The organism is Pararhodobacter marinus (assembly GCF_003122215.1).
GTDB lineage: Bacteria > Pseudomonadota > Alphaproteobacteria > Rhodobacterales > Rhodobacteraceae > Pararhodobacter > Pararhodobacter marinus.
This window is the reverse complement of sequence record NZ_QEYD01000003.1, coordinates 169774-226376: the sequence shown is the minus strand read 5'-3', so window position 1 is coordinate 226376 and position 56603 is coordinate 169774. Positions and strand designations below refer to the sequence as shown.

Genomic DNA, 56603 nt, shown 5'->3' with positions numbered 1-56603 from the left:
GTATGCGCCCACAGATCCACCTTGCCCCAGCGCTGATAGATCGACAGGCAGATCTGCCGCATCGCGTCGTCATTGTTGATATCGACCGGCACCAGCGTCGCCGAGCCGCCGCGCGCCTGGATCCTGTCGTCAAGCTCTTCCAGCGCGCCGGTGGTGCGGGCGACGGCGATGATGTGCCAACCCTCGGCGGCCAGCGCCTCGGACAGCGCGGCGCCTAGTCCGCGCGAGGCGCCGGTGACCAGCGCCACGCGGGTCTGGCTGTCGGGGGAAGGGGCCGACCCGGTCGGCTGCGATTCGGGGGCAAGGGGCGTGTCGATCATGGTTCGCTCAATGCCACTGCCCGGATCACCTGACAAGGCGACAAAACGGAGCAAGCAGGGCGCGGCCTTTTCGCGGCGGGTGCGGATTGTAAATTCTCGATCTTTGCAAAGACGTGGGTTTGCAAACAAGGGCGCTGGAAAAGCGGCCCGGGGCCCTGACAGGCGTTGACCGGGCAGCGGGCGGACCGGATAAAAACCGCCATCATGGACCAGAGCCGAGGGAGACTTTCATGGCCCAAGACACCCTTCTTCATGCGTCGGCGGGCGCATCCTTTCTGACCAGAGCGCTTGCCGTGCTGGGCGGCTCGGCGGTGATCGCGCTTGGCGCGCAGGTCAGCGTGCCTATGGTGCCTGTGCCCATGTCGTTGCAGACGCTGGCCGTCCTGCTGGTCGGCCTGACGGCCGGGTCGCGGCTGGGAGCGGCGGCGGTTCTGGCCTATCTGGTCGAGGGCGCGCTCGGCCTGCCGGTCTTCGCCGGGGGGCAGTTCGGACTTCCCTACATGATGGGCCCGACCGGCGGCTTCCTTCTGGGTTTTGTCGCCATGGCCTTCCTCGCCGGCCTGATGGCCGAACGCGGGGTCGCGCGGGGCTTTGCGGGCATCGTTGCGACGGGTCTTCTGGCATCGGTCGTTCTGTATGTGCCGGGCATCGCCTGGCTCGACGCGGTGACGCCGCTTGACCTTTGGGGCGCGCTGAACGCAGGCATGGTGCCGTTCCTGCTGGGGGATGCGGTGAAGATCGTGGTGGCCGCTCTGGTGGTAACGGGGGCCTGGGCGGCCCTGCGCACGCGGCGCGGCTGACCGGCCCTGAAACGCCCCCCACATTGCCCCCGGCAACCGCTTTGCCGGGGGTTTTCCTTTGACTTGCGGGGCGATCGGACGCGTGCCATGAACGGTCGAAAGATCAAGGAGCCGCGCATGTCCGATACCCCGTCGCTGATCCGCCGCACGCCGTGGCCGCAAGGCGCCTCGCGCCCGGTCGTGACGCCGCTGCAACCCTCGGTCGTCTATGCCTCGCCCGATCCGGACACGCTGGACGCGCAGTATCTTGGCACCAATCCCGGCTTCACCTATGCCCGCGAAGGCCACCCGAATGCCGAGGTTCTGGCGGCCAAGATCGACATGCTCGAAGGCGCCGAGGGCGGGATCGTCACCGGATCGGGCATGGCCGCGGTGACGGCGGCGCTGATGGGCGTGCTGAGCGCGGGCGACCACATCCTGGGCGGCGATCAGCTCTATGGCCGGTCGCTGCGCCTGATGAGCCAGGACCTGAACCGTTTCGGCATCGCGACTTCGCTGGCGGATTCGACCGATGCGCGGGCCTTCGCGGCGGCGATCCGGCCGGAAACCAAGATGATCCTGCTGGAGGTCGTGTCGAACCCGACCCTGCGCGTGGCCGATTTCGAAGGCATCGCCGCCTTGGCGCGCGAGCGGGGGATCCTGCTGGCCGTCGACAACACCTTTACCACGCCGCGCGGTTTCCGGCCCTTCGACCATGGCGCGGATATTGTCATACATTCGGTGACGAAGATCCTTGCCGGGCATTCCGATGCCACGCTGGGCTATGTCGCGGCCAAGGATCCGGCCCTGCGCAAGGCGATCTACGATTTCGCCGTGACGACCGGCATGACGGCCAGCCCCTTCGATTGCTGGCTGGCCGAGCGCGGGATCTACACGTTCGAGCTGCGCTATGACCGGGCCGAGGCGAATGCGGCGGCGCTGGCCGATCACCTGGCCACCTTGCCCGGGGTCAGGAAGGTGCTTTATCCCACACGCGCCGACCATCCCGACCACAACCGCGCCGTGTCGCTGCTGGGCGCGCGCGGCGGGCATATGGTCAGCTTCGAGATCGAGGGCGGGCGGGCGCAGGCCAATGCGCTGACACGGGGCGCGCCCGAACTGGCCTTCGCCCCGACACTGGGCGATATCGGCACGACGGTGTCGCATCCCGCCTCGTCGTCGCACCGCAATGTCCCGCTCGAGGCGCGGGCGGCCGTGGGCATCACCGAGGGGTTCTTCCGGGTGTCGGTCGGGGTCGAGGATATCGAGCTTCTGAAATCCGAATTCACCAAGGCTGTCGCCGCGTCGCAGGCGGTCCGGGCCTAGTCGCGGCGTGCCTAGTCGCGCCGGGCGCGCGGACGGGGGCGCGAGGGGATTTCCTTGAGCAGCCCGCCCACGCCCATCGCGCGGATATCCGCACCGCTGACGGACACACCGCAGATCAACCGCTCCAGCACCCAGTCCGCGCCATTGAGAGCGGGCGAGCGCGCGCAGCCCGGCAAGCCCACGACGGGCCGGCCGTTCAGGTCGCCGATGAACAACAGGTTGCCGGGATCGACCGGCATCCCGAAATGTTCGACCCGCCCCCCGGCACGCCGAAGGGCCGAGGGCGCCACGTCGCGGATATCCGAGGTGGCCGAGGCCGTCAGGATCAGGATCATCTCGCCCGGGGCTTTGACGATGGCCTCCGAAAGAGCGATTTCCTCATGCGGAACAAGTGTTTCCGGGCCGAGCTTTACCCCAAGCCTTAGCAGTCGCTCTTGCGTGACGCGGTGCCCCTTGTCGCCCAGGCCCTTGCCGACGACGGTCTCGATCATCACCGCCTCGCGCAGGATCGGGTGCGCCAGGGAAAGGCCGCTTTCAGCCTGCTGCGCTGCGGCTTGAACATGCGCCTTTTCAAGCCCATAGGCGATGATCTTCACGGTCGCGACCATGCCGCCCGGCTCCATCCGGTGCCATGGCGGGACGGTGGCCAGCGTGATCGCGGGGTCGGCTGAATTGACCGCGTTCACCTTGCCGACATCGATCCGCGCAAGCCCCGGCCCGGTGGCGAGGATATTCACGCGCCCGGTGCCGACCGGCTGCAGCTCCAGCCCCTCGGCCCCCAGCACAAGGGACCGCGCGAGTGTCAGGGCGGCGTCGTCCTCGCCGATATCCCCGGGGGCGAGCCGGGCCACGATGACCTGCGTCCGGCCCGTAGCCGCCAGCGCCTCCAGATCGCCGCGGGTCAGGACCTTGCCCTTTTTCAACCGCCCCTTGGCCAGCGGGACGGAATGCGCCAGCACCGCGCCCAGAGCCTGATCCAGCGGGACGGGGCCGAATTGCATCAGCCGCGCCTCAGCACCTGAGTGATCTGCGCAAGGATCGACACGGCGATCTCTGCCGGCGATTTTGCACCGATATCCAGACCCACGGGCGCGTGGATACGGGCGATCTGATCCTCCGGCACCCCGGCGTCGCGCAGACGCTCCAGCCGCTTGGCATGGGTCCGGGTCGAGCCGAGGCAGCCCAGATAGAAAATGTCAGACTTCAGCGCCTCAAGGATCGCCGGGTCATCAAGCTTGGTGTCATGCGTCAGCGTCACCACGGCGGTGCGCGCGTCGAGCCCTTCGGCCAGCAGCCCTTCATCGGGCCAGTCGTGGCGGATCACGGTGCCGGGGAACCGTTCTTCGCTGGCAAACGCGTCGCGCGGGTCGATGAGCACGGGATCGTAGCCTGCCAGTCTTGCCATCGGTACCAGCGCCTGCGCTATGTGGACAGCGCCTACGATCAGCATCCGCAAAGGCGGGTTGAAGAGCGCGACGAACTCGCCGGTTTCCTCCATCCCGGATCTGTCCGAGCGGAACCGGTCGGGCAGGTCGGCGGGGGACAAAAGCCGACGCTCCCAGCGATCGGGCGTGATGCCATAGGCTATGGGCTTGCGGGCGGCGCGCGCATCGACGATGGCGTCGAGCATCGACAGCGGCATCGCCTTGCCGACGGGTTCGACCAGAACCCGGATCGTGCCGCCGCACGCCAGCCCCACCGAAAACGCGGTGTCATCGCTGACGCCGAAGGTCAGGAGGCGGGGAGTCCCGTCCTCCATCGCTTCCAGCGCCTCGACCACCACCGCGCCTTCGACGCACCCGCCCGAGACCGAGCCCATGATCTCGCCCTTGCCGGAAATGGCAAGCTGGCTGCCGGCCTGCCGGGGCGCCGAGCCCCAGGTCTCGACCACCGTGGCAAGCGCCGCGCCACGGCCTTCGCGGTGCCAGTCGCGGGCGATTTCGGGGATGCGGTCATGAATCATGTCGGCGCTCGTTGCGGCACTCGTGTCGGGGGTCATCGGGGCTCCTCCTCGGCCTCCTTCGCGGGAACTATGCACAGGACAGGCCCGGATTGCCACTACGACCTTCGCCGCGAGGCGCATGCAAAACCCCCGGCGCGCGGGGCGCCGGGGGCAGTGGTCAGGCAGGTCCGTGCTTACTGCAGCTGGGCGCTTTGCAGCAGCGGCGTGATGCGGCGTACGACCACGCGACGGTTCTCGCGCTCGGCGGATTCCGTCTGGATGCGCAGATCGCTTTCGCCGTAGCCCTGCAGGACCATGTTGGCGGGCGACACGCCGAAATACTCGGTCAGGGCGCGCGCCACCGATTCCGCGCGGCGGTCGCTCAGCGTCAGGTTCGACACGTCGCTGCCCACGGCATCGGTATGGCCTTCGATCAGGAACACCTCGTTGGGGTTGTCCTCGATCAGCCCGGTCATCAGTTCGCCGAGAGCCAGCAATTCCCGCGCTTCCGAGGGCGTGATCGCGGACGACCCGGTTTCGAAGGTGATGTTCTCGACCTGAACCGCGGGGGCCAGATACCGTACGCGGTCGATCTGGCGCACCTGGTTGAGCGAGAAGTTCCGATCCAGACGTGTTTCGCTCAGCAGAGCGGCGCGCAGGGCGTCTTCGTTGCCGGGATCGACCTGCGGGGCGGCGGTCCGGTTGGGCTCGGGCAGGGTGCTGACATCGACGGCGGCCACGCTGACCGTGTCGTCGAACAGAACCGTTCGGCGGCCGTCCGCGGCGATGACGACGCGCTTGACGACGCGACCTTCGGGGTTGCGGACCGTCACGACCTGGCTGCCGTCGGGCTGCTGGACGATGGTTTCGCTTGACCCATCCTGATAGCGCCGGGTGGTCACTTCGCTGCCCGGTTGGCGCAGGATCGCGTCATCGTCGCGCAGCACCTGCAGATCGCCGTACTGGTCGCGCACGACGACCCGGTCGTCCGAGGTGGACACCACTTCGCGGTTGTCATCGAGCAGCGAGCCCACGATCAGCGCGCCCGCCGCGCCCACCACGGCGCCGGTCAGGAAGTCTGGGATGCCGTCGTCGTCGTCTTCGCGATCGCGCACCTGCTGGCCCGCGGTGCCGTCGCCCTGCGAGCCGGCCTGCTCCTGCGCACGACGTTCGGCGCGCCGGGCGCGGCGGCGTTCACGGGCTTCTTCGAAGGTTTCGTCCGAGCGGCGGACGGAATCCTCGGTCACGGTTTCGGTGACTTCCTCGACGGCGCCGTTGTCGCCGCCCGAGGCCGCCATGCTCTGATCGCCCTCGCCGCCGGCGGCAGCCTGCGCCGCAGCGGAATCACCGCCTGCGTTGTTCGGGCGTGCCTGGCCTTGGGTTTGGCTTTGGGCCTGACCCTGCGATTGGCCTTGCGGGAGCGAACCGTCGCCCGCCTGATCCGCGGGCTGGGCGCCCTGGATGGCCTCGGGCAGCGTGCCCATCTGGGCCTCGCCCGGATCGGGCGCGCGGCGCGGGGGCTCTTGCCCGGCGTTATCGCCACCGAGCATGCCTTCGAGGGCTTCGACCGATTCCGGCTGCGGCCGGGTCTCCATTTGCGGTGCGCCGCCTTGCGAGGCCTCGCCCTGGGGGCGGGCTTCGGGGCGCGGCTGACGGGGCTGCGCGTCGCCCGCCTGACCTTGTCCCTGGCCTTGGGCCTGACCTTGCGCCTGACCTTGCGCCTGACCCTGGCCCTGAGCCTGCCCGCGTTCGGCGTCAAGCGCCTCACCCAGGGCATCGCCGCCGGATTGACCTTGCTGCTGACCTTGTTGCTGGCCCTGCTGTTGGCCTTGGCCCTGACCTTGGTTCTGGCCCTGACCCTGACCTTGGCCCTGACCTTGCGTCGGAACATCCTGTCCGGGCACTTCACCCGCCGGGCGGTCGCCGGCCTCGCCACCGCCTTGCTGCCGTTGGCTGCGCAATTCCTGACGCAGTTCCTGCCGTGCCTGCCGCACGGTCTGACGGCATTCGCGGTCGCTCATCTCGGCGGTGCAGATGGATTCGTCGATATCGGCCGGGCGCTGAACCTGAGCGCTGACCGGGATAGCGAGGGGGATCGCCAGCACAAGGCTGGTCGCGATGGCGGTCGTCGTTTTGAGACTGCGGCGCATGATGGCTCCTAACTCGTCGTTTGCGGTTTGAAACGAACGCCGGTTCTGGAAAGTTCCAGACGCTGGGGGGCCATCCGGCGGGAGTTCGGTCAGGTTGGAGCGCCAGAACCCCTTAGAAGCCTGCAAAACAAGGGCATTGCGGGCATCGGCAAAAAACCGCGCCAGGGCATCACAGCATCGCGTGTGCCGTGGCGACGGGCCGGAACGAGCGGAAAACGCGAGGGGAGAAATGCGAAGCCGCCGCGTCCGGAGGGAGGAGGAGGGACGCGGCGGCTATGACTCGACCCGCTGGATGCGGGCGCGCCCGGGGGGAGGACCTGAGCGCCTGCCCGATAGATTGGTTCTGCGCCGCCGCATTCCAAGGGGCGGAGCGGGTGACGTAACGTCGCCCTGTGCCGAACCCGGCGGAGCGGCGCGAACCGCCCGAACCGAAGGCCCTGTTTCGTGCCATCTGGTCATGGCGTGTGCCGGTTTGAAACGCGGCGCGGATGGCCGGGCTGGCTAGGACGACAACAGGGCTGCGAGCCGCTCCTTCTCGCCATGGTCGCGCGGATCCGACAGGGCCTGCGCCAGCGCTTCGAGCGAGGCGATGGAATGGCCCGCGCGGATCACGTCCACATGCGGCAACATCGCGCGCACGCCCTGCGCGCGGGGCGCGAAGCCGTCCCAGCGCAGCAAGGGATTGAGCCAGATCAGCCGTTTCGCCGACAGGTGCAGCCGTTCCATCTCGCGCCCGAGCGCGGCCGGATCGCCCCGGTCGAGCCCGTCGGTAATGAGCAGCACCACGGCGCCCTGACCCAGCACCCGGCGCGACCAGTCGCGATTGAAGGCATGGAGGCTCTCGCCGATCCGCGTGCCCCCCTGCCAGTCGCGCGCCTCGCGTCCGGCGGCGTTGAGCGCGGTATCGACATCGCGGGTGCGCAGATGGCGGGTGATATTGGTCAGCCGCGTGCCGAAGGTGAAGGCATGAACCCTGGCCCAGCCCTGACCCTGCCGGTTGGCCACCGCATGGACGAAATGCAGGACCATGCGGGAATAGGAGGCCATCGAGCCGGAAATGTCGCACAGCACCACCAGCGCGGGCCAGCGGGTCGAGGGCTTGCGCCGCGCAAGCTGGCTGACCTCGCCGCCCGTGCGCACCGCGTGGCGCAGCGTGCGCCGCCAATCGGCGCGCCGGCCCAGCGGATCGGGGGTCAGGCGACGGGTCTTGAGCGGTTTCACCGGCAAGGACAGACGCGCCAGCATCCGCCGCGCCTGCGCGAGTTCCTGTGCCGACATCTGCTCGAAATCGAGCTGGCGCAGTTTCTCGTCGCCCGACGCGGTCTGCGTCGCGTCGATCTCGATTGCCTTCTCCTCCTCGTCGGGCGCGTCGCGCTCGGGCGGCAGCGGCGCCTCGGCCCCGTCAAGCAGCGCCTCGGCCGCGCGCTTGGCGGCGGCTGCGGCTTTCTCTTCCTCCTGCGCGCCACGGATCGCGGGCAGCATGAGCGACATCATGTGCTCCATGTAGCGCGGGTCGCGCCAGAACAGGCGGAAGACCTGATTGAAGACCTGCCGTTCCTCGGGACGCGAGACGAAGACGGCGTGCAGGGTCCAGTAGAAATCCGCGCGTTCGCTGAAGCCCGCGGCCTCGACCGCCTCGATCGCCGTGAGCACCCGGCCCGGACCCACCGGCAGCCCGGCCTTGCGCAAGGCCCGCGCGAAATGCGTGAGGTTCTCGGTGAGCCTGGGATGCTCGGGCAGGGGAAGGTCGGGGTATTCCAAGGCAGGCGTCCCGTGGGGCGGCGGGCGCCGGGGGTTTCACACCCCCGGACCCCCGTGGAGTATTTGAGGCAAAGTGAAGATCAGGCGGGGTTTCTCGGGCGGGATTTCTGGGGCGGGATTTCTGGGGCGGCGCGTGTCAGGTCGGGGCGAGGGTCTTGCGGGCCTCGTCGAGGATCTTCCGGGCCTCGGATCCCTGCAGGCGGGCGATGTCGTCCTGGTATTTCAGGATCGCGCCCAAAGTGTCGGCGATCACCTCGGGCGAGAGGCTGATCACGTCGAGCGCGAGCAGGCATTTGGCCCAGTCGATGGTCTCGGCCACGCCGGGCTTCTTGAACAGGTCCTCGGTGCGCAGGCGCTGGACGAAGGCGACGATTTCGCGCGAGAGCGTTTCCGCGGCTTCGGGGACGCGGGCGCGCAGGATCTCGGTCTCGCGTCTGAAATCCGGGTAATCGACCCAGTGATAGAGGCAGCGGCGCTTGAGCGCGTCATGCACTTCGCGCGTGCGGTTCGAGGTGAGGATGACGATGGGCGCCTCGGGCGCCTTGATCGTGCCGAGTTCGGGGATCGTGACCTGAAAGTCGCTGAGGGCTTCGAGCAGGAAGGCCTCGAAGGGTTCGTCGGTGCGGTCGATCTCGTCGATGAGCAGCACGGGCGCGCCGCCATCCTGCGGGCGCATCGCCTGCAGGAGCGGGCGTTCGATCAGGTAATCGGGACCGAAGAGATCGGCGCGCAACGCTTCGCGGTCGGTATTCTCGGTGGCCTCGGCCGCGCGGATAGCGACCATCTGCGCGGCGAAGTTCCATTCGTAGACGGCGGAGGACGCGTCTAGGCCTTCGTAGCATTGCAGACGGATCAGGCGGCGGCCGAGCGCTGCGGCGATGGCCTTGGCGATTTCGGTCTTGCCGGTGCCGGCCTCGCCTTCGAGAAACAGCGGGCGGCCCAGTTTCAGCGCGAGGAAGCTCACCGTGGCAAGCGCGCGGCCGCAGACGTAATCCTGGCCGGCCAGCAGGTGCTGGACGTCGTCGATGGTGGCGATGTCGGTCTGGCTCACGCCGGTTCCTCCCTGGCTGATCCGGGGGCATGATGGGGCCGGGCCGGGCGCGATACAAGCGCTGCGCCGGGGGGATGCGACCAATGGACAGGTCGGTTCAGGGGGTGCGGGGGGCAAGCTGCGCGATGAAGCGTTCGAGCTGGTGGGGATCGACGGGCTTGTAGAGAAGCGGCGCGCCGGCGCGGCGCGCGCGCAGGCGCAGCGGCTCGTCGCGCGCGGCGGTCAGCAGGCGCGCGGGCAGGGGCCCGTAGCGCGCGGCGAGGTCGCGCATCAGCGTGAAGCCCGCCTCTTCGGTCCCGGCGCGGCAATCGACGAGGACGAAGTCCGGGGCGAGCGCGATCTCGTCGGTGAGGCCCAGCGCCTCGTCGGGATCGGGCACGTCGAGGATATCGACGCCCCAGCCTTCGAGCAGATGCGCCAAGGCGCGGCGCATCTCGGCGTCTTCGGCCACCAGAAGACCCAGCAGGCCGCGCGGCAGATCCGGCCGGGGATCACGTGGGTCGCGCGGGTCGCGCGGATCGGGCGCGCGCGGGGGGCTTGTGTCGCGGGGCGCGGGGGCGCCCAGATGCAGGATGAAGCGGGTGCCGTGCCCGAGCCGGGAATCGAGCGTGACGTCATGGCCCAGAAGCGCGGTCGCCCGTTCGACAATGGCTAGACCCAGACCCATCCCCTCGGAGGCCGAGGCGCGGGCATTGAGGCGGTGGAACTCGCGGAAGATCGCCTGATGCTCTTCGGCGGGGATGCCGGGGCCGGTATCGGTGACTTCGACCCTGAGCCCGCCCTGAACGCTTCGCACGCCGACCAGCACACCGCCTGCGGGCGTGTAGCGCAGCGCGTTGGCGATGAGGTTTTGCAGGATCCGGCGCAGCCAGACGGGATCGGACAGGACCACCGCCTCGGTCGGACGCAGCCGCAGCGACAGGCCGCGATCCTGCGCGAGGGGGAAGAATTCCTGGTACAGGCGGTCCAGCAGCGGGCCCAGCGGCACCGCTTCCTGACGCACGCTCAGTCGCCCGCTTTCGAGCCGCGAGATATCGAGCAGCGCGTCGAGGATGCTCTCGACGGATTCGAGCGCCGAGCAGGTCTTGGCCAGCGCGTCCAGGGCGCGGGGATTGAGGTTTTCATCCTCCATCGAGGCGAGGAAGAGCTTGGCGGCGGAGAGCGGCTGCAACAGATCGTGCGAGGCGGCGGCGACGAAGCGCGAGCGGGTGGCGCTGGCGCGTTCGGCCTGGGCCAGAGCCGCGCCCAGCTCTCGCGTGCGGTCGGCGACGCGGGCCTCGAGCGTTTCATTGGCGCGCGACAGCGCGGCGATGGCGCGGCGTTCCGCAGTGACATCGGTCACCGAGACGACGAAGCCGCGATCGGGCATTTCCTGCGCGAAGGTATCGAGCACGACATCGCCCGCGCGCGTCATGTCGAAGCGCAGCGGCGGGCGCGGTCCGGGCGTGGCGACCCAGGTCAGCAGCGTGCCGAGCCCCTGCGCATCGGCCCGCTGGCTGGCCAGCATCCGCGCGACCAGATCGGCAAAGGACGCGCCCTGCCGGAACCGCGTGCGCGACACGGCCAGAAGTTCGGCCGCGCGGTCGTTCCAGCCCACGAGACGGGCCTCGGCATCGAAAATGCAGACGCCCTGGCTGATGTGATCGAGCGTGGCACGCACGATACGGGCCTGATCGTCCATCAGCCGGCCATGCGTTTCGCGCTCGGCGCGGATGATGTCGGTGACATCGGTCTGCAGGATCACGGTGCCGCCGTCTCCGGTGCGGTGTTCGCTGACCTGCAGCCACAGATCGCCGGTCAGCTCGACGGTAAAGCTGGTCGAGCGGTCGCGGTGCCGGCGCAGGCGCTGCAAGGCCCAGTCCTGCGGGCTGAGCCCGTCGGGCAGGCGCAGATGGCCCGAGGCGCTGACCACCTCGACGTAATCGGCAAAGGACATGCCGGGGATCAGCCGGTCGCGGATGTCGCGCAATTGCAGGCCGAAGCGGGAATTGCACAGGACCAGAACATCGTCCGGTCCGAACAGGCCGAAGCCTTCCTGCACCGTTTCGATCGCATCGGTCAGGTTGCGGCGCGCGGCCTCGGTCTCGCGGTTGGCGGCGGCCAGGCGGGCATTCGACTCGTTGAGCAGATCCAGCGCCGTTTCCAGCTCTCGGGTGCGGGCGCGAACCTGATCTTCCAGCATCGCCGCGCGCTCGAACTGGGCATAGGCCGCGCCCGACTGGTCGGTGCCCTGTTCCACGCGGCGCATCAGCACATCGACGATCTGCAACAGCTTGTCGGTCTGGCGCGCCGCGCTGTCGCCCGGGTCCAGAAGCGCGCGCGCCATGTCGCCGCGCGCGGCGGGCGGTCGCGGGCTCATGGCTGGACCTCGGGCGGGTAGATCGCCACGCCGGTCAGCGTCTGGTTCACATGCATCGCGTTGAGCTGTTCGCCATAGGTCGAGAAGCCGGTCACGCGGTGGGCGCGCAGCAGCGACGAGATTTTTGGCGTCAGCTGCTTTTCCTGCGCTTCCATCCGGCGCAGCACGCAATCGCAGGCGAGGATCGCGTCGGGCGGCGTGCCGTTGCGGCTGAGGCTGCGCAGCGCGCGGTCGAGATGGTCGGCCATGTCCTGGGCCTCAGCCAGCGTCAGCACCAGCCCCTCGTCGATGGCCGAGTAGAAGATCAGGTCGCCATTGTCGTCGACCTGCCGGATCGAGCGGACATGATGGCGCCCGCCGATCCGCACGACCACCGGATGGGCGGCAAAGATGAACGGGCTGAGCTGACGCGGGTCCTTGCCCAGAAGCCGGGCATATTCCTGGGCGGCGGGTTCGGCATTGATGGTCTGCACGCTGCGCCGCGCGGGATCGGCGCCGGTGACGACCATGCGGGTCTGGGTGGGCGTGAAATGGTCGAAGCGGAAGACCCGGATCGCGCAGCGGCTGCGGACCAGAGCCAGAACGGCGGCGTTGCGCAGCACGCGGCCGTCATGGAAGACGAAGGTTTCCAGAAAGCGCGTGCCATCCGCCGCGGAACCGCCGAAAAGCTGCGCTCCGCCAAGGCCGGGCGCGATCATCGAGGCGAACTCGTCCTCTTTCGTCGACAGCCCGTCGATCATCAGGAAGACGAATTCGTTGTCCCAGCCCGGATGCGCCCGCGTCAGGCTGCCCCGCGCGCGGATCAGATCGCCGATCACGGTCTGCGCCTCGACGCGCGACAGGTCGGGGACCAGAAGCGTCTCGGCCCCGAACTCGGTCTTGGGGAAGCCCACCGCGACGATCAGCCCTTCGGCATAGCCGACCGCGCCGATCTCGCCCGCCGTGGTGCAACCGATGATGGGGGCCGGGTGCGTGGCCTGCGACAGGTCCGACAGGATCGCCGCGGGATCGGCGGCGTCGGGCGACAGGAAAACCACGATCAGCGCGAAGGGTCCGGGGCCCAGCCCGGCCGTCAGCCCGGCCACCGGCGCAGGGTCTTCGGCCACGCATTCGGCGATGCGGATCACGCTCTGGTTCATGCAGCCTCTCCCCCCGGCAACGCCCCTGCCGGTAGCGCCACGGGCGAAGGCTAGGGCCGGGCGTCCGGCTTGTCCAGAAGGCCGTCCGGAGCCCGGGCGTTGGTCCGGATCTCAGTCCGGATCTCCGTCCGGGCCCCAGTCCGGGCCTCAGTCCGGGCCTCAGTCCGGGACCTTGCGGGCGACGATGAAATGGCTGGGCGGACGGGCCGGGTAATCGCCGGTCTCGACGATCTCGAACCCCGCCTTGCGGATCGCCTCCTGAAGCCAGCGGCGGGTGAAGTATCGCACGGGCGGCGCCTTGCCCAGAGCGCGCATCACCGCGGTCACCGGCCACAGGAACCAGAAGCCGCTGCCCAGGCAGGCGGATTTCGAGATGAAATACCCGCCGGGTTTCAGCGCCGCGAAGGCTTTCGCGGCCTCACCCGCCGGGTCGGGGCACAGATGCAGCAGGTTGAAGGCGAGGATCGCGTCGAACGGCCCGGCGTCCAGCGCAGGATCGCCCAGCTGCCCCACCTCGATCGTCAGATTGTCGACCCCGGCGGCCTGCGCTTTCTCGCGCCCGATGCGGACCATCCCGGACGAGATGTCGGTCGAGAGGTAGCGCGCGACATGCGGCGCCAGGGTGATCGCGGTCGACGAAGTTCCCGCGCCCAGTTCCAGCACGCTGTCGGTGCTGCGCAGGTAGGCGCGCGTGCGCTCGAGCGTCAGAGCATAGGCTTCGGGATTGGCGACGGGTCTGGCGGCATAGCGCGCGGCGATGCGGTTCCAGAACGGGGCAGTGTCACGGGGCGGGGCAATGGTCATGGCGGTCACGATGGGTCTCCTTGGCTGCGCGGACAATAGCCTTGGCGCGCTTCATGCGGAATTGCATGAATCTGCAGCCATGCTATGCATGGGTGCATGAATCCTGCAGCGATCGGCTTCGACTGGAACCAGGTCCGCGCCTTTCTGGCTACGATGGAAACCGGGACCCTCAGCGCGGCGGCGCGGGCGTTGGGCGTGGCGCAGCCGACCGTCGGTCGCCAGATCGCTGCGCTGGAAGAGAGCCTCGGGCTGGCGCTGTTCGAGCGCGCCGGACGCGATCTGGTGCTGACACCGGCGGGACGGGCGGTCGAGGATCACGTGCGCGCGATGGGCACGGCGGCGGCGCAGCTGGCGCTGGTGGCCGCGGGGCAGACGAAAGGGCCCGGCGGGCGGGTGACGATCTCGGCCTCGGACACGGTCGCGACTTATCTGCTGCCCGATGTGCTGGCCAGCCTGGCCGAGACGACGCCCGATCTGCAGATCGGCATCGTGGTGACGAATCTTTTGTCGGACCTGATGCGACGCGAGGCGGATATCGCCATCCGCCATGTCCGCCCCGAAGAACCAGGCCTGATCGCCCGGCGCATCCGGAGCGGGCAGGCGAGCCTCTATGCCAGCGGCGACTTCCTGCGCCGCCATGGGCGGCCCTCAAGGATCGAGGACCTGCGGAATCTGCCCCTGATCGGCTTGACCGCGCCCGAGGCGATGGCGCGGATGCTGCGCGCGCGCGGCTTGCCGGTAAGCGAGGCAGGGCTGCCGTTCTTCAGCGAGAACACGGTGGCCGGCTGGGAACTGGTGCGGCGCGGGCTGGGGATCGGGCTGATGGCCGACGACATCGCCGCCAAGACCCCGGGGGTCGAGAGGATCCTGCCGGATTTCTGGGTAAGCGAGGTCGATCTGTGGCTGGTCAGCCACCGCGAATTGCACAGGAGCGCGCGGATAAGGCGGGTCTGGGATCATCTGGCCGGGGCATTGCGCAACGCGCCGGAGCGGGGGTGATCGGCAAAGGGGGAGAGGTTTCGCCCTCGCCCGCCGCGCCTTCGGCACGGCCGTCTCGCGCGACCTGCCGGGGGCATTCTGCCCCCGGACCCCCTGAGGATATTTGCCGAACAAAGACGCGGTGCGCGGAGCTAAAGACAAAGGGGGCGGCGCCGATACGACCCGCCCCCTTCGATGGAACGCCCGGTGGCGTCGTGCCTTGTTATGTCAAGCCGTTGCAGAAGGTCTGGATGCGCGTGCAGGCTTCCTTCAAGGCCTCGTCCGAGGTGGCGTAGCTCACCCGGAAATTGGGGCTGAGGCCGAAAGCCGCGCCGAACACCACGGCAACCCCCGTTTCCTTGAGCAGCGTCTTGGCGAAGGTCTCGTCATCCTCGATCAGGGTGCCGCCGGCCGAGGTCTTGCCGATGCAGCCCGAGATGTCGGGATAGACATAGAACGCGCCTTCGGGCTTGGGGCAGGTGATGCCGGGGGCCGCGTTGAGCATCTCGACCACCAGGTTGCGGCGGCGCTGGAAGGCCTCGCGGAAAGGCACGAGGAAATCCTGCGGGCCGTTCAGCGCCTCGAGCGCGGCCCATTGCGCGATCGAGCAGGGGTTCGAGGTCGATTGCGATTGCAGCGTCGCCATCGCCTTGATCAGCGCCACCGGGCCCGCGGCATAGCCGATCCGCCAGCCGGTCATCGCGTAAGCCTTGGACACGCCGTTGCAGGTGAGCGTGCGCTCGTAGAGGCCGGGCTCGATCTGGGCGGGCGAGAAGAACTCGAAATCGTCGAAGACGAGATGTTCGTACATGTCGTCCGACATCACCCAGACATGCGGATGCTTCATCAGGACGTCGGTCAGCGCCTTCAGCTCGTCCTTCGTGTAGCCCGCGCCCGTGGGGTTCGAGGGCGAGTTGAAGATGAACCACTTGGTCCTCGGCGTGATCGCCGCTTCGAGCGCGTCGGGCGTGAGCTTGAAACTCGTCTCGATCCCGGCGGGCACCGTCACCGGCGTGCCGCCCGCAAGCAACACCATGTCGGGATAGCTGACCCAGTAGGGCGCGGGGATGATCACCTCGTCGCCCGGGTTCAGGGTACAGATCAGCGCGTTGTAGAGCGTCTGCTTGCCGCCGGTGCCGACGGTGATCTGGTTGGGCTGATAGCTCAGACCGTTCTCGCGCTCGAACTTGGCGCAGATCGCCTTTTTCAGCTCGGGGATGCCGTCGACGGCGGTGTACTTGGTCTTGCCCGCGTCGATCGCGGCCTTGGCCGCGTCCTTGATGTTCTGCGGCGTGTCGAAATCCGGCTCGCCGGCGCCGAGGCCGATCACGTCCTTGCCGGCAGCCTTCATCTCGGCCGCCATGTTGGTGACGGCGATGGTCGCCGAGGGTTTGACGCGCGCGAGAGTGTCGGAAAGGAACGGCATGGGTCGCCTCCGGTTTGTTTTTCCCGGAGCCATCTCATATTCTGCGCGCCATGGGCGTTCAAGGGCCAAGGTGGTCCTTGCGGCGCGAAGGACCGCCATTGGCGAGGAGGATACATGAACGACACCTGGTTCACCGACGACCACGCGACGCTTGGGGATCGCCTTGCGGCCGGCCGCGAAGCCGCGGGCATGACGCAAAGCCAGCTGGCGCAGCGGCTGGGCGTGCGGGCGAAGACCCTGCGCGACTGGGAAAACGACGTCTCCGAGCCGCGCGCGAACCGGTTGCAGATGCTGGCGGCGTTGCTGGGCGTGTCGCTGCGCTGGCTGCTGACGGGCGAGGGCGACGATGTCCAGCCGCAGGGGGCCGTGGAAGAGACCCCGCCGAGCCCGGCGGCGACCGCCGCACTGGCGGATCTGCGCAGCCTGCGCGGTGAGCTTCTGGCGATGGGCGAGCGCCTGGGCCGGCTGGAAAAGGTGCTGAAGACGCAGCTGGCCACGGCCCAGGGCGGCGCGCAACCGGGCGAGCAGGGCCAGTGAGCGCGGCTATGCCAGAGGCCCCGGTCAGCCCCGAAGAGACCCGGCTCAAGCGGTTGCGGATGCGGTCGTGGCGGCGGGGCATCAAGGAGATGGACCTGATCCTCGGGCCGTTCTCGGACAGCGAGCTGGCCGGTCTGGATCCCGCGATGCTGGATCTCTACGAGGCTCTTCTGAACGAGAACGACCACGACCTCTATCAATGGGTCACGGCGCGGATCGGCACAGGGTCTGCCCAGCCGAAGGGACCGCAGACCTATGCCGGGCTGATGGACCGGATCGCCGCTTTCGCCGCGACCCGGCTCTGATCCGGGCGGGTGTCGGAGCGGCGGCGACCGGCTGTAACAAGTTGAACAAAAAGACAAAAGGCCGGGAAGACCCCGGCCTTTCGCGTGTCTGTCAGAGGCAGGCTTACTTGCCCGATTGCGGCGAGGCCGGGGCGCTGCCCGCGCTCATCGTGATCGAGGCCGAGCAGGTCGGGGCGCCGAAGGTGCCCACCCAGATGTCATAGCGTCCGGCCTGGGCACCGCCGATCTGCAGCGCCGGCTGCAGATCGGTGGCATCGTCGTTGAAGAGCCATGCGGTAGTCGGATCGTTGACCAGAAGCGTGGTGTCGCAATCGCCCGAGACGCTGATGTTCAGCGGTCCGGTCTGATCCTGCGGATCGTAATAGAGCGAGAAGTTGGGCGCCTGCGAGACGTAACCATGCGCTTCCATTTCGCAGGAATCGCTGAACAGGTCGACCGTGCCGCCCGCCGTGGTCTGCTGCGTCTCGGTGCCACCGGCGGTCAGCTGGACCTCGGTGCCGCCCAGCGACCATTCGGGGCAGACCGGCGCGGCAGGCTGGGTCGGGGTGCCGCCGGACGAGCCACCGCTGGGCGGGAAGGTCTCGGCCACCAGCGTCGCCTGGCACGACGAGCCGCCATAGGTGCCGACCCAGATGTCATACTGCCCGGACGGGGCGCCGGCCAGACGGATCGCCGGTTGCAGCGTGCCGTTCGCATCGTCGTTGAAGTGCCATGCGCCGGTCGAATCGTTGATCAGAAGCGTGGTGTCGCAATCGGTCTCGACGCGGAATTCCAGATCGCGTCCCAGCGTGAGCGCGTCGTATTGCAGCGTGAAGTTCGGTGCCGGCGTCACGCGACCGACGCCATCGACCGAGGAGCAGGCCGCGAGGTCAAGCCCGCCACCGGCGAAGAGCGGGTATTGTTGCGGAACCCAGGCGGTCTCGGAATCCGTGGTGATCGGGATCCCGCCAAGCTGCCAGTCGGGGCATTGCTGGGCCATGGCGCTGCCGGCGAAAGCCAGGCTCATGGCCGTTCCGGCCGCGGCGATCCTGAAAGTGTTTTTCCAATGGTGGTAAATTGACATGGTTTGCTCCTGAAATGAACTGCGATGCGCGCCCGAGGGTGGAGTCATCCGCGCGGTCAGTCAAGATATTAGACCCGCCCGGGGGGCTCATCACTTGGTGAGAGGATTGCAACAATCTGCCCGTCGGACATGGAAAGACCGCCCGCAGGCGGTCTTTCCCGATGGTGGGTTGCGGTCCGCGGGCCGGTCAGAACGTCTCGACCGTCATCGTGGCTTCGCAGGTCTCGGTGCCATAGGTGCCGACCCAGATGTCGTACTGGCCCGAGGCGGCGTTTTCGATGCGCAGCGCCGGGTTCATCTCCATCGCGTCATCGTTGAACAGCCATTCGCCCGAAGCGGTGTTCACCAGAAGCACGGTGTCGCAATCGCCGTCCACACGGATTTCCAGCGCGCGCCCCATGCCGAGCGCGTCGTATTGCATCGTGAAATCCGGATTCTCGATGACATAGCCCGTGCCCGGAATCTCGGCGCAGGAGGAAAGATCGAGGTCGCCACCGGCGATAACGGTGGTCGATTGCGGCACATAGGCCTGCTCGGCGTCATAGCTGAGCGCGGCACCGCTTTGCTGGTAGCTCGGGCACATCGCCTGGGCGAAAGCGGGCAGGGAGACGATCAGCGCCGCGGCGAACGTGTTACGAAACAGGGGGGTCATCGGGAGGTCCTTTGTTGAAACCGTCCGAGTGATACACAGCAAAATCTCGCGCGGTCAACGGGCTGTTCGCGGGGGCCCGGTCACAGCCGCGTATCGGGCGAGCGTCGAAAATCCGGGCCTTAACCCGGTCTTTGCAATTTGTCTGGCAAAGTCGCCGCGTATCCCCGGCCGGAGAGGCGAATGAGCTTTCATACCCATGTCAGAAACGCGCCCGCGACAGCAGACAGCTTCGACCCGTCCGCTTTGCTGCCGCGCTATCTCGAATCGCTGGCGCTGGTGGAACGGTTGCACCGGCTGCTTCTGGACGTGATCAAGGACGAGTTCGAGCGCCTTGCGATACTCGATATCAACGCGGTGCAGGCGCTGCTCTTGTTCAATATCGGCGATAACGAGGTGACGGCGGGAGAGTTGAAGAGCCGCGGCTACTACCAGGGCTCGAACGTCTCGTACAATCTGAAGAAGCTGGTGGAAAACGACTACATGCACCACGCGCGGTGCGAAATCGACCGCCGCTCGGTGCGGGTCCGGCTGACCCGGCGCGGGCACGAGGTCCGGCGCGTGGTGGCCGATCTGTTCCTGCGCCATGCCGAAGGACTGGTCGCCAAAGGCGTCGTGGATGGCGAGGCATTGGAACAGATCAACGCGATCCTGAAGCGGATGGAACGGTATTGGTCAGACCAGATCCGCTATATCTACTGATGCCGGACCGGTTGCGTTCGAGAAGGGGAGAAGGGGCGGTCGCCTGTGCCTGAGGCGGTTGCCTGGGTTTTTCCGATGAAGGGGGGAGGGGGCGAGACACCGGGCCGGGCTTGCCGGACCGGAACCTGGAAATGAACGGGCAGAGGCATCGCCACGAGCGGTACGCCAAAGGGGCGACAGACCGGCCCAGAGGCCCGCCTTGGCTTCGGCGCCGGCATCTCGAGGGCGCAAGCGACATGGCGGGCAAAGGTCTTGCAGGTGTAAGGTGTGCCACGGCGCAGGATGATCTTGTGGGCCTGCGGACCTGAGGCGAACCCGGAGATCCGGCGTTCAGGTCGAATCGCGGCCATGCCGGTTCCCGCAGGCCGGGGATCGGGCGGGTTCAATCCGCTACACGCCCGGTCGCGCGGGAGGCATTCCGCGCTGACCTACCGTCTCACGGGTTTTGCCGCTTATGGGGCCGTTCCCTAAAAGGTCTGTGCCTCGGAGGTCCAAGCCTTCTATGCGAGCCTCACTTCAAACGTCAGAGGGGCGGGCTGTTACGCGGTCAGCTCCCACACGCTTCCACAAGCGCGGACCCTTGCCGTTTCGGGCCTCGGCCCTCGTTGCCCCTGGCCCCCGCCGTTTCAGGCCAGCCCCAGCTTGGTGTTGCGCGCGGTGCGCAGGCGCGCGAAATCGTCGCCCGCATGATAGGAGGACCGCGTCAGCGGCGTGGCCGACACCATGAGGAACCCCTTGTTGAAGGCCGATTTCTCGTAGCTGGCAAACTCGTCGGGCGTGACGAACCGCGCGACCGCATGGTGCTTGGGGGTGGGCTGAAGGTATTGCCCGATGGTCAGGAAATCGACATCCGCCGCGCGCATGTCGTCCATCACCTGCAACACGCTCTGGCGGTCCTCGCCCAGCCCGACCATGATGCCGGACTTGGTGAAAACGGACGGATCCAGCTCTTTCACCCGTTGCAACAGCCGCAGCGAATGGAAATACCGCGCGCCAGGGCGGACCGACGGGTACAGGCCCGGCACGGTTTCAAGGTTGTGGTTGAAGACATCGGGCCGCGCCGCGACGACGGTTTCCAGCGCCTCGGGCCCGCATTTCAGGAAATCGGGCGTCAGGATCTCGATCGTGGTGCCCGGCGCACGGTGCCGGATCGCGCGGATCGTCTGCGCGAAATGCTCGGCCCCACCATCCTCGACATCGTCGCGGTCGACCGAGGTGATGACCACGTGGTTCAGCCCCAGCTTGGCCACGGCATGGGCCACGCGTCCCGGCTCGAACGCGTCAAGCGCTTCGGGGCGCCCGGTCGCGACGTTGCAGAAGGTGCAGCCGCGCGTGCAGATCTCGCCCATGATCATCATGGTGGCGTGACCCTGGCTCCAGCATTCGCCGACATTGGGGCAGCCCGCCTCTTCGCAGACGGTGGAAAGCTGGTTCTCGCGGATGATCTGGCGCGTTTCGTTGTAGCCCGCGCCGCCCGGCGCCTTCACGCGGATCCAGGACGGCTTTTTCGGCTGGGCATTGTCGGGGCGATGGGCTTTTTCAGGGTGCCGCTGCTCGGGCATCTTCAGGTCGCGCATCGGATCCTCCCTGGCGCTTGGCTCACCCGTATTTAGTCGCCGGGGACGGGGAAAGCAACAAAACCGCCGCCGTAGCTTCATGCGCTGAGTGCATAGCAAACCGGGCGCCACGAAAAAGGGCCGGTCGCATGGACCGGCCCTGGATATGGACGGCGCCCGTTATCAGGCCGCCTGTTCCTTGTTGGCTTCGACCAGCCAGTTCAGAACGGTCTCGGGCGACGAGACGCCATAGGGGTCCTCACCGTGGTTGTCGCACAGGCCCGGCTCTTCGAACCAGGCTTCGATGACCCCGTCCTTGACGACCGCGGCGTAGCGCCACGAGCGCAGGCCGAAGCCCAGGTTGTCCTTGCGCACCAGCATGCCCATGCGGCGGGTGAACTCGCCCGAACCGTCGGGGATGACCTTGACGTTCTGCAGGCCCTGGGCCTTGGCCCATTGGTTCATGACGAAGCTGTCATTGACCGACATGCAGTAGATCTCGTCGATTCCCTGCGCGGCGAAATCGGCAAAGCCGTTCTCAAAGCCGGGCAGCTGGTAGGTCGAGCAGGTCGGCGTGAAGGCGCCGGGCAGCGAGAACAGCACCACGCGCTTGCCGCCGAAATAGTCGGCGGTGGTCTTGTCTTCCCAGCGGAACGGGTTCGGGCCGCCGATCGACTCGTCGCGGACGCGGGTGTGGAAGGTCACGTCGGGCAGTTTTTGGCCGGTTTTCATGATGCGTCATCCTTGAAACTGTCTCGGGCGCATGGCTGCGGCAGGACGGGGAGGGTCCGTGCCGCGCGCGAGTCGCGCCCTTGGCCATGGTCTAAAAGCGATGCGGGTTATTGTGCAACTGCAAAACAGCTTGACGCTGCATCGCGGCGCGGGCGTCGGAAAGATGGCGCCGCAATCCGCAGCGCCGTCCTTATCTGCCCAGTTTCTTCATGCCTTTTGTCAGCCCTTCGAGCGACATCGACACCATGTTGTCCTCGAAGATCTCCTCGATCATGCGGATCGAATGCGAGTGCTTCCAGTATTTCTCGGGCGTGGGGTTGATCCACAGGTTGCTGGGCCAGTGTTCGCGCGCGCGCGCCAGCCAGGTCGCGCCGGATTCCTCGTTCCAGTGCTCGTTCGCGCCACCGGCATGGGCGACCTCGTAGGGCGACATGTTGGCGTCGCCCACGAAGATGCATTTGTAATCCGGCCCATAGGTGCGCAGCACCTCCCATGTGGGCGTGCGGGCGTTCCAGCGGCGGGCGTTGTCCTTCCAGACGAATTCGTAAAGGCAGTTGTGAAAGTAGAAATGTTCGAGATGCTTGAACTCGGACCGCGCGGCCGAAAACAGCTCTTCGACCACCTGCACATAGGGATCCATCGAGCCGCCCACATCGAAGAACAAGAGCACCTTCACCGCGTTGCGCCGTTCGGGCCGGGTCTTCACGTCCAGCCAGCCCTGTTCAGCCGTCGCCCGGATCGTGCCATCGAGGTCGAGCTCATGGTCGGCGCCGTCGCGCGCCCAGTTGCGCAGCCGTTTCAGCGCGACCTTGATGTTGCGCGTGCCCAGCTCGACGCTGTCGTCGAGATTGCGGAACTCGCGCTTGTCCCAGACCTTGACCGCGCGCTGGTTGCGGCTTTCCTTCTGGCCGATGCGCACGCCTTCGGGGTTGTAGCCATAGGCGCCGAAGGGCGAGGTGCCCGCCGTGCCGATCCATTTGCTGCCGCCCTGATGGCGTTCCTTCTGTTCCTCAAGCCGCTGCTTGAGCGTCTCCATCAGTTTCTCGAAGCCGCCCATCGCTTCGATCTGCGCGCGTTCTTCCTCGCTCAGATGCTTCTCGGCCAGCTTTTCCAGCCAGTCTGCGGGCAGATCGACCGCCTGTGCGATGGTTTCGGGCGAGATTTCATCAAGGCCCTTGAAGGCCGCCGCGAACGCCCGGTCGAAACGGTCGATGTGCTTTTCGTCCTTCACCATCGTGGTGCGGGCGAGGTAATAGAAGCCCTCGGCGTCGAACTGCGCCAGACCGGCTTTCAGCGCTTCGAGAAAGCCAAGATACTCTCTCAAGGTCACCGGAACCGCGTGGTTGCGCAATTGTTCGAGGAAGGGCACGAACATCAGATCAGCCGATCCAGTCCGACGGCGATGAAGGCGCTGACGATCGCGCCGATGATGCCCCAGACGGCGGCATATTGGGCGATGTCCTTGCCGGTGCCGTCGTTGCGGCGGGCATAGAGATAGCCCCAGACCGCGCCGATCACCATGCCTGCGAGAATGACCATGAAAGCCTCTGTTCTGCCCGCCCCGTGCCGGGTTACAGCCCGGCCAGTCGCTGGGCCGCGCCGGCGATGCGGGCGATTTCCTCAAACCGCGCCTCGGCGGCGCTCTGTGAGCCGAAGCCATATCGCGCCGCCGGCATCGAGTCGACCCTGAGCCGTTCTGCAGCCTCCAGGTTGCCCGCCTGCAGCTCCGCCTGCGAGCGGATGAAACCCAGCGACGCCAGGAAGGCCGCGTTTTCCGTCCGTTGCGCGAAGGGCATCGCCTCGCGCGTCAGCTCCAGCGCGATGTCGGTCTGCCCGGTGGCCAGCGCCTGAACGGCCAGATGCATGTCGATATGCGCCGCGTGGATCTCGCCGCCCGGAAGTCGGCGGAAGATCTCGGCCGCCGACAACAGCGATTCCAGCGCCGTCTCGCCCCGGTCGCGCGGCGCCAGCCTTGCGCCCAGCATCAGGCTCAGCGCCAGCCGCGAATCCGTCCAGCCCTGCGCGCGCGCCATGTCCAACGCCCGTTCGGCCCCCTCGCGGCGCTGCGACAGCCCGCCATCCGAGGACAGCGCCTGTTCCACCGCAAGCTGCCATTCGCGCGGCGTGGGCCCGGCGACGACGCCCGCGCGGCCCCGGCCGACCGGGTTCAGCCGGTTGAACAGCGTCGGCAACCGCGCCGCAACCTCGTCCCTGGTCATCCCCGATTGCAGTTCCGGCGCGTACCAGACGCGCAACAGCAGCATGTCGAAGCCGGTCAGCGTGGTCTGGAAGTTATCGTCGTTGAAGATCGAATCCGACAGCCGGAACAGATCGTTGAGCGGCCCCAGCGCCTGGCCGATCTCTTCGTGCAGGCAATCGCGGATTTCCTGCGGCGTGGTGTCGTCGGGAATGAACACGGCCGCCTGGCGGCGCTGGGTCACGCGGGTCCAGTCGATCGACGGGCTGCGGCGGTTGGCGACGAAATCCTGCCATGTGCCCACATTGGGCACGACGAAACAGGCCGCTGCGGGAACGACCGTCTGCATCTGGCGGCGGGGCAGGAATTGCACGGTGATCGTGTTCGCCCCCTCGGGCGCGCTGATCGCGCGGTCGATATCGATGCCCGCCTCGGCGCGCAGCCGGGCGATGAGGCGGTCCAGATCCGGGATCGCCGTCACCGGCGCGGCGCCACCCGTCACCACCGTCACCGGCCCCTCGAAGCGCGAGAAGGTCTCGATCGGACGACCGCTTTCCATCGCGAAGCCCAGTTCGAGAAAATCCTCGACCATCTCGCTGTTGGGGCGGCTCGGGGGCAGGGGATTGACGTCGCCCGGGCGATAGACGGCAAGCGGCGCCACCGCTTCGGTGCGCGCTTCCAGCCGTGCGACCTCGCTTGTGGGCACGCAGGCGCTGAGCGCAAGGGTCGCGCAGGCCAGCGTAAGGCCCATTTTGCGAACGCTCATGCCGCGCGCCTTTCGGTCAGACCGGCGACCAGCGCCCGGTAATCGCCCAGCGTGCCATTGGGCATTTCCGACAAGGCCCGGCGCCAGGCCCGCGCGCCTGGCTGGCCGGCGAAAAGGCCCAGCAGGTGGCGTGTGGCCCCGATCAGCCGCCCGCCGCGCTCCAGATGGTTCGCGATGATCGCCTCGGCCTTTTGCGCCACCTCGACCGGATCGGCGGGCGCGCGCTCATCGCCCCAGATCGCCGCATCCGCCGCCCCGAGGATATCGGCGGGCTGATGATAGGCCGCACGCCCGATCATCACGCCATCGAAGCCCCGCGCCAGCAGCGCCTGCGCCTGTTCCAGCGTGGCGATGCCGCCATTCACCGAGATCGACAGATCCGGATAGGCCGCCAGCATCCGCGCGACCAGTTCGTAATCGAGCGGCGGAACCTCGCGGTTTTCCTTGGGCGACAGGCCCTGCAGCCAGGCCTTGCGCGCATGCACCGTGACGCGCCGGATCCCGGCCGCGCGGGCGGCGTCCAGAAAGGCGGGCAGGGCCTCTTCGGGGTCCTGGTCGTCGACACCGATACGGCACTTGACGGTGATCTCGGTCGTCGTGGCCGCGCGCATCGCCGACAGGCACTCGCCCACCAGGTCGGGCGTTTTCATCAGCACCGCGCCGAAACAGCCCGATTGCACCCGGTCCGAAGGACAGCCGACATTGAGGTTGATCTCGTCGTAGCCTTCCTCCGCGCCCATCCGCGCGGCCTGCGCCAGTTCCGCCGGATCCGACCCGCCCAGTTGCAGTGCGACCGGATGCTCGGCGGGCGAAAACGTCAGCAGGTGCCGCGCCCCCCCGCGCACCAGCGCGGCCGAGGTCACCATCTCGGTATAAAGCAGCGCATGACGGCTCAGCAGCCGATGAAACTGCCGGCAGTTCGAGTCGGTCCAATCAAGCATCGGCGCCACGGAAAGGCGCCACGGAGGCATTCTGTCGGTCACGCGTGGTCGGGTCCCAAGGGTGTTCCCCGGATATAGCCCGGGACGCGCGGAAGGTCCACAAAGCGCGATCCCTCCGGGCGCCGGACCGGCGCTCCGTTGCTGCCACGCCGCTTGAACGGGCTTGCCACCGGCGCGCGGCGCGCTTCTTTCCCGGTTCCGACCCAGCGCGATGCGGGCGCGATGCAGGCGCTGCGACAGCGCGCTTCTTGACATCGCGCAACCAGACCCGCATCGACGGGCCGATACCGACAGGAGAATTGCCGTGACCCAGCTACCCGCTCCGGCCGAGGCGCCGACCAAGACGATCCTGCGCGCGCTGCAGGGCGAGGCGCCGGCCGTGCCGCCGGTCTGGATGATGCGCCAGGCGGGCCGCTACCTGCCCGAATACCGCGCCACGCGCGAGAAAGCGGGCGATTTCCTGTCTTTGTGCTACAATCCCGACCTTGCCGCCGAAGTGACGCTGCAACCCATCCGCCGCTACGGCTTCGACGCGGCGATCCTGTTCGCCGACATCCTGCTTCTGCCGCAGGCTCTGGGCGCGGATCTGTGGTTCGTCACGGGCGAGGGGCCGCGCCTGTCGACGATCACCTCCGAAGAGGATTTCGCCCGCCTGAAGCCCGTCCACGCGATCGACGAGACGCTCTCGCCGGTCTACGAGACCTTGCGCATCCTCAGGCGCGAATTGCCGGCGGAAACGACGCTGATCGGCTTCGCCGGCGCCCCCTGGACGGTCGCCACCTACATGATCGCCGGGCGCGGCACGCCCGATCAGGGGCCGGCCCATGCGCTCAAGACCGAAAATCGCGCGCTTTTCGAACAGCTTCTGGGCAAGATCACCGAGGGCACGATCGAATACCTCTCCCGCCAGATCGAGGCGGGCGCCGAAGTGGTGAAGATCTTCGACAGCTGGGCGGGCTCGCTTCAGGGCGATGATTTCGACCGCTACGCGACCGAACCCGCGCGCCTGATCACCGAGACCCTGAAACGCCGTTATCCCGGTATCCCGGTCATCGCCTTCCCGCGTCAGGCGGGCGAGGCGTATACGCGCTTCCACCAGGCCACCGGCGCCGATTGCGTCGCGCTCGACGACAGCGTCGATGCGCAATGGGCGGCCGAAAACGTGCAGATCCATGGCTGCGTGCAGGGCAATCTCGCGCCGCGCCACATGGTCGAGGGCGGCCCCGCCCTGGTATCGGAAACGAAGCGCATCGTGCAGGCCTTCTCGAAGGGCCCGCATATCTTCAATCTCGGCCACGGCATCACGCCCGAGGCCGATCCCGACAATGTGCACCGGATGCTCGAAGCCATCCGCAGCTGACTTCGCTTTGCCGGAAATACTCTCGGGAGGATTTTCAAGGAGGGTGGAAAACCCTCCTTGAAGCGGGGGGTCCCGGGGGGCGGCAGCCCCCCGGATCTTCGTGACGGCGGCGGGGCGGCAGCCCCCCGGATCTTCGTGACGGCGGCGGGGCGGCAGCCCCCCGGATCTTCGTGACGGCGGCGGGGCGGCAGCCCCCCGGATCTTCGTGACGGCGGCGGGGCGGCAGCCCCCCGGATCTTCGTGACGGCGGCGGGGCGGCAGCCCCCCGGATCTTCGTGACGGCGGCGGGGCGGCAGCCCCCCGGATCTTCCTGAAGGCGGCGGGGCAGCAGCCCCCGCCACGTCCCGGATTCGCCCCCTCAGGGCCGTTCCAGCCGATACCCAGCCCCGTCGCGCACGGCGACATGGAAGGCCGGGTGCAGAAAGTGCCCGCCGGTGAACAACGCGCCCTCGGTGGCCAACTCGTCGAGCAGCCGTTTGCGGGTCGCGCGGGCGGTGTCCATATCCATGTCGAAGGCGATGCCGATATCGGGATCGGCGGCCTGCAGCGCCGGCGCATGGATGATGTCGCCGCCATGGATCAGATGCCCCGCGCCCGAGCTGAGCCGCCAGCCGCCATGGCCCGGCGTGTGGCCCGCCAGCGGCATCGAGGTCAGGCCGGGCGCGATCTCGCCGCCCGCCTCGATCAGCCGCAGCCGGTCGCCATAGGCGGCCAGCACCGCGCGGGCGAGCCGGCCCCAGTCGGGCAGGGGCGCCGGGGCCGCGTCGGTCTTCGCGGCATCCGACCAGAAAGCGTGCTCCTCGCGGGTGACGACAAGCTCGGCCGCGGGGAAAACCGCCTCGCCGCTCTGGGTGATCATGCCCGCGACATGATCGGGATGCAGGTGCGTCGCGAACAGCACCCCGACCTGGTCGGCGCTCACGCCCGCTTCCTCCATGGCCTGAGGCAGGAAGCCGCAGGTCGGCCCGAACAGATCGCGCGGCCCGGCATCGCACAGGATCGTCTTGCCCCCGTTCCGGATCAGCACCGCGTTGAAATTGGTGGCGATGGCCTCGACCTGCTGCGCCGACAGAACCGCCGAAATCCTCTCTTCCGGCGTGCCGGGGAACAGCTCGGGGCCGAATTCCGTCCGGCCGTCGGTCAGGATCGTGACCTCGGCATCGCCGATCTGGCGGGTGGCGGTTCTGGATGCTGGGCTTGACATTGAGACCTCCTGTTTTTCCCGCACGCTATCACAGCGTGGCTTTCCGGCAACCGGCGCGAAACTTGTCCACAGCCTGTCTTGCTGCGGCGCGGGCGACCCCGTACTTCGATAATCATGGAACCAGCCGCCCCCCTCGACCCCGTTGCCGCTTTTGCCGCGCTCGCCCATCCGCAGCGGCTGGCGATCGTGCGGCTCCTGATGCGGCATTACCCGCGCCGCGTGGCCGCGGGCGAAATCGGCGCGGTGCTGGCGTTGAAGCCCAGCACGCTGTCGGGCTATCTCGCGCAGCTGATGGAGGCCGGGCTGATCAACCAGGAGCGGCGCGCGACCTCGCTTCTCTACGCGGCCTCGGTCGAGGGGGCCGAGGCGCTCAATGCCCGGTGGATCGGCGAGATCTGCGGCGGAAGGGGCCATGTGGGGCGCGGTCAGCCGGGCGCGCGCGTGCGCAACGTGCTGTTCATCGGTGCGGGCAATGCCGGGCCCACGCTGATGGCCGAAGCGCTGCTTCGCGAGCGTGCCGGCGAGGCGGTCGAGGTTTTCTCCGCCGGGCTCGAGGCGCAGCCCGGGGGCGAGGCCGCCACGCTCGAGTTTCTGGCCGGGCGGGGGCAGGAGGTGGGTCTGCTCTGGGCCAAGCCGCTGTCGACCTGGACGGGCGATGACGCGCCGGCGATGGATGTGGTGATCACGCTCGGAGACCGCGCGGCCTCGCGCGCGCGCGACTGGCCGGGCGGTCCGCACCGCGCCGCGTGGCGGCTTGCCCCCGACACCGCGCCCGAGACGCTCTACGACGATCTGGCAGCGCGGATCGGCGCGCTGGCCGACCTGCCCTTCGCCGCGGGCCATCCCCGGGTGGTCCAGGCGGGGCTGGACCGACTCGCCGAGCCGGGCGAAGCCGCGGTCTGAGGCTTTCCGGCAGCGGAATATCCCTTTGATTTTGATCAAAGTCCGGTTGTAAATATACAACGACGGACAAAAAACCGTTTTCTCTTGAAACACAATAGCCGCTCCGGCAGCCTCCTCTCCGGGTTGTGCGGGTAAGGTTTTCATTATCTTTCAATGGCGTAGGCGATCAGTTGTCAAGACAACACGCCTTGGTTGTGCGCGCGTTAAATATCTAATTAAAATAAATGTTTAGCTTGCCAAGACAACCGGATTGGCGGACCCTTTATGATGCTTACTTCGTGACCAGTGGACGATCTTGCGGGTGAGACTGTGATGCGATCCGACAAAAATTCCATTCGGAGACTCCTGTATCAGGCCAAGAAAACGGCCCGCGACGAGACGGGCTCGACCACCGTTGAATTCGTCGTTCTTCTGCCCTTCCTGATCGGCATCCTCGGCCTTGTCGTCACCTCCAGCCTGTATCTGGCGCTCGCCAGCGACGTTCAGCAACTGGCGCACGAGCTTGCCCGCGCGTCGCTGTCTGTCGCGCACGAGGACGATTGGTGCGCGCGGGTCGAGGACGAGATGGTCGCGCCTCTCGCCGCGAACCTGCCGCTTCTGGAACCTGAGCGCGTCGATGCCGTCGCTTGTGACAGCGACCCCGAAACGCGGCTTCTGCGGGTCTCGGTCGTCTACAATACCAGCGGCACGCTGGGCGCGATCCTGGGATCCATGATCGGGTTGCAGTTCCAGTCCTTTCAGCGCGCCAGCTTCGTCCAATGGTAAGGCCCTCGCATGATCGCGCGGTGGGCTGAGGTCCGGCACCCCTTCGCTCTGCGGTGGCGGACTTGGTACAACAGCGACAGCGGCGCCGTCGCGGTCCTGTTCGTGGTGCTGTTGCCGACGCTGCTGTTGGCCGGGGCGCTGGCCATCGACTTCATGCATATCAATGCCCAGCGTCGCTACGTTCAGTCGCAGGCCGATCTTGCCGCGCTTTCGGCCGTGCATTTTCTGGAAAGCGCCGAGGCGTCGCGCGGGGCCGCCCGTGCGACGGTCGCCGCCAATGCGCGCTATGATCCGTTTGACCTTGCCGATGCCGATATCGTCTTCGGTACGGCGCCCCTGGCCGGGGTCTTCACGCCGAATCCCGACCAGACGACGACGGACGGCACGACGGCGGTGCAGGTCTTCGTGACGACGCCCGTCAACCTGTACCTGCTCGACATGTTCATGGAGGATGACGGGCTGGTGGTCCGGCGCGAGGCCATCGCCGCGACCACGCCGCCGCGCGTCAGCTTCGCGCTGTCGAATTGCCTGGCCGAGCTTGCGCTGCTCAGGGATTTCCTGCGCCCCCTGATCGGTGCCGAGGTCGATGTCCTGTGCAGCGGGCGCGGGGTGGATACCCGGATCGACCTGCTGGAGGCGCTGGCCGATATCGCGGTCGAGGCCAGCCTTCTGACCCCTTCGGGCGAGCCTGCGACCTATGGCCAGTTGCTGGACGCAAGCCTGCCGGCGTCGTCCATCCTGTCGGTGGTCACCGGGCAGAACGTCCCGCCCGGCTTGGGCGATGTGCGGCTGGGTGACGGGCTGATCCTGCCCGAGGATCTGCGCCGACTGACCGTCGGCTCCCCGGTGCGCGGGGTCGAATTCTACGTGGCCGACCTGGTGTTCCTGACGGCCGAATTGCTGACCGAACATCTGCTCAGCCTTCAGACCGAGGTAACGCTGGGCGCTTTCGGCGCGGTCGGCGCCCGGGTGCGGATCGGCGAGCCCCGGCGCGTGGCGCTCAACGTCGTGCCCGGCAGCCCCGAGGCATTCGCGCAGACGTCGCAGATCCGGGTCGAGCTGGACGAGCTGAACATCCTCGGCATTTTCAAGCTGCGGCTGAATATCCGCCTTGCCAATGCGATGGCGACGCTCAGCGATCAGGGCAATACCTGCGCCACCGAGCCCGAGGCGGTGATCGCGGTTTTCGATCCGGTCGATGCAAGCCTAATCGACATCGACCTGATGACCCGTGTGCAGGGACTGCCGCTGGGATCGGAAGCGCTCGGGATGCAGGTCGACACCGCGCGCGAGCGGGCGACGCGGCGGGTGGAGTTCACGCGCGAGCGTTTTACCACGGATCCGGTGGTCGAGCTGGGGCCGGTCGGCCCTGCGGCAGAAGAGGCGGTGACGGATCTTCTGGGCAACACGGTGGCGCAGATGCTGGACGCCTCGCATGAGCGGATCGAAGAGGCGCTCAGCCTGCAGAGCTGCAATTCGATCCTGAGCTGCGCCACCAGCGCGCTGAACGCGGTGGCGCAGGTGCTGACCTCGGTCGCGGGAACCCTTCTCCTGACCAGCGCCAATATCGCCAATGGCCTTGGCGCCGAGGGCAACCTGACCAACGATCTGTTCAGCGACCTTCTGGGTCTGGATATCGCACGCGCCGATCTGGAGCTTCTGAGCGTCTCCTGCGCCGATCCCGTGCCCCGGCTGATCCGCTGACGCCGCGCTTGACCTGCATCAAGGAGCGCGCGCAGGCGCTGTGGCATTTCCGTGTACAGATATGCCGGAAAAGGAATGTGACATGGATGCCAAGGCCGATCTTGCCGCGATCAAGGATCGTTCGCGCGCGCTAATCAAGGCGGTGAATGCGCCGATGAAAGGCTTCGGTCAGCTCAGCGCGGCGGTCAAGGAGCCGGGCGCGCTGTCGACCAAGGAAAAGGAGTTCATCGCCGTGGGCATTGCCATCGCGCAGGGCTGCGACGATTGCGTCAATTTCCATATCGAGGTGCTGCAGAAACTCGGCTGCTCGCGCGAGGAGTTCTGCGAGGTACTGGGCATGTGCCTGCAGATGGGGGGCGGGCCGGTCGTGATGAATGCGGGCCGTGCGCTCGAGGTCTGGGATCAGCTGGCAGCCTGAATGCCCGGGCCCGGAAAGATGGGCCCGGAAAGACGGGGCCGTAAAAAAGGGGCCATAAAAGAAGGGGGCCTTTTGGCCCCCTTCGCATCGGTGATCTGCCGGACAATCAGCTGGGGATGTCGCCCTCGATCCCTTCGAGGTAGAAATCCATCCCCCAGAGCATTCCGTCGTCGGCAACCTGACCCTCTTCCAGCCAGACAGAGCCGTCCTGCTTGTTCAGGGGCCCGGTGAAGGGGTTGTACTCGCCCGAGCTGATCGCCGCGATCATCGCATCGGCCTCGGCCTGCACCTCGGCGGGCACGCGGTCGTTATAGGGGGCGATCAACACTTCGCCCTCGGCCAGCCCTGGCCAGACGTTGCCCGCCGTCCAGGTGCCATCCAGCTTCGCCTGAATGCGCTGGATGTAATAGGGCGCCCAGTTGTCGATGATCGCCGTCAGATGCGCCTCGGGCGCGAAGGACGACATGTCCGACGCCTGACCGAAGGCCAGCGCGCCACGGTCCTGCGCCACCAGCAAGGGTGCGGTGGAATCGGTGTGCTGCATGATGATGTCGCAGCCCTGGTCGATCAGCGCTTCTGCAGCGGCCGCTTCCAGCGCCGGGTCGCCCCAGGTAAAGGCCCAGACCACGCGCATTTCGGCGTCGGGGTTCACCTTTTTCGCATGCAGATAGGCCGCGTTGATGCCCATCAGCACCTCGGCGATCGGGAAGGCGGCGATATAGCCGATCTTGTTGGTCTGCGTCATGCGCCCGGCAATGGTGCCGATGACCGCCCGGCCTTCGTGGAAGCGGGCATTGTAGAGCGAAACGTTCGGATGCTCCTGGATATAGCCGGTCGCGTGCTCGAAGGCGACATCGGGGAAGCGCGCGGCGGTGGCGTTCAGCGCCGGTCCATAGCCGAACGAGGTGGCGAAGATCATCTGCGCCCCCGACAGCGCCATCTGCGTCATCACACGCTCGGCATCGGGGCCCTCGGGGACGCTTTCGACGAAGGTGGTCTCGATGGCCGAGCCGAAATGCTCCTGCGCCGCGGCGCGGGCCTGGTCATGGGCATAGTTCCAGCCGAAATCGCCCACCGCGCCGACATAGATGAAGCCGACCTTCATCGGCGACTGAGCGAGCGCGGCGCGGGTGCCCGCGGTCGCGGCCAGGCCCAGCGCTGCAGCCGAACTGGCGAGAAGCTGTCTGCGTTTCATGTCCCATTACTCCCTGAAAACGGGCATTTGCCCCGGTTGATGCCGCCCGTCACCCGGCGGCGTGGAAGGATTGTCCCAGCGAGCCGGGGGCCGCAAGGGTGATGCGCGCCCGGTTCGACGACATGATCACCAGAACGAGGATGGTGACCAGATAGGGCGACATCGAAAGATACTCGACCGGAATGCTGAAACCGGCTGCCTGCAAATTGAGCTGCAACACCATGATGCCGCCGAAAAGATAGGCACCCAGCAGCGCACGGCCCGGCCGCCACGAGGCGAAGACGACGATGGCCAGCGCGATCCAGCCGGCACCGGCGGTCATGCCCTCGGTCCATTGCGGCACCCGCACCAGCGAGAGATAGGCGCCGCCAAGCCCCGCGCAGCCGCCGCCGAACAGGATCGCCAGCACCCGGACCCGCTTGACGCGGTAGCCCAGCGCATGGGCGGAATGGTGGTTCTCGCCCACCGCGCGCAGGATGCGTCCGGCCCGCGTGCGCGTCAGGAAATACCACACCGCCAGCACCATCAGAAGCGACACATAGACCAGCATGTCGTGGCGAAAGAAGATCTGGCCCAGCACCGGAATATCGCTGAGCGGGCCGAAATCCAGCTTCGGCGTCCGGGGCGGAACCACGCCCACGAAGCCTTGCCCGACCAGCGCCGACAGGCCCAGCCCAAACAGCGTCAGCGAGAGGCCCGAGGCGACCTGATTGGCCATCAGCCCCTGGGTAAGGATGGCAAAGATCAGCGCCAGCGCGGCGCCGGCAATCACGGCCGCGACCATGCCGATCAGCGGGTTGCCGGTGCTCACGGCGATGGCAAAGCCCGACACCGCGCCCGTGATCATCATCCCCTCGACCCCGAGGTTCAGGACGCCCGCCTTTTCCACGACCAGCTCGCCGATCGCCGCCATCAGGATGGGTGTCGCCGCCACCATGAGCGAGGCCAGCAGCACGACGATATTCAGGGAAGACAGATCCATCACGCCAGCTCCACCTTTGCATCCGTTTTGGCGGGTTGCCGCGCCAGCCGCACCCGGTAATTCGACAACACGTCGAGCGCCAGAAGGAAAAACAGCAGCATCCCCTGGAAGACCTGGATCGCCGCGGCGGGCAGGTTCAGCATGAACTGCGCCAGCTCGCCGCCGATATAGGTCAGCGCCAGCAGCAGACCGGCCAGCACGATGCCCACCGGATGCAACCGGCCCAGAAAGGCCACAATGATCGCCGTGAAGCCGTAGCCCGCGTTGAAGTCGATGGTGATCTGACGGGCGGGCCCCGCCACCTCGAACATGCCGGCAAGCCCCGCGAAGGCGCCCGACAGGCCAAGGCACAGAACCACCAGACGCGCGGGGGCGACACCGGCGAACCGCGCCGCGCGCGGCGCCTGACCGGCAAGCTGGACATGGAAGCCCAGCAGATGGCGCTGCAGCAGGATATAGGTGAACAGCACCGCGATGAAGGCCGCGACGCCGCCCCAGTGAAGCCCGGTATTCACGAAGATCTCGTTATTGGCAGCCGCCGGGTACTGGCTCAGGTTGCGCGAGCCGGGAAAGCCCGCGCCGTCGGGATTGCGCATGAACCCCGTCGCGGCCGCCGCCAGCAGTTTCTCGGCCACGTAGACCAGGAGCAGCGACACGAGAATTTCGTTGGTATTGAACCGCGTTTTCAGCACGGCCGGGATCATCGCCCAGAGCCAGCCGCCGAACGCCCCTCCGAGGATCATCAGCGGAAAGACCAGCCAGCTTTCAACCGGGTAGAAGGCCAGCGCCACGCCTGCCGCGCAGAGCGCGCCGATGATGTACTGACCCTCGGCGCCGATATTCCAGATGCCGGCGCGGAACCCGATCGACAACCCGACCGCGATCAGGATGAGCGGGCCGGCCTTGACCAGCAGTTGCGGGCGCGAATAGCTGGCGAATTGCTCGGAAAAGAGCGGGTCCCAGAAGATCAGCTTGATCGCCTCGAACGGGTTCTTGCCCAGGAGCGCGAACAGGATGCCGCCCGCGATCATCGTCAGCAGAACCGCCGTGACGGGCGTGGCGTAGTTCCAGAATTTCGAGGGGGTCGGGCGTTTATCAAGCCGCAGCATCGGTTTCTCCTCCCTCGGCACCGCCCAGCATCAGGCCGATCTGGTCCATCGTCAGCCCGTTGACCGGGCGCGGTGCGCTCAGCTGCCCGCCATTGAGCGCGGCGAAATTGTCGGCGACCTCCATCAGCTCGTCGAGATCCTGACTGATGACGACGACCGCCGCGCCCGCCTGCGCCAGATCCAGCAGGGCCTGCCGGATCGCCGCCGCCGCCGAGGCATCGACGCCCCAGGTGGGCTGGTTCACGACCAGAACCGAGGGCCGCTGCATGATCTCGCGACCGATGACGAATTTCTGCAGGTTGCCGCCCGAAAGCGCCCGTGCCGCCACATGCGCGCCGGGGGTGCGGACATCGAAGCGCAGGATGATCTTCTCGGCGAAGTCGCGCGCCTTGGACCAGCCGATGAAGCCGCTGCGCACCAGGTTCTCGCGATAGGCGCCGGTCAGCAGGGCGTTCTCGGTCAGGCTCATGTCCGGGGCCGCCGCGTGACCCAGACGTTCCTCGGGCGCGCAGAGCAGCCCCAGCGCCCGCCGCGCATTGGGTCCCAGCGCGCCCACCGGCTCGCCCGCCACGCGGATCGACTCGGGGGTGGTGCGCAATTCGCCCGACAGCGCGCCCAGAAGCTCGTCCTGACCGTTGCCCGCAACACCGCCGATGCCCAGGACCTCGCCCGCGCGCACCGCCAGAGACACCTTGCGCAACGACGTTCCGAAGGCCGAGGGCGAGGTGACGGACAGGTCCTGCACCTCGAGCAGCAGCTTGCCGGGCTGCGCGGCGGGGCGCGACGGGGTGTGCAGGGACTGGCCCACCATCATCTCGGCCAGCGAGCGTGCGCTTTCCTGCCGGGGATCGGCGCGGCCCACGACCTTGCCATGCCGCAGGACAGTGGCGTTCTCGCACAGCGACCGGATTTCTTCGAGCTTGTGCGAAATATACAGGATCGACTTTCCCTCACCGCGAAGCTGGCGCAGCGTGCGGAACAGGATCTCGACCTCTTGCGGGGTCAGAACCGAGGTCGGCTCGTCCATGATCAGCAATTGCGGGTTCTGCAGCAGGCAGCGAATGATCTCGACGCGCTGCCGCTCGCCCGCGGACAGGTCGCCCACCATGCGCGACGGGTCCAGCGGCAGGCCGTAATTGTGCGACACGTCGGTGATCTTCGCCGCCAGCTCGCGGATGGGCGGCGGGTTGTCCATGCCAAGCGCCACGTTCTCGGCCACGTCCATCGCGTCGAACAGGCTGAAATGCTGGAACACCATCGCGACGCCGGTGGCGCGCGCTTCGGACGGGGCGCCGGGGGCATAGGGCACGCCGCGCCATTCCATCACGCCTTCGTTGGGCACGATCAGACCATAGATCGCCTTGACCAGCGTCGATTTCCCCGCGCCGTTTTCGCCAAGAAGCGCATGAACTTCGCCCTCGCCGATATCGAAGGAGACATCCGAATTGGCAACGACGCCGGGATAGACCTTTGTCAGGCCCTTGATCGACAGAAGCGGCGGTTTCACCGGGCGGTCTCCTTCACTGATACGCGGAACGGCTGGGAAAGGATGGCGGCGGCGACCGACACGGCGATGGCCTGCGGATGCTTGCCGAAACCGGGGTCGCCGATCGGGCAGGCGATGCGGGCGATGTCGCGCGGATCGTGACCCAGCGCCTGCAGTCGCGACCGGAACCGCGCCCATTTCGACGCCGAGCCGATCAGCCCACAAGCGGCGAAGCCATGGCTGAGCGCGCGGTGGCACAGATCGAGGTCCAGCGCGTGGCTGAAGGTCAGGATGTAATGCTCGGCATCCTTCGGCGCTTCGGACACAAGGGTTTGCGGCGCCTCGGCGATACGGCGGGTCACGCCCGGCGGCACCGTTTGGGGGAACCGGGCCTCGGCGGTGTCGATCCAGGTCAGCGACAGGCCGGGCAGGGGGGCCAGAACGGAAACCAGCGCCCGCCCGACATGGCCCGCGCCCCAGATCCAGACCGGCCGTGCGCGGGGCGACAGCGGTTCGGCCAGCCAGCCCAGCGCGTAGCGGGTCGCGGCGACGCCTTCGCCGCGCGCGGCCTTCTCGGCCCGGCGGATGGCGAGCGGCGCTTCGGTGCCGGCCTGGGACGAGACGGGGCGGACGAAAAGCCCGGTTTCGGGGATCGCGGCAAGGCTCGTTTCGTCGAAGCGCTCGTATCCCAGCGTCACCGCGCCGCCGCAGCACTGGCCCAGCGACGGCCCCAGGGCGATCTTTTCCACCCGTGCGGCGCCCCCCGGCAGCATCGCGCGCGCCTTCTGCGTGGCGTCGAGTTCCAGCGCGCCGCCGCCGATGGTGCCGCTCTGTCCATCGGCCCAGACCAGCATGGCGGCGCCCGCCTCGCGCGGGGAAGAGCCCTGATGCGCGCAGATCACCACGCGGACAACGGCGCCCTGCGTCTTGACACTCCGCGCGAGGGCGTCGCGGTCAAACATAGCCGCCCCGCTGGGCTTTCACGGCGGCCAGAACGCGCTCGGCCGTGGCGGGCGCGTCCAGCGCCACGTAGCGCGAGCCGTCGCCGCAGGCCGCGATGGCATCCGACAGCGCCATCAGCACCGAGATCCCGTGCATGAAGGGCGGCTCGCCCACGGCCTTGGATTTGTGGATCGTGTCTTCGGGATTGGCGCCGGTCCACAGCTCGACGTTGAAGACGCGCGGACGATCGCCGCAGGCGGGGATCTTGTAGGTGCTGGGCGCGTGGGTGCGCAGGCGGCCCTTGTCGTCCCAGACCAGTTCTTCGGTGGTCAACCATCCGGCGCCCTGCACGAAGCCGCCTTCCACCTGCCCCTTGTCCAGTGCGGGGTTCAGGCTGGCGCCCGCGTCGTGCAGGATATCGGTACGCAGGATCCGGTTCTCGCCGGTCAGCGTGTCGATGACCACCTCGCTGCAGGCCGCGCCATAGGCGAAGTAGAAGAACGGACGCCCCTGTCCGGCGATCCGGTCCCAAGCGACCTTGGGCGTCGCATAAAAGCCCGTGGCCGACAGGCTCACGCGGGCCTGATAGGCCGACATCGCCGCTTCGGCGAAGGTCATTTCGGTGCCGCCCACGCGGACCATGCCGTCGGTGAAGGACACGCTGCCTGCATCGGTCTGATGCAGCGCGGCGAGGTGGTCGGCGATCCGGTCGCGCAGCGTCTCGCACGCGGCCTTGACCGCCATCCCGTTGAGATCGCTGCCGGACGACGCCGCCGTGGCCGAGGTGTTGGGCACTTTCCCCGTATCCGTCGCGGTGATCTTCACCGCCTCGAGCGGCACGTCGAATACCCCCGCCGCGACCTGTGCCACCTTCTGGAACAGGCCTTGTCCCATCTCGGTCCCGCCATGGTTCAGGTGGATCGAGCCATCCTGATAGACATGGACCAGCGCGCCCGCCTGATTGAGATGGGTCAGGGTGAAGCTGATGCCGAACTTCACTGGCGTCAGCGCGATCCCCTTCTTCAGCACCGGATTCGCCGCGTTCCATTCGGCAATCGCCGCGCGGCGGGCCGCGTAATCCGAGGTCGCTTCCAGCCGCGCCGTCATCTCGTGCAGGATGAAATCCTCGACCGGCTGGGCATAGGGCGTGGTCTGTACCGCGTCAGGTTCAGGTTGCTGGGGAGAATGTTCAGCGCTGAACCGCTTTCCGGTGCCGGGCCCGGACTTGGCTGGTTGTGCCGCGCGGTAGTAATTCCGCTTCCGGATCTCCAGCGGGTCGCATTTCAGCGCGTGGGCGATATGATCCATGACCCGCTCGATCCCCAGCAGGCCTTGCGGGCCGCCGAAGCCGCGATAGGCGGTGGCCGAGCACATATTGGTGCGCAGCCGGTGGCTTTCGATCCGCACATTCGGCAGCCAATAGGCATTGTCGGCATGCAGCATCGCGCGGTCGGCCACCGGCAGGGTCAGGTCCATCGACCAGCCCGCGCGGGTGTAATGGATGAAATCGACGGCAAGGATCCGGCCCTCGGCATCGATCCCCACCTTGTAATCGATGCGGAAATCGTGGCGCTTGCCGGTCACGACCATGTCGTCGTCGCGGTCATAGCGCATCTTGCAGGGTTTACCCGTCAGCCTTGCCGCCAGCGCGCAGGCCACGGCCAAGTGATTGCCCTGACTTTCCTTTCCGCCGAACCCGCCGCCCATGCGCCGGGTTTCGACCCGCACGGCATGCATCGGCACATGCAGGGCATGGGCGACCTTGTGCTGGATTTCGGTCGGGTGCTGGGTCGACGAGACGACATGCATGTCGCCGCCTTCCTGCGGGCTGACAAGCGCCGCCTGACCTTCCAGATAGAAATGCTCCTGCCCGCCCATGTCGATCCGGCCCTCGATCACTTTCGCCGATTGCGCGAAAGCGGCGTCCAGATCGCCGCGCTCCCAGATGCGCGGGCCTTCCTCGAAGCGTTCATTTGCGGCGAGCGCCTGGTCGACACTCAGCACCGCCGGTTTCTCTTCATACGAGATCCGGCCCAGCCGCGCCGCCTTGCGCGCGTTCAGGTGGCTGTCGGCAATCACCAGAAAGACGGGATGCCCGACGTAATGAACCGTCCCGAGCGCAAGCAGCGGCTCGTCATTGTTCGAGGGTGAACAATCCGCGTGGCCGATATCCTCGCCGGTCAGCACCGCGACAACGCCGGGCGCGGTTTTCACCGCCGACAGGTCCATCGCGACAATATCGCCGTGCGCGATCTCGGACAGGCCGAAGGCCAGATGCAGCGTGCCCGCGGGCGTCGGGATATCGTCGACATAGCGCGCCTCGCCGGTCACATGCAGCGGCGCGGCATCATGGGGCAGGGGTTTGTGCAGAACGCTCATGCCATCACCTCCAGCACGTCGGTGGCCAGACCCTGATCGTCGAGGAAATAACGCAAGAGCAGGTTCTGCGCCGCGCTCAGCCGGTACTCGGCCGAGGCGCGCATATCGCTCATCGGTTGAAAATCCTCGGCGAAGGCGGGCAGGGCGGCCTGTACGCTGGCTTCGGTCCAGGGCTGGCCGATCAGCGCTTGTTCAACGGCGACCGCGCGTTTGGGAACGCCGGCCATGCCGCCAAAGGCGATGCGCGCGGCGGTCACGGTTCCCTCCGTCACGGTGATGTTGAAACATCCCAGCACCGCCGAGATGTCCTGATCGAAGCGCTTGGAAAGCTTGTAGCATTTCAGCCGGTCGGGCTGACGCGGGATCGACACAGCCTCGACGAATTCGCCGGGGGCGCGGTCCTGCTTGCCGTAATCCAGGAAGAAATCCTCGAGCGGCAGCGCGCGCCGGTCGTCGCCCTTGCGCAGGTACAGCGTCGCCCCCAGCGCGATCAGCGCGGGAGGGCTGTCGCCGATGGGCGAGCCGTTGGCGATATTGCCGCCGATCGTCGCCGCTTCGCGCACCTGCACCGAGCCATAGCGCCGCAACATCGCGGCGAAACCGGGATGGTGCGGGGCGATGGCGGGCAGAAGGTCGGCAATCGTGGTAACGGCGCCGATATGGATCGCCTCGTCGGTCACTTCGATCCCGCGCATGTCCTCGACGGCGTGCAGAAAGGCCACCGGGCCCAGATCGCGCAGCTGCTTCGTCACCCAGAGCCCGACATCCGTGGCCCCTGCGATGAGCCGCCCCTCGGGGTTCTGTGCATACCACGCCGCCAGCTCGTCGGACGAACGCGGCAGCGCGCAGCCATCGGGTGTGGTATCGGTCAAGCCGGCAAGCGTTGCAGGGTCGATCTGTTCGGCCAGCCAGCCGGGAACCGGTTCGGCCGCGGCTGCTTCGGCGGCGCGGATGATCGGCGCATAGCCGGTGCAGCGGCACAGATTGCCGGCCAGATGCGTGTCGTGATCGGTGACGCCATTGGCGTGCCCCGTCGCCATGGACATGATGAAGCCGGGCGTGCAGAAGCCGCATTGCGAGCCATGCTGGGCCACCATCGCGCTTTGCACCGGGTGCAGCGCGCCGTCGGGGCCTTTCAGCCCCTCGACGCTGTGCACCGCCTTGCCGTGAAGCTGCGGCAGGAACAGGATGCAGGCATTGACCGCCCGGGTGCCGCGCGCATCGGTCAGCATCACGGTGCAGGCGCCGCAATCGCCTTCGTTGCAGCCTTCCTTGGTGCCCTTCAGCCCGCGCTCTTCGCGCAGCCAGTCCAGAAGGGTGCGCGTCGGCGGCTGTCCTTCGACATCCACCACCGATCCATTGAGAACGAACCTGATCCCGCTCATGCAGTCTTCCGCCGCTGTCTCCCCGTCAGGGCTTTTCCACGCGCCCGATGCGGCGTAAAGCGCGGCGGATGCCCCTGTTGTCCTGGTCAGTGAACATTGCCCCCGCGTTTCAGACAAGCCCAGACTTGCCGCCAGCGCGAGAAGCATTATCGCCGTTCTGTAGAAAATCGCGCCGCCCTTGCGCGGCTTTGCCCGCCGGATAAGCTGTCACCATGGCCAACCCCCGATTCATACATCTGCGCGTCCATACCGAATACTCGCTTCTCGAAGGCGCGGTGCCGGTCAAGGCGCTGGTGAAGACCTGCGGCGCGCTGGGAATGCCCGCCGTTGCCGTCACCGACACCAACAACCTGTTCGCGGCGCTGGAATTTTCCGTCACCGCCAAGGGCGCCGGCGTGCAGCCGATTATCGGCTGTCAGGTCGATGTGCAATTGCCCGCGCGCCAGCCCGGTGAGAAACCGCGCCCGGCGGCGCCCGTGGTTCTGCTGGCGCAGAACGAACGCGGCTATGAAAACCTGATGAAGCTGAATTCGTGCCTGTATTTGCGCACGGATGGCAGCCTGCCGCATGTCACGCCCGACGAATTGTCCGCGCATTCCGAGGGACTGATCTGCCTCACCGGCGGCTCGGACGGGCTGGTCGGACGGCTGTTGCGGGACGGGCAGGCGCCCCGCGCGCAAGAGGTCATGGAGCGGCTGGCGGGGATCTATCCCTCGCGGCTCTATGTCGAATTGCAGCGCCATCCCGGCGAGGGCGGCGCGCTGCCGCAGGCCGAGCAGATGACCGAGCGGCCTTTCGTCGAAATGGCCTATGCGATGGATCTGCCGCTGGTTGCGACCAATGATGTCTATTTCCCCAAGGCCGACATGTACGAGGCCCACGATGCGCTATTGTGCATCAAGGAAGGCACCTATGTCGACCAGCAGGAACCGCGCCGGCGCCTGACCCCGCAGCACTACCTCAAGACCCCTGACGAGATGGCGGCGCTGTTCGCCGATCTGCCCGAGGCGCTTGAAAATACGGTCGAGATCGCGCGCCGCTGTGCGTTCGGTGCCTATAAACGCGACCCGATCCTGCCGAAATTCGCGGATGACGAGGTCGAGGAACTGCGTCGTCAGGCCTGGGACGGGCTACGCGCGCGTCTGGCCGTGATCCCCCATGCCGCCCCGGTCGAGGACTATGAGGCGCGGCTGAAATTCGAGCTGGGCATCATCGAGCAGATGGGATTTCCCGGCTATTTTCTGATCGTGGCCGACTTCATCAAGTGGTCGAAGGACAACAACATTCCCGTGGGGCCGGGCCGGGGGTCGGGCGCGGGCTCGCTCGTGGCTTATGCGCTGACGATTACCGACCTGGACCCGCTGCGCTATTCGCTTCTGTTCGAGCGCTTCCTCAATCCCGAACGGGTTTCGATGCCCGACTTCGACATCGACTTCTGCATGGATCGCCGCGAAGAGACGATCCAGTACGTTCAGGAGAAATACGGCCGCGACAAGGTGGGGCAGATCATCACCTTCGGCGCGCTCTTGTCGAAAGCCGCCGTCCGGGACGTGGGCCGCGTCTTGCAGATGTCCTACGGACAGGTCGACAAGCTGTCCAAGATGATCCCGGTCGAGGGGGTGAAGCCGGTTTCCATCACCAAGGCCCTGTCCGACGAGCCGCGCCTGCGCGAGGCGGCCAAGGAAGAGGTCGTGGCACGCCTGCTCGATTATGCGGAAAAAGTCGAAGGATTGCTGCGCAACGCCTCGACCCACGCCGCCGGGGTCGTGATCGGCGACCGCCCGCTGGACGAGCTGGTGCCGCTGTACCGCGATCCGCGTTCGGACATGCCCGCAACCCAGTTCAACATGAAATGGGTCGAGCAGGCCGGTCTGGTCAAATTCGACTTCCTCGGTCTGAAGACGCTGACCGTGGTGCAGAACGCCATCGACCTGATCCATGCCTCGGGGCGCGACCTGCATACCGCGCCCGATGGCAGCAGGCTCTATGAGCCGCCGGAAGGGGCCGAGAACCAGATCAACGCCATCCCGCTGGATGACGAAAAGACCTACAAGCTTTATGCCGACGCCAAGACCGTCGCCGTGTTCCAGGTGGAATCCACCGGCATGATGGACGCGCTGCGGCGCATGAAACCCACCTGTATCGAGGATATCGTCGCGCTGGTGGCGCTCTATCGCCCCGGCCCGATGGAGAACATCCCCACCTATTGCGAAGTGAAGAACGGCGTCAAGGAACGCGCCTCGGTCCATCCGTTGATCGACCATATCCTTGAGGAAACGCAAGGCATCATCGTTTACCAGGAACAGGTGATGCAGATCGCGCAGGTCATGGCGGGCTATTCGCTGGGCGGCGCCGACCTGTTGCGCCGGGCCATGGGCAAGAAGATCAAGGAGGCCATGGACGCCGAGCGGCCGAAATTCGAATCCGGCGCCGCGAAGAACGGGGTGGACAAGAAGAAAGCCTCGGAAGTCTTTGACCTTCTGGAGAAATTCGCAAACTACGGCTTCAACAAGTCGCACGCCGCGGCCTATGCCGTGGTCAGCTATTACACCGCGTGGCTGAAGGCCAATCACCCGGTCGAGTTCATGGCGGCGGTGATGAACTGCGATATTCACTTGACCGAGAAGCTGTCCGTCTACAAGCGCGAGATCGACCGCATGGGGATCGAGATCGTGCCGCCCTGCGTCAACCGCTCGATGGCGATGTTCAGCGTTCTGGACGGCAAGGTCGTCTATGCGCTGGGGGCTTTGAAGAATGTGGGCACCGACGCGATGAAGCTCGTGGTCGAGGCGCGCGGCGATCAGCCGTTCCGGGATCTGACCGATTTCGCGCAGCGCGTGGATCTCAAGCGCGTCGGCAAGCGCGCGCTCGAGATGCTGGTGCGCGCGGGCGCTTTCGACCTCATCGAACGCTCGCGCAAGCGGGTCTTCGATGCGCTCGACGGTCTTGTCGCCTATTCCGCCGCCTCGCACGAAGCGGCGAATTCGGGGCAATCCTCGCTGTTTGCGGGCGGGGACGACCTGCCGCCGCCGCGCCTGCCCAAAACGCAGGACTGGTTGCCGATGGACAAGCTGGCCGAAGAGCATTCGGCCATCGGGTTCTATCTCTCGGGCCACCCGCTCGACGATTACGCCGTCGCGCTCAAACGCAAAGAAGTGCTGACGCTGGCCGAGATCACGCAGAAAGCGCAACGCGGCCCGCTGGTCGCGCGTATTGCGGGCTCTGTCAGTTCACGGCAAGAGCGCAAATCGGCCCGGGGCAACCGTTTTGCCTTCGTTCAGCTTTCTGACCCCACGGGCCTGTTCGAAGTTACCGTTTTTTCGGAAACCCTCGAAGCATCGCGGCAGCATCTGGAAACGGGCATGAACGTGGTCCTGACGGTCGAGGCGACGATGGAAGCCGACACGCTCAAACTGCTCGCACGCGGCGCGGCGCCCATCGACGATGTGGTCGCTGATGCCGGAGCGGCGGGGCTGAAGATACGGCTGGAATCGCCCGATGCGATCCGGGACCTGCTGGAAATCCTGCAGAACCTGCCCGGCAACGCGCCGCGCAAGGCGTTCGGTCCGCTCAGTTTCAGCGTGCCCGATGGCCTGTCCGGCGGCGAGATCGAGATCGATGCCGGGCGCCCCGTGCCCGTTACGCCCGCGCTGAAACATCAGATCCGCGCGGTCGACGGCGTGCTGGCAATCGAAGATGTCTGACATTCTGCGCGTCGAAACAACGGGCCGGATCCGGGTGCTGACGCTCAACCGGCCCGCACAGCGCAACGCCGTCGATCCGGCGCTCGCGCGCGCCCTTTACGACGCGGCGCGTGCCTTCGACGCGGATGATGGCGTCGATATCGCCATCCTGACCGGGGCCGAGGGCAATTTCTGCGCCGGGTTCGACCTGAAGGCCGCGGCTGGCGATGCGGGCCGCGACTGGATCGCCGGGCTGGACATTCCGCCCGGCTGGTCCGATCCCGTGGCGCAGCCCTTGCCCGGCCCGATGGGGCCCAGCCGGCTGCGCCTGTCGAAGCCGGTCATCGCGGCGGTCGAAGGCTTCGCGGTGGCGGGCGGGATGGAACTGGCCCTGTGGTGCGACCTGCGGGTGATGGCGGCCTCGGCCACGTTCGGGGTTTTCTGCCGGCGCTGGGGCGTCCCGCTGATCGACGGCGGCACCGTGCGGCTGCCGCGCGTCGTCGGGCAGGGCCGGGCGAATGACCTGATCCTGACCGGCCGCGCTGTTGCTCAGCCCGAGGCCCTGTCGATCGGCCTTGCGGACCGCGCCGCGCCGGACGGGCAGGCCTTGGCGGTGGCGCTCGAACTGGCCGAAAGCCTGTGCGCCTTGCCGCAGGGATGCCTGCGCGCGGATCTGCTGGCGGCGCAGATGGCGCCCGAGGATCTGGCGCGCGCGCTGACCCGTGAATGGGCCAGCGCCGCGATGGTTCAGGCCGAAGGCCAAGCTGGCGCGGCCCGCTTCGTGTCGGGCGCGGGGCGTGGCGGGTCCGCTTAACGCGGCAGAGCTGCCGCCTCGCGCGCAAGCTCCGTGATACCGGCCCAGTCACCCGCCGCCATCATCTTGGCGGGCGCCACCCACGAGCCGCCGACGCAGGCGACATTGGCAAGCGACAGGTAATCCGTGGCATTGGCCAGGCTCACGCCGCCCGTGGGGCAGAAGGTCGCCTGCGGCAAGGGCCCGCCCAGCGCTTTCAGCATGGCCGGGCCGCCGGCGGGACCGGCGGGGAAGAATTTCAGCGTCCGGTAACCCCGCTCGAGAAGCGTCATCACCTCGCTCGCGCTGGCGGCCCCGGGCAGCAGCGGCAGGCCCTGCGCGGTGCAGGCAGCGATCAGCGCAGGCGTCGCCCCGGGCGAGACGGCAAAGGTGGCGCCGGCGGCCTTGGCGTTGGCCGCGTCATGCGCGCTCAGCACCGTGCCCGCCCCGACCCGCGCGCCGGGCACCGCCGCCATGGCCCGGATCGCGTCCAGCGCACAGGGTGTGCGCAGCGTCACCTCGAGCACCGGCAACCCGCCCGCAACCAGCGCCTCGGCCAGCGGAACGGCATGGTCGAGATCGTCCACCACGATCACCGGGATCACCGGGGCAAGTTTGCACAGGGTCAGGGCGGCGTGGCTTTGCAGGGCAGGGGTCATGGCATCCTCATCGCTTTCCTTGCGATTAGTCAGTTTGCCGGCCAAACGCAAATGTTTCCGCTAACAGCTGGGGAAATACGCCGGATTCGGATGTCAGACGTTTCTGAGCGGGCTGCAGAGTCACGAAGTTGCGCAGATCCGTCGCTCGACGTAGTTCCGGCAATCTATGCACCAAGTTATCCACAGGGCCGTATGTGGGAAACACCTTTAGGGCGTTAAGGTGCGCAAAGAATACAATCATGGGATGCATTCATCGCTTCACATCCGCTCTCAATATCCCCCCTGAAGCCTTGGAATTCCAAGGAAAATGCGAATCGCCTTTGGCGGGGTTCGGTTAACCCTTTATGAAATCACAGGATTCCCGGAATGGCGGGGATTGTGGAGCCTCAGCAGCGGCGGAAAATTATCCACAGACTGGTCCGGAAGCGAAACCACCCCGCCGAGACACCACAAGCGCGCCTCCGGGCTGGAGCGCTCACTCCGTTTCCAGCGCGCGTCCCAGGCGAGGCAGGGTTGCCCGTTTCATCGCGTTCCGCAGGGCGCGGCCCTCAAGACCGGGCCAGACACCGGCAACGATCCGCTCGATGGCGTCGGCGTCGCCGAGCCAGAGCTGCATCGCGAAATCGTCCGGCGAGACCGCGCTCAGCCCCAAAGGCGCGAGGGCGCGTCGCGGGAAGTCGCGCAGGTTCAGCGTCAACAGCAGATCGGCGCCCCCGGCCTGCGCGGCGGCAAGGATATGGCGATCCGTCATATCCGGCAGATCGACAAGCGCGGCATCTCCCGGCGGTGTCAGGGCCCCCGGCCAGGTCAGGCGCAACCGGTCGAGCGTGGCGGGCACGCTGTCTTCGCCCTTGCGGCGCGCAAGGTGAAGCCACTCGGATTCCACGCCTTCGGACCACAGGGGCGCATACAGTCCCGCCTGCGCCGCGCTCAGAAGAAAGCTGCGCAGGATCGGCGGATACAACACGCAGGTGTCCAGAAAGACCTTAAGCGTCAAGGCGATAGGCCAGGGCTTTCAGGTAGCCACTCTCGGCCAGTTGGGGCAGCATCGGGTGGTCCGGCCCGGCGAATCCCGTATGGATCAGCTGCCCCTGACGACGGCCCTTGCCGATCCCGCGCGTGCAGGCTGCGCGGAATTGCGTCAGGTCGGCGGCGTGCGAACAGGAACAAAGCACGAGCGATCCCCCGGGCGCCACAAGCGGCGCGGCAAGCCGGGCGATCCGCTCATACGCCCGCAGGCCCGCATCCAGGGCCTTGCGGTGCGGCGCGAAAGCAGGGGGGTCGCAGACCACCAGATCGAATGTCTGACCTTCGGCGCCCATTGCTTCCAGCGCCTCGAACGCGTCCGATTGGCGGGTCTGGAAGCGGTCGGACGCGCCCATCGCTTTCGCCCCGGCCTCAGCCAGGACCAGCGCGGGCTCGGAGCCGTCGACTGCCAGAGCCGACTGCGCGCCCGCCGCCAGCGCCGCCAGCGCGAAGCCGCCGACATGGCTGAACACGTCGAGCACGCGCCCGCCCTTCGCCAGCCGCGCCGCGAAGGCGTGGTTGTCGCGCTGGTCATAGAACAGGCCGGTCTTCTGGCCGCCCAGCAGGTCGGCCATGTATACAGCGCCATTCATGGGAACCGGGACAGGCCCCGTTACATCCCCGCGCAGGATCACCGTTTCCTCGGGCAGGCCTTCCAGCCCGCGCGCGCGTCCCGTGCCGTTCTTGACCACGTTTGTCACACCGGTGACGGCGCACAGGGCGGCGACGAGCGTGTCGAGATGCTGCTCGGCCCAGGCGGCATTGGGCTGAATGACGGCCGTATCGCCGAAACGGTCGATGACGATGCCCGGGAACCCGTCGGCCTCGGCATGGACAAGCCGGTAATAGGGATCGGGATAAAGCCGTTCGCGCAGCGCCAGTGCCTGCGTCAGACGCTTGGTGAACCACGCGGAATCGAGCGCGGCGCCCGCGTCGCGATCCAGCATCCGCGCCACGATTCGCGATGCGGGGTTGACGGTCACCAGCCCCATCGCCCGCCGTTCGGCGTCTTCCAGCGTGGCGAGCGTGCCGGGCTCGAGCGCGCCGGTGCGGCGGTCGAGCACCAGCTCGTCGCTGTAAACCCATGGGAATCCATGGCGGATCGCGCGCGCTTCGGCTTTCGGCCGCAGCCGTACGACGGGACGGTTGAAGGGAACAGAGGTCATCGGGCTTTCCAGATCGCTTGCGCTCTCATTAACGGCCCGGACCCATTTGCGGAAGGCCAAAGCGACACCGCCCCGCATCCAGTCGGGATGCAGGGCGGTGAAAGCAGAGCTATGTGCGGGGCGTGATCGTGGCGCCTCGCTTTGCGTCAGGCGTGACGGGCCTGTGCGCCGCGCGAGAAGAAGCTCACGATGCCGCGGCGCAGCGAGCGGAAGCCTTCAGCCAGCGCCTGAGCCTGCATCTCACGGGCCTGACGCTCAAGCGTTGCAAGGTCGATCTCTTTGAATTCGGGCATGTCGGTCATGGTCGTCATCCTTTGTGCGAGCTGTCTCGCGATCCGTTTTCCTGAAGCCAATCTACGCCGCGATGCAGCAATCTGCTACGTCCATGTACACATTGCCGCCTTGCACGAAATGCAAGGCTTGCGGGAAGCCACGCAGTGATGCCGAAAGTTCACGCCGAAACATCGGGCGCTGCCTTGCGGTGTTAGCGATAACGCCTTATAACGGGCGCGAGTATTCCCGACATTCCCACGCAGACGAGGCCCTTCATGACCCTCGATCCCCGTATCCGTGACGTCACCGACCGCATCATCGAGCGGTCGCGCCCGGCGCGCGACGCCTATCTGGACCGGCTGGCACAGGCCGCCGAACAGGGACCGGCGCGCGCGCATCTGGCCTGTTCGAATGCCGCGCATGCCTATGCGGCGATGGGCGAGGACAAGGCGGCCTTGGCGGCCGACCGGCAACCCAATCTGGGGATTGTCACCGCCTATAACGACATGCTCTCGGCGCATCAGCCCTTCGAAACATATCCCGCCGTCATCCGCGAGGCCGCGCGGGCGGCTGGGGCCACAGCGCAGGTCGCGGGCGGCGTGCCTGCGATGTGCGACGGTGTCACGCAGGGCCGGGTCGGGATGGAATTGTCGCTGATGTCTCGCGACACGATCGCGCTGGCCTCGGCGGTGGCGATGAGCCACGATTGCTACGATGCAGCGCTCTGGCTGGGGGTCTGCGACAAGATCGTGCCGGGGCTGGTGATGGCGGCGGCGACCTTTGGCCATGTCCCGGCGGTCTTCGTGCCGGCGGGGCCGATGACCTCGGGCATTCCCAACGACGAGAAGGCCAAGGTCCGCCAGGCGTTTGCCCAGGGCCAGGCCACGCGGGACGAACTGATGGCCTCGGAAATGGCCAGCTATCACGGGCCGGGGACCTGTACTTTCTACGGCACCGCGAACACCAACCAAATGCTGATGGAGATCATGGGTCTGATGCTGCCCGGCGCGGCCTTCGTCAATCCCGGCACCGGCCTGCGCGAGGCACTGACCAAGGCCGCCGTGCACCGGGCGGCGGCGATCACGCATCTGGGCAATGACTGGCGCCCGGCGGGGCATGTGCTGGACGAGCGGGCCTTCGTCAACGGCATGGTCGGGCTGATGGCGACCGGCGGTTCGACCAACCTGATCCTGCACCTGCCGGCCATGGCGAAGGCGGCGGGTATCACCCTGACGCTCGAGGATTTCGAAGCCGTCGCCTCGGTCGTGCCGCTTCTGGCCAAGGTCTATCCCAACGGACTCGCCGACGTGAACCATTTCCACGCCGCGGGCGGTCTGGGCTATCTGATCGGGCAATTGCTGGATGCGGGGCTGTTGCACGAGGATGTCGAAACCGTCGCGGGCACCGGGCTGGCGCGTTATGCGCGGGAGCCGAAGCTGATCGACGGCGCGCTGACCTGGGTCGATGGCCCGGCCGAGACGCTCAATGACCGGATCCTGCGCAGCGCGAAGGATCCGTTCCAGCCGACCGGCGGGCTGAAACAGCTGACCGGCAATCTGGGGCAGGGCGTGATCAAGGTCTCGGCGGTGAAACCCGAGAACCACGTGATCGAAGCGCGCGCGCGGGTCTTTTCCGACCAGCCCGCGGTCAAGGCCGCGTTCCAGGCGGGCGCGTTCACCGAGGATACGGTGGTCGTCGTCCGGTTTCAGGGGCCGCGCGCCAACGGGATGCCCGAACTGCATTCGCTGACGCCGGTTCTGGCCGTGCTGCAGGATCGCGGGCTGAAGGTCGCGCTGGTCACGGATGGCCGGATGTCGGGCGCGTCGGGCAAGGTCCCGGCGGCGATCCATGTCGCGCCCGAAGCGGCGGCAGGCGGGCCGATTGCCAAGCTGCGCGACGGCGACCGGGTACGGCTGGACGCGGTAACGGGTGAGCTGAGCGTGCTGGAGCCGGATTTCGACAGCCGCGAGCCGGTCGTGGCCGATCTGAGCGCGAACAATTTCGGCGTCGGGCGCGAGCTGTTCGCCCGCCTGCGCGCGGGCGCGACCGATGCGACCGAGGGCGCCTCGATCCTGTTCTGAGACCGGCTTGGCGGCCGGGCCATCGCGCCCGCACCGCGCGTAAACGGCGGCCGGGCCAACCTGTTTCCCGGTTGGCCCGGCCTGAGCATCGCCTCGGCAGCGACAGCCCGCACGGTCGAATTGGCGCGGGCACATGCCGGACAGAAGCGGCCCCAGCGTAGCGATCCCGGTGAAATCCCCCCCGATATCGCGGGAAACGGCGCACCGCGCCGGTCCTGACATCGACGGGTTGGAAACCACTGCGACCCTCTGGCTCGGTCAACGGGTGATCGAAAAGCCTGCGTCACTCAATGATCCCAGCATCCTCCGAAATCGCGCGCGCGGCTTCACCCATTCGGGTTAATAAAGTCGTATTTTCCTGATAAATGGTGCATGATGGGCGTTTCTGGAACGCTTGTCTCAACCTTTGAAGGCCCCGATGCGCGGAGATCCCGAAAGCGATGCCCTTGATGCCGAGCGGGCGCGACTCATCGGCAGCATTTACGAGGTGGTGCTGCGCCCCGAGCATTATGACGCCTTCATGGAAGACTGGTCCGATTTCGTCGATCAGGCAGCGCGCCGTCTGGGGGAATTGCGGATATCGGACACGTCCTCGACGCGGCAGCTTGAAGACCCGGTGATCGAGGCGCATTTTCGCCGGGCCTTTGCGCTGTTCGAACGCATGGGCCGCGGCGAGACCATCGTGCCGGGCGCAAGCGCGGCGGATCCGCCGCTGGTACGAATCGCGCGCGAGGGCACGGTGTCCTTCGCCGGCCCCGAAGCCGCTGAGATCTTCGGCAGTCCCGTCACGCTTGACGCCATCCGCGACGCGCTGGAGCCCGACAGCGCCGCGCGGCTGAAGGGGTTCCTTTCGGCCTTTTCGCGCGCGCCGTCATCGGGGCGTTTCGCGGTTCTGTCTCTGGCCGAGTCCGGGTCCGAGGCGACCGCCTCGCTGCCCGGCGGGGGGCTTGTGTCGATCACCTCGCTGCGCGACCCCGAGGGCGACGGCTTCGTGACCGAGTTGCGGACCATGAACGTGGGGTGGACCCCGGCGCTGGCGCGGGTTCTGGTCGAAAGCTTCCGGCTGACCCCGCGCGAGGTGGACCTTGTGCACGAACTTACGCGGGGCGGCGATCTGCCCGCCGTGTCCCAGCGCACGGGTCGGTCGCTCAACACGCTGCGCGCGCAACTGAAATCCGTGTTCTCGAAAACCCGCACCGGCAGCCAGCCCGAGCTGATGCGGCTGGTCGGCGCGGTGATGCTGCACGGGCCGGACCGGGAAAACCAGGTCGATACGCCGGCGGGCGACGGCGGCGGCGATGAGCGGCTCATCGAACTGGGCGAAGGCCGCAAGATGCCGGTGATGGTTCTGGGCCCCGAGGACGGTCTGCCCGTGGTTTTCGTCCACGGGATGCTCGAAGGTCTGGGATGCCTGCGACATGTCGAGCCCGCCCTGTACCAGGCGGGCATCCGGCTTTACGCCCCGATGCGCGCCAATTTCGGCAATTCCTATGTCGATCCAAGGGTCCGCGACGCGCCCGACCTGTTCGCGCGCGATCTCGCCCGCGTCCTGCAGGTCCTGGACCTGCCGCGCGTCGTCGTGCTGGGTCATATGGCGGGGGCGATCTATGCCTATGCCGCCGCTGCGCGGCTCGGGGCCTCGGTCGCGGGGATCGCCGGGGTCGCAGCCTGCGTGCCCATCGTGTCGATCGAACAATTCGCCACGATGACCCCGCGCCAGCGTGCCGTCGCCTACACCGCCCGTTTCGCCCCCGCGCTGTTGCCGGCGGTGCTGCGCGCCGGCATGGCCCAGATCGATTCCAGCAGCCCGCAGCGTTTCATGACGCCGCTCTATTCGCGCGGGTCACGCGACCGCGAGGTGATCGAACGCTCGCATATCGGGCAGTCGATCCTCGAAGGGTATCGCTACACGGTCGCCCAGGGGCAGAAGGCATTCCAGATCGACGCGTGGCATGTCACCCGCGACTGGTCGGCGCTGGTCGTGGGCTCGGACTGCCCGGTGCTGTTGATCCACGGGGTGATGGACCCGGTCGTCAGCTTCGACAGCGTGCGCGTCTTCGCGCAGCGATACGGGCGCATGCATCTGGAGGAGATCGACCACGAGGGGCAGCTTCTGCTCTACAGCCAGCCCGAAAAGGTCGTGGCCCGGATCGCCGCTTTCGCCCGCAAATGCCTGACCGGCGAGGATTGACCGGAGAGACAGGAAGCGTGGCACAACGGGACGCAGCCATTGCCGGTTTCGCGGGGCGCCCCATATGGAAGGAAGCGCTGCCACCTTTCGCCCCGCCCCTTGTCCAAACCTTGTCCGAACCTTGTCCGAACTGGCCCCCCGGTCCCGCCCCATGCCGCAATCGCCCGAACTGATCGTCGGATCCTACAATGTCCACAAAGCCGTCGGCACCGACCGGCGGCGCGACCCGCATCGCACGATCAGCGTCATCCGCGAGCTGGATGCCGATCTCGTCGCGCTGCAGGAGGTGGATCGCCGTTTCGGGGATCGGCGCGGCATCCTTGACCTTGACGAGCTCAGCGACGCCACCGGCCTGACGCCGGTGATGCTGAGCACCCGCAAGAGCGAGGCCGCGCATGGCTGGCACGGCAATCTCCTGCTGTTTCGCAACGCCACCCTGCGCGACGCGCGGGTGATCGACCTGCCGGGATTCGAGCCCCGCGGCGCGATCGTCGCGGATCTCGATTTCGAAACCCACAGCCTGAGGGTGATCGCCACCCATCTTGGCCTGCTCAAGGCCTCTCGCCTGCAGCAATCGCACCGCCTGGTGGACGAGATCGACCCCGACCATCCGACGCTGATGATGGGTGACATGAACGAATGGCGGCGCGGCGTGACCTGCTCGCTCATGCCGCTCCGGTCCGGGCTGGATGCGGTCCACCGCACCCATTTCGCGCCCAGCTTTCCCGCCCGGCGTCCGGTCCTGCCGCTGGACCGGATCATCGGCTGCACCCGCGCCGAGGTCGTCGATCTCGCGCCCCATATCTCGCCGCTTGCGCGTCTTGCGTCGGACCATCTTCCGATCCGCGCCCGGATAAGGATTTCCGCATGACCGAATGGATCGGATGGGCCGCCTCGGGCGCGGCCCTCTTGGTGGTCTTGGTGGCTACCGGCTTGTGGATGGTGGGCCGTTTCGCGAAGAAAGCGCGCGGAAAGCCCGGCCACATGATCCCCTGGGGTGACGAGACGGCCTATGACAAGCTCATGGCCGAAAAGGAAGAGGCACATCCCGGCCTGTCCGGCATCCGGCTCGTGCCCAACGAACACGAAGCCCTCGCGATCCGCATCGCGCTGGCGCGGGGCGCCGAGCGCAGCCTCGATCTGATGTATTATATCTGGGAAGACGACCTGTGCGGGCGGCTGATGGCCTCCGAGATCCTCGCCGCCGCCGATCGCGGGGTCAGGGTCCGGATCCTCATCGACGATGTGAACATGCTGGGCCGGGTGCCCGCCTATCGGTCGATGGATCGCCATCCGGGCATCGAGGTGCGGCTCTTCAACCCGATCCGCAACCGCGACTGGAGCGTGCTGCGCGGGATCGAGCTGATGATGAACCTGCTGCCGTATAACCGGCGCATGCACAACAAGATGTTCATCGCCGATTACCGGATCGGCGTGACCGGCGGGCGCAATGTCGGCGATTCCTATTTCGGGGCGCCGAAATCCGGCGGCATGTGCTTTGACGATCTCGACGCGCTGGTCGCGGGTTCCGTCCTGCGCGGGATGGGCGAGCTTTACGACAATTTCTGGAACTCGAACGTCGCGCTGCCCCTGCGCACCATCCGCTTGGGCAAGGACACGCGCCTGAAACGGTTCCGCTCTTTCATCGCCCGCTTCCTCGCCGAGCCGGCGAACCGCAAGCGCATCGAGGATATGAGCGTGCCGGTGCTCGAAGGCACGACCGAAACGCTGAAGCTCGATCTCCTGCGCTGGATCGACAGCCTGGAATTTCTGGGCGACCCGCCGGAAAAGGCGCTGCGCGAACGCCGCAACGGCTGGCTGCCCGGCTCGCTGATGCCGATCGTGAACTCCGCAACACGCGAATTGCGGATCATGACGCCCTATCTGGTGCCCGGAAAGCGCGGCCTTGCGCAACTCGTGGCCCTGGCCGAAAAGGGCGTCGATATCGAGATCATCACCAACGGGCTGGGCCGTTCGGACAGCGTGCTGGTCTACGGCGCCTATCGCTGGTACCGGCCCCGGCTTCTCAAGGCCGGGATCCGCCTGGTCGAAGCCGCGCGTCCCGACAATCCCAACACGATGCTGCACGCGAAGACCTTCGTCGTCGACGGCAAGGTGGCCTTCGTGGGCTCGTTCAATTTCGACATGCGCTCGGCCTTCATGAACACCGAGCTGGGGCTCGTGTTCAAGGATCCGGTGCTGATCGATGAGCTGCAGAAACTCTTCGACGCGGCCGGCGCCCCGCAGCGCGGCTGGCGCGTCAGCCGCGACGGGAAGCTCCTGCGCTGGACGCGCGGCGCGGAAACCACCCATCTCGAACCGGGGACGAATTGGTGGAAACGCGCGCTGACCTTCTGCATCGGCCATATGCCGATCCACGGCTTCCTATGACCAGAAGGCACCGTCCGTCGCGGCCAGATTGACCGGCGCGAAGGCCGCGCCGTGGTCGGCCCCCGCCTCCAGCGCCGCCTGCAAAGCCGCGCGGTAGCGATGGCGCGGCATCTCGATCCCGCCCAGGCTTTGCAGATGCGGCGTCATGTATTGCGTATCCACCAGCGAGAACCCGCCGCGCCGCAGCCGCGCGATCAGCTCGGCCAGCGCCAGCTTCGAGCCGTCGGTGACAAGCGACACCATGCTCTCGGCAAAGAACGCGCCCCCCAGAGCCAGCCCGTACAGGCCGCCCGCCAGCGCTCCGGCCTCGTCGCGCACCTCGATCGAATGCGCCATGCCGCGGGCATGAAGCGCCCGGAAAACCCCGGCGATCTCATCGTTGATCCAGGTGACGGGGCGGTCGGCACAGGCCGCCAGCACGCCGTCGAAATCCGTGTCGCAGGAAAACCGGAACCCGCCCCGCCGGCGCGAGCGACGCAGGCTGCGCGAGACATGGAACCCTTCCGGCGGCAACACCCCCCGGAGCCGCGGCTCGAACCAGTGAATCTCCGGATCGTCGGCGGATTCTGCCATCGGAAAGACACCGCCCGCATAGGCTCTGACGATCAGTTCAGGCGTCAGCCGCATCCGGCCCCTTCACTTTGTCACAAATACTCACGGGGGTTTCCAAAGGGGGAGCGTGCTTCCCCTTTGGGCAGGGGGTGCGGGGGGCGGCAGCCCCCCGCTTTGCCCGGTTTCCGCTCAGCCCAACTCGGCTGCGAGGAATTTTTCCAGCCAGTGGATATCGTAATTCCCGCTCAGCACGTCCTCGTTCTCGAGAAGCGCGAAGAACAGCGGCACGGTGGTGTCGATTCCGTCGATGATCAGCTCGCCCAGCGCGCGTTTCAGCCGCGCCAGCGCCTCGGGACGGTCGCGGCCATGCACGATCAGCTTGCCGATCAGACTGTCGTAATAGGGCGGGATCCGGTAGCCGCCATAGAGCGCCGAATCCATCCGCACGCCCAGCCCGCCGGGGGCGTGGAACG

At 67.1% G+C, this 56603-nt stretch carries 50 protein-coding genes (2 of these 50 only partly in view); 18 read left to right on the top strand and 32 right to left on the bottom strand.

Translation table 11 applies throughout. The annotated features are described in order from the left end of the window. Window positions 1–320 carry the 5' end (the start) of an SDR family NAD(P)-dependent oxidoreductase gene (locus tag C4N9_RS05990; RefSeq protein WP_109532392.1) on the bottom strand. The gene continues 418 nt to the left of window position 1, outside the view, so 320 of the gene's 738 nt are visible here — the first part of the coding sequence; it begins with the start codon at window positions 318–320; its stop codon lies beyond the left edge, outside the window. A 230-nt stretch (window positions 321–550) separates the two neighbouring features. Here C4N9_RS05990 and C4N9_RS05985 point away from each other — a divergent pair, with 230 nt between their 5' ends. Together C4N9_RS05985 and C4N9_RS05980 are read left to right on the top strand one after the other, a co-directional pair. Further along, entirely contained in the window at window positions 551–1120 is a 570-nt protein-coding gene (locus C4N9_RS05985) for a biotin transporter BioY (protein WP_109532391.1), read from the top strand. Between the two features lie 117 nt (window positions 1121–1237). Then, window positions 1238–2425: a trans-sulfuration enzyme family protein gene (locus C4N9_RS05980; RefSeq protein WP_109532390.1), complete on the top strand. Its 1188-nt coding sequence runs from the start codon at window positions 1238–1240 to the stop codon at window positions 2423–2425. An 11-nt stretch (window positions 2426–2436) separates the two neighbouring features. Here C4N9_RS05980 and C4N9_RS05975 read toward each other — a convergent pair whose 3' ends face one another. The 3 genes from C4N9_RS05975 to C4N9_RS05965 all read right to left on the bottom strand — a co-directional run bounded on the left by C4N9_RS05975 (window position 2437) and on the right by C4N9_RS05965 (window position 5665). Beyond that, entirely contained in the window at window positions 2437–3426 is a 990-nt protein-coding gene (locus tag C4N9_RS05975; protein ID WP_109532389.1) for a molybdopterin-binding protein, read from the bottom strand. After that, on the bottom strand, window positions 3426–4424 hold the full coding sequence (locus tag C4N9_RS05970) for an XdhC family protein (protein WP_109532388.1): 999 nt from the start codon (window positions 4422–4424) through the stop codon (window positions 3426–3428). Before C4N9_RS05970 ends, C4N9_RS05975 begins: the two co-directional genes overlap by 1 nt. Before the next feature lie 137 nt (window positions 4425–4561). Then, window positions 4562–5665, bottom strand: coding sequence for an OmpA family protein (locus C4N9_RS05965; RefSeq protein ID WP_146195124.1), 1104 nt, complete (start codon window positions 5663–5665; stop codon window positions 4562–4564). Window positions 5666–5755: 90 nt separating this feature from the next. On the opposite strand from C4N9_RS05965, the gene C4N9_RS05960 reads away from it, so the two are divergent. Further along, the gene (locus C4N9_RS05960; protein ID WP_146195123.1) at window positions 5756–6529 is read left to right on the top strand and encodes a hypothetical protein; all 774 of its coding nucleotides are present in this window, start codon (window positions 5756–5758) and stop codon (window positions 6527–6529) included. A gap of 489 nt (window positions 6530–7018) precedes the next feature. Here the strand turns inward: C4N9_RS05960 and C4N9_RS05955 are convergent, their stop codons facing one another. The 5 genes from C4N9_RS05955 to C4N9_RS05935 form a co-directional block, all read right to left on the bottom strand. Beyond that, the gene (locus C4N9_RS05955) at window positions 7019–8278 is read right to left on the bottom strand and encodes a vWA domain-containing protein (protein ID WP_109532385.1); all 1260 of its coding nucleotides are present in this window, start codon (window positions 8276–8278) and stop codon (window positions 7019–7021) included. A gap of 136 nt (window positions 8279–8414) precedes the next feature. Beyond that, window positions 8415–9329, bottom strand: coding sequence for an AAA family ATPase (locus tag C4N9_RS05950; RefSeq protein ID WP_109532384.1), 915 nt, complete (start codon window positions 9327–9329; stop codon window positions 8415–8417). A 97-nt stretch (window positions 9330–9426) separates the two neighbouring features. Continuing rightward, complete coding sequence (locus C4N9_RS05945) at window positions 9427–11655, bottom strand: hybrid sensor histidine kinase/response regulator (RefSeq protein ID WP_109532561.1); 2229 nt, start codon at window positions 11653–11655, stop codon at window positions 9427–9429. A gap of 29 nt (window positions 11656–11684) precedes the next feature. Further along, complete coding sequence (locus tag C4N9_RS05940) at window positions 11685–12827, bottom strand: FIST N-terminal domain-containing protein (protein ID WP_109532383.1); 1143 nt, start codon at window positions 12825–12827, stop codon at window positions 11685–11687. 159 nt (window positions 12828–12986) lie between these two features. After that, a complete protein-coding gene (locus tag C4N9_RS05935; RefSeq protein WP_109532382.1) occupies window positions 12987–13631 on the bottom strand; it encodes a class I SAM-dependent methyltransferase in 645 nt (214 codons plus the stop codon). 96 nt (window positions 13632–13727) lie between these two features. On the opposite strand from C4N9_RS05935, the gene C4N9_RS05930 reads away from it, so the two are divergent. After that, window positions 13728–14630, top strand: a complete 903-nt coding sequence (locus C4N9_RS05930) for a LysR family transcriptional regulator (protein ID WP_109532381.1) — start codon at window positions 13728–13730, stop codon at window positions 14628–14630. Between the two features lie 202 nt (window positions 14631–14832). Here the strand turns inward: C4N9_RS05930 and C4N9_RS05925 are convergent, their stop codons facing one another. Then, a complete protein-coding gene (locus C4N9_RS05925; RefSeq protein WP_109532380.1) occupies window positions 14833–16035 on the bottom strand; it encodes a pyridoxal phosphate-dependent aminotransferase in 1203 nt (400 codons plus the stop codon). Window positions 16036–16149: 114 nt separating this feature from the next. On the opposite strand from C4N9_RS05925, the gene C4N9_RS05920 reads away from it, so the two are divergent. After that, window positions 16150–16572, top strand: a complete 423-nt coding sequence (locus C4N9_RS05920) for a helix-turn-helix domain-containing protein (protein WP_109532379.1) — start codon at window positions 16150–16152, stop codon at window positions 16570–16572. 8 nt (window positions 16573–16580) lie between these two features. Beyond that, window positions 16581–16877, top strand: a complete 297-nt coding sequence (locus C4N9_RS05915) for an FAD assembly factor SdhE (RefSeq protein ID WP_245902476.1) — start codon at window positions 16581–16583, stop codon at window positions 16875–16877. A gap of 103 nt (window positions 16878–16980) precedes the next feature. Here the strand turns inward: C4N9_RS05915 and C4N9_RS05910 are convergent, their stop codons facing one another. Together C4N9_RS05910 and C4N9_RS05905 are read right to left on the bottom strand one after the other, a co-directional pair. Beyond that, window positions 16981–17883 (bottom strand): hypothetical protein, encoded by a 903-nt coding sequence (locus C4N9_RS05910; RefSeq protein ID WP_109532377.1) that lies wholly within the window; start codon window positions 17881–17883, stop codon window positions 16981–16983. Window positions 17884–18127: 244 nt separating this feature from the next. Then, window positions 18128–18592 carry a hypothetical protein gene (locus C4N9_RS05905; protein WP_109532376.1) on the bottom strand — a complete coding sequence of 155 codons (465 nt, stop codon included), beginning with the start codon at window positions 18590–18592 and terminating at the stop codon, window positions 18128–18130. A 180-nt stretch (window positions 18593–18772) separates the two neighbouring features. Between C4N9_RS05905 and C4N9_RS05900 the strand changes: the two genes are divergently transcribed. Continuing rightward, window positions 18773–19291: a MarR family winged helix-turn-helix transcriptional regulator gene (locus tag C4N9_RS05900; RefSeq protein WP_109532375.1), complete on the top strand. Its 519-nt coding sequence runs from the start codon at window positions 18773–18775 to the stop codon at window positions 19289–19291. 626 nt (window positions 19292–19917) lie between these two features. Here the strand turns inward: C4N9_RS05900 and lipA are convergent. The 6 genes from lipA to dusA form a co-directional block, all read right to left on the bottom strand. Then, window positions 19918–20868: a lipoyl synthase gene (gene lipA / locus C4N9_RS05895; RefSeq protein WP_109532374.1), complete on the bottom strand. Its 951-nt coding sequence runs from the start codon at window positions 20866–20868 to the stop codon at window positions 19918–19920. 162 nt (window positions 20869–21030) lie between these two features. Then, on the bottom strand, window positions 21031–21579 hold the full coding sequence (locus C4N9_RS05890; protein WP_109532373.1) for a peroxiredoxin: 549 nt from the start codon (window positions 21577–21579) through the stop codon (window positions 21031–21033). Window positions 21580–21769: 190 nt separating this feature from the next. Then, window positions 21770–22954, bottom strand: a complete 1185-nt coding sequence (locus C4N9_RS05885) for a vWA domain-containing protein (RefSeq protein WP_109532372.1) — start codon at window positions 22952–22954, stop codon at window positions 21770–21772. Continuing rightward, complete coding sequence (locus C4N9_RS21815) at window positions 22954–23118, bottom strand: hypothetical protein (RefSeq protein ID WP_168192134.1); 165 nt, start codon at window positions 23116–23118, stop codon at window positions 22954–22956. Before C4N9_RS21815 ends, C4N9_RS05885 begins: the two co-directional genes overlap by 1 nt. 32 nt (window positions 23119–23150) lie before the next feature. After that, a complete protein-coding gene (locus C4N9_RS05880; RefSeq protein WP_245902475.1) occupies window positions 23151–24542 on the bottom strand; it encodes a DUF2927 domain-containing protein in 1392 nt (463 codons plus the stop codon). Further along, on the bottom strand, window positions 24539–25483 hold the full coding sequence (gene dusA / locus C4N9_RS05875; protein ID WP_245902474.1) for a tRNA dihydrouridine(20/20a) synthase DusA: 945 nt from the start codon (window positions 25481–25483) through the stop codon (window positions 24539–24541). The genes C4N9_RS05880 and dusA overlap by 4 nt, the downstream gene beginning before the upstream one ends. Before the next feature lie 304 nt (window positions 25484–25787). Between dusA and hemE the strand changes: the two genes are divergently transcribed. Next, entirely contained in the window at window positions 25788–26843 is a 1056-nt protein-coding gene (gene hemE, locus C4N9_RS05870; RefSeq protein ID WP_281260113.1) for a uroporphyrinogen decarboxylase, read from the top strand. Window positions 26844–27201: 358 nt separating this feature from the next. Here hemE and C4N9_RS05865 read toward each other — a convergent pair whose 3' ends face one another. Next, complete coding sequence (locus tag C4N9_RS05865; protein WP_168192133.1) at window positions 27202–28047, bottom strand: MBL fold metallo-hydrolase; 846 nt, start codon at window positions 28045–28047, stop codon at window positions 27202–27204. Window positions 28048–28161: 114 nt separating this feature from the next. Here C4N9_RS05865 and C4N9_RS05860 point away from each other — a divergent pair, with 114 nt between their 5' ends. The 4 genes from C4N9_RS05860 (at window position 28162) to C4N9_RS05845 (ending at window position 31837) form a co-directional block, all read left to right on the top strand. Beyond that, the gene (locus C4N9_RS05860; protein WP_109532368.1) at window positions 28162–28950 is read left to right on the top strand and encodes an arsenate reductase/protein-tyrosine-phosphatase family protein; all 789 of its coding nucleotides are present in this window, start codon (window positions 28162–28164) and stop codon (window positions 28948–28950) included. A gap of 312 nt (window positions 28951–29262) precedes the next feature. Further along, window positions 29263–29715, top strand: coding sequence for a TadE/TadG family type IV pilus assembly protein (locus C4N9_RS05855; protein ID WP_146195122.1), 453 nt, complete (start codon window positions 29263–29265; stop codon window positions 29713–29715). A gap of 9 nt (window positions 29716–29724) precedes the next feature. Then, entirely contained in the window at window positions 29725–31419 is a 1695-nt protein-coding gene (locus C4N9_RS05850; protein ID WP_109532366.1) for a pilus assembly protein TadG-related protein, read from the top strand. Between the two features lie 82 nt (window positions 31420–31501). After that, a complete protein-coding gene (locus tag C4N9_RS05845) occupies window positions 31502–31837 on the top strand; it encodes a carboxymuconolactone decarboxylase family protein (protein WP_109532365.1) in 336 nt (111 codons plus the stop codon). A gap of 106 nt (window positions 31838–31943) precedes the next feature. On the opposite strand, the gene C4N9_RS05840 is transcribed toward C4N9_RS05845, so the two are convergent. The 7 genes from C4N9_RS05840 to xdhA are packed head-to-tail and all read right to left on the bottom strand — an operon-like array spanning window position 31944 to window position 41315. Continuing rightward, the gene (locus tag C4N9_RS05840) at window positions 31944–33032 is read right to left on the bottom strand and encodes a BMP family ABC transporter substrate-binding protein (RefSeq protein ID WP_109532364.1); all 1089 of its coding nucleotides are present in this window, start codon (window positions 33030–33032) and stop codon (window positions 31944–31946) included. Between the two features lie 49 nt (window positions 33033–33081). Further along, window positions 33082–34014, bottom strand: coding sequence for an ABC transporter permease (locus C4N9_RS05835; RefSeq protein ID WP_109532363.1), 933 nt, complete (start codon window positions 34012–34014; stop codon window positions 33082–33084). Next, window positions 34014–35123 carry an ABC transporter permease gene (locus C4N9_RS05830; RefSeq protein ID WP_109532362.1) on the bottom strand — a complete coding sequence of 370 codons (1110 nt, stop codon included), beginning with the start codon at window positions 35121–35123 and terminating at the stop codon, window positions 34014–34016. The genes C4N9_RS05835 and C4N9_RS05830 overlap by 1 nt, the downstream gene beginning before the upstream one ends. Beyond that, entirely contained in the window at window positions 35110–36630 is a 1521-nt protein-coding gene (locus C4N9_RS05825; protein WP_109532361.1) for an ABC transporter ATP-binding protein, read from the bottom strand. The genes C4N9_RS05830 and C4N9_RS05825 overlap by 14 nt, the downstream gene beginning before the upstream one ends. Then, window positions 36627–37571: a xanthine dehydrogenase accessory protein XdhC gene (gene xdhC / locus C4N9_RS05820; protein WP_109532360.1), complete on the bottom strand. Its 945-nt coding sequence runs from the start codon at window positions 37569–37571 to the stop codon at window positions 36627–36629. Before xdhC ends, C4N9_RS05825 begins: the two co-directional genes overlap by 4 nt. After that, on the bottom strand, window positions 37564–39930 hold the full coding sequence (xdhB, locus tag C4N9_RS05815) for a xanthine dehydrogenase molybdopterin binding subunit (protein ID WP_109532359.1): 2367 nt from the start codon (window positions 39928–39930) through the stop codon (window positions 37564–37566). Before xdhB ends, xdhC begins: the two co-directional genes overlap by 8 nt. Then, entirely contained in the window at window positions 39927–41315 is a 1389-nt protein-coding gene (xdhA, locus tag C4N9_RS05810; protein ID WP_109532358.1) for a xanthine dehydrogenase small subunit, read from the bottom strand. Before xdhA ends, xdhB begins: the two co-directional genes overlap by 4 nt. A gap of 212 nt (window positions 41316–41527) precedes the next feature. On the opposite strand from xdhA, the gene dnaE reads away from it, so the two are divergent. Beyond that, window positions 41528–45019, top strand: a complete 3492-nt coding sequence (dnaE, locus tag C4N9_RS05805) for a DNA polymerase III subunit alpha (RefSeq protein ID WP_109532357.1) — start codon at window positions 41528–41530, stop codon at window positions 45017–45019. Beyond that, window positions 45012–45812: a crotonase/enoyl-CoA hydratase family protein gene (locus C4N9_RS05800; RefSeq protein WP_109532356.1), complete on the top strand. Its 801-nt coding sequence runs from the start codon at window positions 45012–45014 to the stop codon at window positions 45810–45812. Before dnaE ends, C4N9_RS05800 begins: the two co-directional genes overlap by 8 nt. On the opposite strand, the gene eda is transcribed toward C4N9_RS05800, so the two are convergent. From eda to C4N9_RS21810, 4 genes are all read right to left on the bottom strand, one after another. After that, window positions 45809–46450: a bifunctional 4-hydroxy-2-oxoglutarate aldolase/2-dehydro-3-deoxy-phosphogluconate aldolase gene (gene eda / locus C4N9_RS05795; RefSeq protein WP_109532559.1), complete on the bottom strand. Its 642-nt coding sequence runs from the start codon at window positions 46448–46450 to the stop codon at window positions 45809–45811. The two genes, C4N9_RS05800 and eda, sit on opposite strands and share 4 nt — an antisense overlap. A gap of 475 nt (window positions 46451–46925) precedes the next feature. Then, a complete protein-coding gene (locus C4N9_RS05790) occupies window positions 46926–47447 on the bottom strand; it encodes an RSP_2648 family PIN domain-containing protein (RefSeq protein ID WP_281260112.1) in 522 nt (173 codons plus the stop codon). Beyond that, a complete protein-coding gene (locus C4N9_RS05785) occupies window positions 47437–48642 on the bottom strand; it encodes an RSP_2647 family RNA methyltransferase (protein WP_109532354.1) in 1206 nt (401 codons plus the stop codon). The genes C4N9_RS05790 and C4N9_RS05785 overlap by 11 nt, the downstream gene beginning before the upstream one ends. A 146-nt stretch (window positions 48643–48788) precedes the next feature. Beyond that, the gene (locus C4N9_RS21810) at window positions 48789–48944 is read right to left on the bottom strand and encodes an RSP_7527 family protein (RefSeq protein WP_168192131.1); all 156 of its coding nucleotides are present in this window, start codon (window positions 48942–48944) and stop codon (window positions 48789–48791) included. 246 nt (window positions 48945–49190) lie between these two features. Between C4N9_RS21810 and edd the strand changes: the two genes are divergently transcribed. The 4 genes from edd (at window position 49191) to C4N9_RS05765 (ending at window position 55578) form a co-directional block, all read left to right on the top strand. Further along, window positions 49191–50996 (top strand): phosphogluconate dehydratase, encoded by a 1806-nt coding sequence (gene edd, locus C4N9_RS05780; protein ID WP_109532353.1) that lies wholly within the window; start codon window positions 49191–49193, stop codon window positions 50994–50996. Between the two features lie 418 nt (window positions 50997–51414). Next, window positions 51415–53187 (top strand): bifunctional helix-turn-helix transcriptional regulator/alpha/beta hydrolase, encoded by a 1773-nt coding sequence (locus C4N9_RS05775; RefSeq protein WP_109532352.1) that lies wholly within the window; start codon window positions 51415–51417, stop codon window positions 53185–53187. A gap of 151 nt (window positions 53188–53338) precedes the next feature. Next, complete coding sequence (locus tag C4N9_RS05770) at window positions 53339–54058, top strand: endonuclease/exonuclease/phosphatase family protein (protein WP_109532351.1); 720 nt, start codon at window positions 53339–53341, stop codon at window positions 54056–54058. Continuing rightward, window positions 54055–55578 (top strand): phospholipase D-like domain-containing protein, encoded by a 1524-nt coding sequence (locus tag C4N9_RS05765; protein WP_109532350.1) that lies wholly within the window; start codon window positions 54055–54057, stop codon window positions 55576–55578. The genes C4N9_RS05770 and C4N9_RS05765 overlap by 4 nt, the downstream gene beginning before the upstream one ends. Here the strand turns inward: C4N9_RS05765 and aat are convergent. Then, window positions 55573–56205 carry a leucyl/phenylalanyl-tRNA--protein transferase gene (aat, locus tag C4N9_RS05760; protein WP_109532349.1) on the bottom strand — a complete coding sequence of 211 codons (633 nt, stop codon included), beginning with the start codon at window positions 56203–56205 and terminating at the stop codon, window positions 55573–55575. The genes C4N9_RS05765 and aat overlap by 6 nt on opposite strands. Window positions 56206–56319: 114 nt before the next feature. After that, on the bottom strand, window positions 56320–56603 hold the end of the coding sequence (gene accC, locus C4N9_RS05755; protein ID WP_109532348.1) for an acetyl-CoA carboxylase biotin carboxylase subunit. The gene runs 1063 nt beyond the window's last position; the window shows 284 of its 1347 coding nt (coding positions 1064–1347); its start codon lies beyond the right edge, outside the window; it ends in the stop codon at window positions 56320–56322.

Excerpts from the sequence above, each read along its gene's own strand:
- C4N9_RS05980 (WP_109532390.1), top strand. The coding sequence starts at position 1,238 with ATGTCCGATACCCCGTCGCTGATCCGCCGCACGCCGTGGCCGCAAGGC.
- xdhA (WP_109532358.1), bottom strand. The coding sequence starts at position 41,315 with ATGAGCGGGATCAGGTTCGTTCTCAATGGATCGGTGGTGGATGTCGAA.
- C4N9_RS05880 (WP_245902475.1), bottom strand. The coding sequence starts at position 24,542 with ATGAGCGTTCGCAAAATGGGCCTTACGCTGGCCTGCGCGACCCTTGCG.
- C4N9_RS05885 (WP_109532372.1), bottom strand. The coding sequence starts at position 22,954 with ATGTTCGTGCCCTTCCTCGAACAATTGCGCAACCACGCGGTTCCGGTG.
- C4N9_RS05775 (WP_109532352.1), top strand. The coding sequence starts at position 51,415 with ATGCGCGGAGATCCCGAAAGCGATGCCCTTGATGCCGAGCGGGCGCGA.
- C4N9_RS05900 (WP_109532375.1), top strand. The coding sequence starts at position 18,773 with ATGAGCTTTCATACCCATGTCAGAAACGCGCCCGCGACAGCAGACAGC.
- C4N9_RS05975 (WP_109532389.1), bottom strand. The coding sequence starts at position 3,426 with ATGCAATTCGGCCCCGTCCCGCTGGATCAGGCTCTGGGCGCGGTGCTG.
- C4N9_RS05970 (WP_109532388.1), bottom strand. The coding sequence starts at position 4,424 with ATGACCCCCGACACGAGTGCCGCAACGAGCGCCGACATGATTCATGAC.
- C4N9_RS05785 (WP_109532354.1), bottom strand. The coding sequence starts at position 48,642 with ATGACCTCTGTTCCCTTCAACCGTCCCGTCGTACGGCTGCGGCCGAAA.
- C4N9_RS05935 (WP_109532382.1), bottom strand. The coding sequence starts at position 13,631 with ATGACCATTGCCCCGCCCCGTGACACTGCCCCGTTCTGGAACCGCATC.
- dusA (WP_245902474.1), bottom strand. The coding sequence starts at position 25,483 with ATGCTTGATTGGACCGACTCGAACTGCCGGCAGTTTCATCGGCTGCTG.
- C4N9_RS05940 (WP_109532383.1), bottom strand. The coding sequence starts at position 12,827 with ATGAACCAGAGCGTGATCCGCATCGCCGAATGCGTGGCCGAAGACCCT.
- C4N9_RS05920 (WP_109532379.1), top strand. The coding sequence starts at position 16,150 with ATGAACGACACCTGGTTCACCGACGACCACGCGACGCTTGGGGATCGC.
- C4N9_RS05945 (WP_109532561.1), bottom strand. The coding sequence starts at position 11,655 with ATGGCGCGCGCGCTTCTGGACCCGGGCGACAGCGCGGCGCGCCAGACC.
- C4N9_RS05850 (WP_109532366.1), top strand. The coding sequence starts at position 29,725 with ATGATCGCGCGGTGGGCTGAGGTCCGGCACCCCTTCGCTCTGCGGTGG.
- C4N9_RS05930 (WP_109532381.1), top strand. The coding sequence starts at position 13,728 with ATGAATCCTGCAGCGATCGGCTTCGACTGGAACCAGGTCCGCGCCTTT.
- aat (WP_109532349.1), bottom strand. The coding sequence starts at position 56,205 with ATGCGGCTGACGCCTGAACTGATCGTCAGAGCCTATGCGGGCGGTGTC.
- C4N9_RS05770 (WP_109532351.1), top strand. The coding sequence starts at position 53,339 with ATGCCGCAATCGCCCGAACTGATCGTCGGATCCTACAATGTCCACAAA.
- C4N9_RS05840 (WP_109532364.1), bottom strand. The coding sequence starts at position 33,032 with ATGAAACGCAGACAGCTTCTCGCCAGTTCGGCTGCAGCGCTGGGCCTG.
- C4N9_RS05965 (WP_146195124.1), bottom strand. The coding sequence starts at position 5,665 with ATGGCGGCCTCGGGCGGCGACAACGGCGCCGTCGAGGAAGTCACCGAA.
- C4N9_RS05845 (WP_109532365.1), top strand. The coding sequence starts at position 31,502 with ATGGATGCCAAGGCCGATCTTGCCGCGATCAAGGATCGTTCGCGCGCG.
- C4N9_RS21810 (WP_168192131.1), bottom strand. The coding sequence starts at position 48,944 with ATGACCGACATGCCCGAATTCAAAGAGATCGACCTTGCAACGCTTGAG.
- C4N9_RS05890 (WP_109532373.1), bottom strand. The coding sequence starts at position 21,579 with ATGAAAACCGGCCAAAAACTGCCCGACGTGACCTTCCACACCCGCGTC.
- dnaE (WP_109532357.1), top strand. The coding sequence starts at position 41,528 with ATGGCCAACCCCCGATTCATACATCTGCGCGTCCATACCGAATACTCG.
- C4N9_RS05765 (WP_109532350.1), top strand. The coding sequence starts at position 54,055 with ATGACCGAATGGATCGGATGGGCCGCCTCGGGCGCGGCCCTCTTGGTG.
- C4N9_RS05910 (WP_109532377.1), bottom strand. The coding sequence starts at position 17,883 with ATGAGCCTGGCTTTCGCCGGCAGCGCCATGGCCCAGCAATGCCCCGAC.
- lipA (WP_109532374.1), bottom strand. The coding sequence starts at position 20,868 with ATGCGCGACCTGAAGATGCCCGAGCAGCGGCACCCTGAAAAAGCCCAT.
- C4N9_RS05865 (WP_168192133.1), bottom strand. The coding sequence starts at position 28,047 with ATGTCAAGCCCAGCATCCAGAACCGCCACCCGCCAGATCGGCGATGCC.
- C4N9_RS05860 (WP_109532368.1), top strand. The coding sequence starts at position 28,162 with ATGGAACCAGCCGCCCCCCTCGACCCCGTTGCCGCTTTTGCCGCGCTC.
- C4N9_RS05855 (WP_146195122.1), top strand. The coding sequence starts at position 29,263 with ATGCGATCCGACAAAAATTCCATTCGGAGACTCCTGTATCAGGCCAAG.
- C4N9_RS05830 (WP_109532362.1), bottom strand. The coding sequence starts at position 35,123 with ATGCTGCGGCTTGATAAACGCCCGACCCCCTCGAAATTCTGGAACTAC.
- xdhC (WP_109532360.1), bottom strand. The coding sequence starts at position 37,571 with ATGTTTGACCGCGACGCCCTCGCGCGGAGTGTCAAGACGCAGGGCGCC.
- xdhB (WP_109532359.1), bottom strand. The coding sequence starts at position 39,930 with ATGAGCGTTCTGCACAAACCCCTGCCCCATGATGCCGCGCCGCTGCAT.
- edd (WP_109532353.1), top strand. The coding sequence starts at position 49,191 with ATGACCCTCGATCCCCGTATCCGTGACGTCACCGACCGCATCATCGAG.
- C4N9_RS05835 (WP_109532363.1), bottom strand. The coding sequence starts at position 34,014 with ATGGATCTGTCTTCCCTGAATATCGTCGTGCTGCTGGCCTCGCTCATG.
- C4N9_RS05905 (WP_109532376.1), bottom strand. The coding sequence starts at position 18,592 with ATGACCCCCCTGTTTCGTAACACGTTCGCCGCGGCGCTGATCGTCTCC.
- C4N9_RS05925 (WP_109532380.1), bottom strand. The coding sequence starts at position 16,035 with ATGCCGTTCCTTTCCGACACTCTCGCGCGCGTCAAACCCTCGGCGACC.
- eda (WP_109532559.1), bottom strand. The coding sequence starts at position 46,450 with ATGACCCCTGCCCTGCAAAGCCACGCCGCCCTGACCCTGTGCAAACTT.
- C4N9_RS05985 (WP_109532391.1), top strand. The coding sequence starts at position 551 with ATGGCCCAAGACACCCTTCTTCATGCGTCGGCGGGCGCATCCTTTCTG.
- C4N9_RS05915 (WP_245902476.1), top strand. The coding sequence starts at position 16,581 with ATGCCAGAGGCCCCGGTCAGCCCCGAAGAGACCCGGCTCAAGCGGTTG.
- C4N9_RS05800 (WP_109532356.1), top strand. The coding sequence starts at position 45,012 with ATGTCTGACATTCTGCGCGTCGAAACAACGGGCCGGATCCGGGTGCTG.
- C4N9_RS21815 (WP_168192134.1), bottom strand. The coding sequence starts at position 23,118 with ATGGTCATTCTCGCAGGCATGGTGATCGGCGCGGTCTGGGGCTATCTC.